Source organism: Pseudomonas sp. 37 R 15, from assembly GCF_900004865.1.
Lineage (GTDB): Bacteria > Pseudomonadota > Gammaproteobacteria > Pseudomonadales > Pseudomonadaceae > Aquipseudomonas > Aquipseudomonas fluorescens_AM.
On record NZ_CVTV01000049.1, the window covers coordinates 1 to 56,858 of the forward strand.

Below are 56,858 nucleotides of genomic sequence, written 5' to 3' on the forward strand. Positions count from 1 at the left end.
CCGCGCGCTTGGCATTCCCGCGCTGGTCGGGGCCGGCGCGGCGGTATTGCTGTTGAGCGCCGGTACACCCTTGTTGCTCGATGGCCAGCGCGGCCGCCTGCACGTCGACCCCGATGCCGCCACCCTGCAACGCGCGACCGTTGAGCGCGACACTCGCGAGCAACGCCTGCAAGCCGCCTCTGCGCAACGCCATGAACCGGCGCTGACCCGCGACGGCCACGCGGTGGAAGTGTTCGCCAATATCGGCGAAAGCGCCGGAGTGGCCGCGGCGGTGGAGCAGGGCGCCGAGGGTATCGGCCTGTTACGCACCGAGCTGATTTTCATGGCCCACCCCCAAGCCCCGGACGAAGCCACCCAGGAAGCCGAATACCGGCGCGTACTCGACGGCCTCGACGGGCGCCCGCTGGTGGTGCGCACCCTCGACGTGGGCGGCGATAAACCGCTGCCGTACTGGCCGATTGCCGAGGAAGAAAACCCGTTCCTCGGTGTGCGCGGCATTCGCCTGACCCTGCAACGCCCGCAGATCATGGAAGCGCAACTGCGCGCGCTGTTGCGTTCGGCAGACAGCCGGCCGTTGCGCATCATGTTCCCCATGGTCGGCAGCGTGGATGAATGGCGCGCCGCCCGCGACATGACCGAGCGTCTGCGCCTGGAAATCCCGGTGGCCGACCTGCAACTGGGGATCATGATCGAAGTGCCTTCGGCCGCGCTGCTGGCGCCGGTACTCGCCCGGGAAGTCGACTTTTTCAGCGTCGGCACCAACGACCTGACCCAATACACCCTGGCCATCGACCGTGGGCACCCGACGCTGTCGGCCCAGGCCGATGGTCTGCACCCGGCCGTGCTGCAACTGATCGACATCACCGTGCGTGCCGCCCATGCCCATGGCAAATGGGTCGGCGTGTGCGGTGAGCTGGCGGCGGACCCGCTGGCGGTGCCGGTGCTGATTGGCTTGGGTGTGGACGAGTTGAGCGTGTCGGCGCGCAGCATCCCCGAAGTGAAGGCGCGGGTGCGTGAATTCAGCCTGAGCCAGGCCCAGGGCCTGGCGCAACAGGCACTCGCGGTGGGTTCGCCCGCCGAAGTACGTGCTCTAGTGGAGGCCGTGTAAATGGCAAGGATTTTGACCCTGACGCTGAATCCGGCGTTGGACCTCACGGTACGCCTGGCGCGCCTGGAACCCGGTGCAGTCAACCGCAGCGAAACGCTCATCACCCATGCCGCCGGCAAGGGCGTGAACGTGGCGCAGGTGCTGGCGGACCTCGGCCACGAGGTCAGTGTGGGCGGCTTTCTCGGCGCGGATAATCCCCAGGCGTTCGAGGCGCTGATCGCCAGCCGTGGGTTTGGCGATTCGTTCATCCGCGTGCCGGGCGAAACCCGCAGCAATATCAAGATTGCCGAGCAGGATGGCCGGGTCACCGACATCAATGCTCCGGGGCCGTTGGTGAGCGCGCAGGCGCAGGAAGAACTGCTCAAGATGATCACGCTCGTCGGCCCCGAATTCGATGCGGTGGTGGTCGCCGGCAGCTTGCCGCGTGGCGTGAGCCCGCAATGGTTTCAGGCCCTGATCGAGCAATTGAAAAACCTCGGTTTGAAAGTGGCCCTGGACACCAGCGGCGAAGCCTTGCGCGCCGGCTTGAAGGCAGGCCCCTGGATGGTCAAGCCCAATACTGAAGAGCTTGCCCAGGCTTTGGATAACGCCACGGATGCCATCCGCCAGTTGCATCAACAGGGTGTGGAACACGTGGTGGTCTCGGACGGTGCCGCCGGCGTGAGCTGGTACAGCTCGGGTGCGACCGTGCAGGCCACGCCGCCCAAGGTGACGGTTGCCAGCACCGTAGGCGCCGGCGACTCGCTGCTGGCGGGCATGCTCCACGGCCTGCTGCGCGACGAAGCGCCCGAGCAGACCCTGCGCCGCGCCACGGCAATTGCCGCGATGGCGGTGACGCAAATCGGTTTCGGCATCAGCGATGACGCGCAGTTGGCGCGCCTCGAAAGCGGCGTCGATGTGCGCACGCTGACAGAACAATAAGAGGGTTTGTGATGAAGTTAGCCATTGTTACCGCCTGCCCGAACGGCATGGTCACCAGTGTGCTGTGCGCGCGCTTGCTGGACGCCGCCGCACAGCGCCAGGGCTGGAGCACCAGTGTCGAAGTGGTGGACGTGCAACGCCCGGACAGCCAGTTGTCCCAGGCGACCCTCGATGACGCCGAATGGGTGTTGCTGGTCAGCAGCACGCCGGTGGATATGCACCGCTTTGTCGGCAAACGGGTGTTCCAGAGCACGCCGGCCCAGGCGCTGGCGGATGTCGACGCGGTGTTGCGTCGGGGCGCCGAGGAGGCGCAGGTGTATGTGGCGACCGAGGCGCCGGCTGGGAAGGCCCCGCGCATAGTCGCGATTACCGCTTGCCCGACCGGCGTTGCCCATACATTCATGGCCGCCGAGGCCTTGCAGCAGACCGCCAAGCGCCTGGGCTACGACTTGCAGGTCGAGACCCAGGGCTCGGTCGGTGCGCGCACGCCGCTGAGTCCGCAGGCCATCGCCGATGCCGACGTGGTGCTGCTGGCGGCGGATATCGAAGTCGCCACCGAGCGCTTTGCCGGCAAGAAAATCTACCGCTGCGGCACCGGCATTGCCCTCAAGCAATCGGAAGCCACCCTCAACAAGGCGCTGGCCGAAGGCGCGGTGGAAAGCGCCGGCAGCGGCGCAGTGGCCAAGTCGGAGAAAACCGGCGTGTACAAACACCTGCTCACCGGGGTGTCGTTCATGCTGCCGATGGTGGTGGCGGGCGGTTTGTTGATTGCGTTGTCCTTTGTGTTCGGCATCCATGCCTTCGAGGAAAAAGGCACCCTGGCGGCGGCGCTGAAAACCGTCGGCGACCAGGCGTTCATGCTGATGGTGCCGTTGCTCGCGGGCTACATCGCCTACTCGATTGCCGATCGTCCCGGCCTCGCGCCGGGCATGATCGGCGGCCTGCTGGCGGGCACGCTGGGTGCCGGGTTCATTGGCGGGATCTTCGCCGGTTTCCTGGCCGGCTACAGCGTCAAGCTGATCTCGCGGGCGGTGCGCTTGCCGCAAAGCCTGGAGGCGCTCAAGCCGATCCTGATCATCCCGTTGCTGGCCAGTTTGTTCACCGGCCTTGCCATGATCTATCTGGTCGGCCCACCGGTGGCCCGCTTGCTGACCGGGCTGACGGATTTCCTCAGCACCATGGGCACCACCAACGCGGTGCTGTTGGGCATCCTGTTGGGCGGCATGATGTGCGTCGACCTGGGCGGCCCGATCAACAAGGCGGCGTATGCGTTTTCCGTCGGCCTGCTGGCGGCGTCAAGCGGGGCGCCGATGGCTGCGACCATGGCCGCCGGCATGGTGCCGCCGATTGGCATGGGCATCGCGACGTTCCTGGCCCGGCGCAAGTTCGCCCAGACTGAACGCGAAGCCGGCAAGGCCGCGATGATTCTCGGCCTGTGCTTTATCTCCGAAGGCGCCATTCCGTTTGCGGCCAAGGACCCGCTGCGGGTCATCCCGGCCAGCATTGCCGGTGGTGCGCTGACGGGGGCACTGTCGATGTACTTCGGCTGCAAACTGGCCGCGCCTCACGGCGGGTTGTTTGTGCTGGTGATTCCGAATGCGATGAATCATGCGCTGCTGTATCTGCTGGCGATTGTAGCCGGCAGTGTGCTGACCGGTGTGGTGTATGCGCTGATCAAGCGGCCGGAAGCGGCGGAGTTGGCCGTCACTGCCTGATGCGGTAAAAAAATGTGGGAGGGGGCTTGCCCCCGATAGCGGTGTGTCAGCCAGTACATCTGGTGCCTGACACACTGCCATCGGGGGCAAGCCCCCTCCCACATTTGATCCTCAGTGTCTGTGAGGGCGGTGTCATATCTGCTTCATCCGGCCATGCTTAAGTGGCCCTTTTGATACTCAAGAGGGCACTCGCATGAGCCACTTCGATCTCGGCCGTCGCCGCGTGATGCAAGCTGTCGGTGCCGGCCTGCTGCTGCCGGGCCTGGCGCCGGCGGTGATTGCGTCGGTCAAGGACCGCCCGCTGCTCACCGACGGTGTGCAATCAGGCGATGTGCTCGGTGACCGCGCAATGATCTGGAGCCGCAGCGACCGCCCGGCGCGGATGGTGGTGGAGTGGGACACCCGCAGTGTGTTCAGCAACCCACGCCGACTCGTCTCGCCGCTGGCCGATAACCGCAGCGATTTTACCGCCCGCGTCGAACTCACCGGGTTGCCCGCCGACCAGGCGATTTTCTACCGCGTGCATTTCGAAGACGCCCAGACCGGCATCGCCAGCGAGCCGTGGTTCGGCCACCTGCGCAGCGTGCCGCAACAGCGGCGCGACATCCGTTTTGTGTGGAGTGGCGACACCGTCGGGCAAGGCTTCGGCATCAACCCGGACATCGGCGGCATGCGCATCTATGAAGCCATGCGCTTGCGCCTGCCGGACTTTTTTATCCACAGTGGCGACACCATCTACGCCGACGGCCCGGTACCGGCGCAACTGGCCACCGAAGGTGGCCGCATCTGGCGCAACATCACCACCGAAGCCAAGAGCAAAGTCGCCGAAACCCTGGATGAATACCGCGGCAATTACCGCTACAACCTGTTGGATGAAAACGTGCGCCGCTTCAATGCCGAGGTGCCGCAGATCTGGCAGTGGGACGACCACGAAGTGATCAACAACTGGTCGTCGAGTAAACAGTTGGATGAGCGCTACCAGACTCGCGACATCAACACCCTGGTCGGCCGTGCGCGCCAGGCCTGGCTGGAATATTCACCGATGCGCCGGCAAAGCGCCGACGCGGGCGGGCGGATTTATCGCAAGCTCGGTTATGGTCCGCTGCTGGACGTGTTCGTGCTGGACATGCGCAGTTATCGCGGCCCGAACGACGACAACCTGGGCGGCGAAAAGCCTTTCCTCGGCCGCGAGCAACTGGACTGGCTCAAGCGCGAACTCAAGGCGTCCCGGGCGCAGTGGAAAGTGGTCGCAGCCGACATGCCTATCGGCCTGGGCGTGCCCGACGGTGAAGTCAGCCCCGGCGTGCCACGCTGGGAAGCGATTGCCAACGGCGATCCCGGCCCGGCCCAGGGGCGTGAGCTGGAAATTGCCGAACTGCTGGGGTTCCTGCGCGCACACAAGGTGCGCAACCACGTATGGCTGACCGCTGACGTGCACTACTGCGCGGCGCATCACTATCACCCGGACCGGGCGGCGTTCCAGGATTTCGAACCGTTCTGGGAGTTCGTCGCGGGGCCGTTGAATGCGGGGAGCTTCGGGCCCAATCCGTTGGACAAGACCTTCGGACCCGAGGTGGTGTTCGAGAAGGCACCGCCGGCGCAGAACACCTCGCCGTTTGCCGGGTTTCAGTTTTTCGGCGAGGTGCAGATTGATGGGCAGACGGCGGAGTTGACCGTTATTTTGCGCGATCTGGATGGCATCTCGGTGTTCGAGCAAAAACTGCAGCCCGCTTGACCTGGAACGCGGTTAAAACTGTGGGAGGGGCTTGCCCCCGATGGCGGTGGGTCAGTCATTGATCAATGACTGTCAGACCGCTATCGGGGGCAAGCCCCCTCCCACATTTGGTCTTCAGTGTCGGTAAGGGATCAGTACACATCCCGGCGATAGCGGCCTTGTTCGATCAGGCGCTCCACTGCTTCACTGCCGAGGATGTCCACCAACGCCTGGTCCACACCCGTGGCCATGCCCTGCAAACTGCCGCATACATAAATTGCCGCGCCATCGGCCAGCCATTTGCGCAGCACATCGGCGGACTCACGCAGGCGATCCTGCACGTAGATTTTTTCCGCCTGATCCCGCGAGAACGCCAGGTCCAGCAGGGCCAGGTCACCACTGGCCAGCCAGCCTTGCAGTTCTTCCCGGCACAGGTAGTCGTGGGCGATATGGCGTTCGCCGAACAGCAGCCAGTTACGCTGCCGGCCGTCGGCAATGCGCGCCTTGAGCAGGCTGCGCAGGCCGGCGAGCCCGGTGCCGTTGCCCAGCAGGATCAGCGGCACTGGCGCATCGGGCAGATGGAAGCCGCTGTTGCGGCGCAGGCGCAGGCTGATGCCCGAGCCGATGACGGCGTGTTCAGTCAGCCAACCGGAGCCCAGGCCCAGGCTGCCGTCCGGATGACGCTCCTGGCGCACGATCAGCTCCAGCACGCCATCACTGGCGATCGAGGCGATCGAGTATTCGCGCATGCCCAGCGGCACCAGCGCATCCACCAGTGCCTGGGCATGCAGGCCGACCAGGTGGGTGCGGTTGTGCGGCAACTGGCGCGTGGCCAGGGCTTGATCGAGGGTATGCGCTACGCCGTCGATCACCACACCGTCACTGCCGATCAACCCCAAGCCGTCAAGGAAATGTGCGATGGCCCACGGGCAATTGCGCGGCAGGATTTCCACCAGGTCACCGGCCAGCCAACCGCTGGGCGAGGGCGGCGTGAGGCCCAACAGGTACACGGGGGCACCGACGCTGTCAGGGTTGAGCAGGGTGCGTTGACTCAAGGTCCAGTGTTCAAACTGGGCCGTCTGCCAGGCCGCCGCCGGCGCGTGTCCGGTGAGCTGGCCGAGCTGTTGTTGCCAGGTCAGCAAGGCCTCTGTGTCGCCGCTGTCGACTTCCACCGGCGCAAACAGCGGGTTACCGCCCTGATGGGTCAGCCAGAAATTCAGGCGTCGGGCAAAGCCGCAAAAGTGCGCGTACTGGCGGTCGCCCAGGGCCAGCACCGAGTAGTTCAAGCCTTTGAGGGACAGATCCTGGCCGAGCACGCTGCGCTCAAAGCCACGGGCGCTGTCGGGCGCTTCGCCGTCGCCGAACGTACTGACCACGAACAACGCCTGTTGCGCCCGGCTGAGGTCATCGCGGCTGACGCTGCCCAGGGGTTGCACCTTCACCCCAAGCCCTGCAGCCTGCAATTGCCCGGCGGTCTGCCAGGCCAACTGTTCGGCAAAGCCGCTCTGGCTGGCAAAGCCGATCAACCAGGCCGGTGCGTCGCTGTGGCTGTCCACCAGGCCTTTGCGCGCGTCACGCACCTGGCGTTTTTTGCGGCGACGGTCCAGGTACAGCAGCCAGCCGGTGATAAAGAACAAGGGCATGAGCAGCGCGCTCACCGTGAGCACAATTCGCCCGACCAGCCCGAAATAACTGCCGGTGTGCAGCGCATAGACACTGGTCAGCAACTGCGCCTTGAGGCTCTTGCTGGCGTAACGCTCATGGGACGTGACCTCGCCGGTGACCGGGTCGAGGTTGATCTGGTTCAGCGCACGGTCATGGGGCGAGCTGTCAAGCAGGTAATACACGGTGGCCGGTTGCCCGGCGACGGCTGGCAGGCGGATGTTGTAGGCGCTCAAGCCAGGGCCGGCGTTGCTGTAGATGCTGCTCCAGATGGCCTCGTAGTTGGTCTCGTAGTTGGCCACCGGCGCAGGGCCTGCGGGCGGCGGGCCGCGCTTGCGCAGGCGCTCGTTCTGCGGCGCATCGGACAGCAGTTGGGTCACGCCACGGCTGTACCAGTCGTAGGACCAAAACAGCCCGGTCAGCGCTGCCAGCAGATAAAACAGCAGGCACCAGGTGCCGAACACCGAGTGCAAATCCCAATTGAAGCTGCGGCCCTTTTTACGCCAGTCCAGGGTCAGCCACACACGCCAGTTCCTGACCTGGCGCGGCCAGCGCAGGTACAGGCCGGAAAGGCAGAAAAACAGCAGGATCAGGGTGCAGGCGCCGGTGATGTTACGGCCTGTTTCGCCGATGGCGAGGAAGCGGTGCAGCTGCAGGATGAAGCCGAATACGTCCTGGCCGACGACGTCACCCAGGTAGTCGCCGGTATACGGATCGAAGTAACGCAACGGGCCACGCTGCTCGCCAGGCGGCGGGGTAAAGGACACGCGGGCGGCTTTGCCGCTGTGGTCTTCCACCCACAGCATGGCCACGCGCTTGCCTTCGGCGGCTTCCAGCTTGCGCACCAGCTCGGCGGGCGGCAGCACGCCGGCTTCGCGTTTCTGCACGTTCAGTACCGTGGGGTTGAGCGCGCGCAGGATTTCATCCTGGAACGAGTACGCAGCCCCGGTGATCCCCATCAAGGCCAGCACCAGCCCGGCCGTGATGCCGAAGAACCAATGCAACTGGAACAGGGTTTTCTTCAACACGTCAAAGCGCCTCGCTTAGCTGGATAGAGGTATCACGGCGCGCATTATGCCGTGAGTTGCCGATGGGGGGCGTGTGATTGATCACCAGGCAGTGCAGGCCTGGGCCGATAGCCTGGGCATGGACTCGCCGCTACCGGTTCCGCGCTGATGGCGCTGAAGTGGACAAGTAAAGCCTTATCCGACTTGGCTCGATTGTACGACTTCCTCTCTGTGGTGAACCGCCAAGCTGCCGCGCGCACCGTGCAGGCACTGTCCCGGGCGCTGAAACTGCGGAGCACGCACAAAAAAGCCCATGAAACGTCATGGGCTTTTTAGTTGCAGCCGTCTTACACGTAGAACGATTTCAACGGCGGAAACCCATTGAACTCAACCGCGCTGTAGCTGGTGGTGTAGGCACCGGTCGACAGCCAGTACAAGCGATCGCCAATCGCCAGGTTCAGCGGCAGGCCGTACTTGTAGTTCTCGTACATGATGTCGGCGCTGTCGCAGGTGGGGCCGGCGATGACCACTTCTTCCATCTCGCCTTTCTTCTCGGTCCAGATCGGGAACTTGATGGCTTCGTCCATGGTTTCGATCAGGCCGGAGAACTTGCCCACATCCGTGTATACCCAACGCTCGACGGCGGTACGCGACTTACGCGCTACCAGCACCACTTCGCTGACCAGGATACCGGCGTTGGCGATCAACGAACGGCCCGGCTCCAGGATGATTTCCGGCAGGTCGTCACCGAAGTCTTCCTTGAGGAAGCGGATGATTTCTTCAGCGTAGGTTTCCAGGCTGTTGGTGCGGGTGATGTAGTTGGCCGGGAAGCCACCGCCCATGTTGATCAGCTTCAACTCGATGCCGTCTTCTTCTTTCAGGCGCTCGAAGATCACTTTGACCTTGGCGATCGCCGCGTCCCACACGCTGATGTCGCGCTGCTGGGAGCCGACGTGGAACGAGATGCCGTACGGCACCAGGCCCAGGTCGCGGGCGAGGATCAGCAGGTCCATGGCCATGTCGGTCTGGCAGCCGAACTTGCGCGACAAAGGCCAATCGGCCGTGGTCGAGCCTTCGGTGAGGATGCGCACATAGACTTTCGAGCCCGGCGCGGCCTTGGCGATGTTGCGCAGGTCGGCTTCGGAGTCGGTGGAGAACAGACGCACGCCCTTCTCATAGAAGTAGCGGATGTCTTTGGATTTCTTGATGGTGTTGCCGTAGCTGATACGGTCGGCGCTGACGCCACGGTCCATGACCTTGTCCAGCTCGTAGATCGAGGCGATGTCGAAGCTCGACCCCTTGTCTTTCAACAGGTCGATGATCTCGACGGCCGGGTTGGCCTTGACCGCGTAATACACCTTGGCGAATTCGAAACCGGCGCGCAGGTCATCGTAGGCCTGGCTGATCATCGCGGTGTCGATCACCACGAACGGGGTTTCCTGTTTGTCGGCGAACGCCTTCATTTTGTCAAAGGTGGCGCGCGCGAAATAATCTTCGACGTTGATCGACATGCTGGGAACTCCTAAGGGCAAACTGTATTAATCAATGGGCGCAAATGAACGTCCTCCGTATCCCCACTTTGGTTCGCCTACTTCCCAAGGCATGTCGCCGAAAGCAAAAAGGCCATGGGATACGCGTCCCTTGGCCTTGCTGTCTCGTCGTCAGTACTTGAGCCGGATGGATCGTTTCCAGCATGGACGTTCGGCGCGAACTTTAGGGCTTGACGGGCGTGGGATCAACTAAAAATGTCGCGTTTTTGCACGCGTTCGTCGCGCGACCCCGTGCAGCTACTTATGTAACCGACCGGTGTGACGGATTGATGTTCCCCGGATGGGGCAAATCGACTGTATTTCCCTGACTCACCGTGGGGCAAATGTGGGAGGGGGCTTGCCCCCGATAGCGGTGGGTCAGTCAAATAGTTATCAACTGACCCTCCCTCATCGGGGGCAAGCCCCCTCCCACATTTTGACCTGTGTCGCGTCAGGTCAGGCCAGGGCGGTCTCGGCCGGGGAGACGATGCTGGTCTTGCCGCCACGGGACTTGCCGGAACTCAGGTACTCGGCAATCGACTCCTGGGTCACCTCACCCAGGAACACCCGCTCGGCATCCATCACCGGCAACCATGAACGGTTGAACTCGTACATGCGCGACAGCAGGATGCGCAAGTGCTCGTCATACGCGGCCGTGGCGTTGAACTCGCGCAGGTACTGGCCGCAGGTACCGGTCTGACGGTGCAGGTCGCGACGGCGTACATAGCCCAGCGCCTTGTTCTCGGCGCAGGTGACCACCACATAGCGGCGGTCGTGCTCATCCATCAGCTCCAGCGCATCGGCCACCGGCGTTTCCGGGCTCACCGACGGCGCGTTGTCCGCCGCGTCTTCGGCCTTCACCAGCAACAGGCGCTTGAGGGTACTGTCCTGGCCGACGAAGTTGCTGACAAACTCGTCCGCCGGGTGCGCCAGCAGCGTATCGGGATGGTCGATCTGCAGCAGCTTGCCGGCGCGGAAGATCGCAATCTTGTCGCCCAGCTTGATGGCCTCGTCGATGTCGTGGCTGACCATGATCACGGTCTTGTTCAGCGCACGCTGCATTTCGAAGAACTCGTTCTGGATCATCTCGCGGTTGATCGGGTCGACCGCGCCGAACGGTTCATCCATCAGCAGCAACGGTGCGTCGGCCGCCAGGGCGCGAATCACACCGATGCGCTGTTGCTGGCCACCCGACAACTCACGCGGGTAGCGGTGCAGGTACTGCTTGGGTTCGAGCTTGATCATGCTCATCAGTTCGCGGGCGCGGTCGTGGCATTTCTGCTTGTCCCAGCCGAGCAGCTTGGGCACCACCACGATGTTTTCTTCGATGGTCATGTTCGGGAACAGGCCGATCTGCTGGATCACGTAGCCGATGTTGCGACGCAGGGTCACTTCATCCAGGTCGGTGGTGTCTTCGCCGTTGATCAGGATCTTGCCCGAGGAGGGCTTGATCAGACGGTTGATCATCTTCAGCGTCGTACTCTTGCCGCAGCCCGAAGGACCGAGGAATACGCAAATTTCGCCTTCGTTGACGGTCAGGCTTACATCGTTGACGGCGGTGACAGTCTTGCCGTTGCTTTGAAAAGTCTTGGACAGGTTTTGAAGTTCGATCATTTGAGCAATCCTTTTGGAGTCAGCGAGCGTTGCAGCCATTGCAGAAGCAGGTCGGCGAAGATGGCCAGGAGACTGACCAGCACGGCGCCGACAATCAGCATCGACATGTCGCTGCGGCTGATGGAAGCCAGAATAAGTACACCCAGGCCACCGGCGCCGATGGTGGCGGCGATGGTCATCACACCGATGTTCATCACCACGGCGGTGCGCACGCCGGCGAGGATCACCGGTACGGCAATCGGCAGTTCGACCATGCGCAGGCGCTGGCCGAAGGTCATGCCGATACCTTTGGCGGCCTCGCGAATGCCCGGCTCGACACCGGTGAGCGCCAGGTAGGTATTACGCATGATCGGCAGCAGGGAGTAGAGGAACACGGCGGTAATCGCCGGCATCGGCCCCAAGCCCTGGCCGAACTTGGAGTAGAACGGCAGCAGCAGGCCGAACAGGGCGATGGAGGGCACTGTGAGCAATACCGTGGCGCTGGCTTGCAAGGGGCCGGCGAGTGTCGGGTAGCGGGTCATCAGCACGCCCAGGGGCACACCGACGACAATCGCGAGGATCACAGCGATACCGACCAGGGTGATGTGCTGCCAGGTCAGGTGCAGGACCTGGGCCCAATCAAGATGGGAAAAGGCGTTCAAAAATTCCATGTCTTCTCCTCGTTAGTTGATTGGATGTTGGCGCAGGAAATCGGCGGCAACGGCGGACGGGCTTTCATGGTCGACGTCGACCCGTGCATTGAGCTGGCGCATGGTTTCGTCGTCGAACAGCGTGGCCAAAGGCTTGAGCTCGGCGGCCAGTTGCGGGTGCTGGTCGAGGTATTCCTGGCGGATCACCGGGGCAGCGGTGTAGTCCGGGAAGTAGTGTTTGTCGTCTTCGAGCAGCTTCAACTTGAACGCGTTGAGGCGACCGTCGGTGGTGTAGACCAGGCCGGCAAACACCTGGCCATTACGCAACGCGGTGTAGACCAGGCCCGCGTCCATCTGCCGGGTGTTCTTGCGCGTCAGGTTCATCTCGTAGAGCTTGACCATGCCCGCCAGACCGTCGGAGCGGTTGGCGAACTCGGTGTCCAGGGCGACCAGGCGGTGTGCCTTGGTGTCTGCGGCCATGGCTTGGGTGAGATCGCTGATGCTGTTGATCTCGGGATGTTCCTGAGCAACCTTCTCCGGCAACGCCAGAGCGTAGGTGTTGCTGAAGCGCGATGGCGACAACCAGACCAGGCCCTTTTTCGCGTCGAGTTCCTTGACCCGTGCGTAGGACTGTTCGCTGTCGAGCTTCTCGTCGATGTGGTTGTAAGCCACCAGCGACACGCCGGTGTATTCCCAGATCAGATCCAGTTGCCCGCTTTCCTGGGCGCTGCGCGCCAGGTTGCTGCCCAGGCCGCCGGTCACGCGGGCGTCGTAGCCCTTGGTGCGCAGGTATTGGGAGGTGATTTCGGCCAGCAGGGTCTGTTCGGTGAATACCCGGGCGCCGATGCGAATCACCGGTTTTTCAGCGGCGTGCGCAGTACCTGCAAACAGCAGGACGCAGCCTAATATCAAGCTTAGTGTTTTCATGTGAGTTCCTGTTTCAGGCCTAAAACGTGGCCAAGCCTCAAGACGGACGTAACCCGCGTTCCAGCCAGAGGCGGCTGGCCATGGTCACCAGACCATCAAGCAGCAATGCGAGCAGCGCGGTGCAGGCGGCGCCGAGCAGCAGTTGCGGCTGGTTGTTCAGGGCAATGCCGGGGAAGATCAGGCTGCCCAGGCTGTTGGCACCGATCAGGAACGCCAGCGGCGCGGTACCGACGTTGATCGCCAGGGCCACCCGTACACCACCGATGATGATCGGCACGGCATTGGGCAATTCCACGCGAAACAGCACCTGGCGCGGGGTCATGCCGATGCCGGTGGCGGCTTCCTTGAGTGAGCCCTGCACATTTTTCAGGCCTTCGTAGGTGTTACGCACGATGGGCAGGAGAGAGGCGAGAAACAACGCGAAGATGGCCGGGCCGCTGCCGATGCCGAGGACGCCGAGGGCGATGGCCAGTACGGCCAGGGGAGGGACGGTGTTGCCGATGTTGAAAATCTGCATGAAGCGTTCTGCGCGCCCGACCATGTTCGGTCGACTGAGCAGGATACCGGCGGGGATCCCCACAATCAGGGCGGCCAGCATGGAGACCAGGACGAGAATCAAATGAGCTTGCAGGTAAAACAATAAATCGTCGCGGTACAATTCGATCGTGTTGATGCCGATCCAATGGACCAGCAGGGCCAGGAGCGCGACGACAACCGCTGCTCCTATAAGCCCTTTGCCATAGCGAATAGCCACAGGCGGACTCCTTTTTTCTTCTGTCGACGAACACATTCACGCGTGGCACGCCATTGCTGGCTGTCAGCGAAATGTGATCGCGAAATGCAGCTCGCCAATGCCGTCAAAAGCGGCATGAGTTCGAGCCATAAGCGCAGCCTCGTCAGGCTAACTTGCTGATTTTCCAGCCCCTGTTCCGAGTGCGTAAGCAGGGGAGTGGACGTCTCTACCTTTTAAAAGGTTCCACACTTGGGAGCATTTAGCCACCCCCAATGGGCTCAACGGTGGTCCGTGCCCTCGCGTTTGCGCTATACTCGCCGCCCTTTTTTGACTCACCTGCCAGGCGATTTCCCATGACCCACCAGGCCGCCGAAGTCGCGAAACGCCGCACTTTCGCCATTATTTCCCACCCCGATGCCGGTAAAACCACCATCACCGAAAAGCTGTTGCTGATGGGCAAGGCAATTGCGGTGGCCGGCACGGTGAAATCGCGTAAATCCGACCGCCATGCGACATCCGACTGGATGGAAATGGAAAAGCAACGGGGTATTTCCATTACCACCTCGGTCATGCAGTTTCCGTATCGCGACCACATGGTCAACCTGCTTGATACCCCGGGCCACGAAGATTTCTCCGAAGACACCTACCGCACCCTGACGGCAGTGGACTCGGCGCTGATGGTGCTCGACGGCGGTAAAGGCGTCGAGCCACGCACCATCGCGTTGATGGACGTGTGCCGGTTGCGCGACACACCGATTGTCAGCTTCATCAACAAACTCGACCGCGATATCCGCGATCCCATCGAGCTGCTGGATGAAATCGAAGCCGTTCTGAAGATCAAGGCCGCGCCGATCACCTGGCCGATTGGTTGCTACCGCGACTTCAAGGGCGTGTATCACCTGGCCGATGACTACATCATCGTCTACACCGCCGGCCACGGGCATGAGCGCACCGATGTGAAAATCATCGAAAAGCTCGACTCCGACGAAGCCCGCGCCCACCTGGGCGACGAGTACGACCGCTTCGTCGACCAGCTGGAACTGGTGCAGGGCGCCTGCCATGAATTCAACCAGCAGGAATTCCTCGACGGTCAGTTGACTCCGGTGTTCTTCGGCACCGCCCTGGGCAACTTCGGCGTCGACCACGTGCTCGACGCCGTGGTGAATTGGGCACCGAAGCCCTTGGCCCGTGTCGCCAACGAGCGCACCGTGGAACCGGTCGAAGAGAAATTCACCGGCTTCGTGTTCAAGATCCAGGCGAACATGGACCCCAAGCACCGCGACCGTATCGCCTTCATGCGTATCTGCTCCGGCCGCTACGAAAAGGGCATGAAGATGCGCCACGTGCGCACCGGCAAGGACGTACGCATCGGCGACGCCCTGACGTTCTTCTCCTCCGAGCGTGAACAGCTCGAAGAAGCCTACGCTGGCGACATCATCGGTTTGCACAACCACGGCACCATCCAGATCGGCGACACCTTCACCGAAGGCGAAGCGCTGGGCTTCACCGGTATCCCGCACTTCGCTCCGGAACTGTTCCGCCGTGTACGCCTGCGCGACCCGCTCAAATCCAAGCAACTGCGCCAGGGCTTGCAGCAGTTGGCGGAAGAGGGCGCCACCCAGGTGTTCTTCCCCGAGCGCAGCAACGACATCATCCTCGGCGCCGTCGGTGTGCTGCAGTTCGATGTGGTCGCCAGCCGCTTGAAAGAGGAATACAAGGTTGAATGCTCCTACGAGCCGATCACCGTGTATTCGGCGCGCTGGATCGAGTGCAGCGATAAGAAAAAACTGGAAGAGTTTTCCAACAAGGCCGTGGAAAACCTGGCGGTGGATGGCGGTGGTCACCTGACCTACCTGGCCCCGACCCGGGTCAACCTGGCGCTGATGGAAGAGCGCTGGCCGGATGTGAAATTCCGCGCGACCCGCGAGCACCATTGATTCAGGGCTCTCATCTTGAGCAACTAGTTAAAAACCCTAAAGATTTTACCTTTAGGGTTTTTTTTTGACTTCGTAAGCGCCTATAAGTCAACTGTGAAGTTTGACAGTAGATTCTTATCGTGTTCAGCCGTTAGATAGACCAGGAGAAGAATGTAAGAACGGTTCTGCTTCTTGAACAGGCAAGGTCGTGTGGCCTACCGTCAGTGCTTATAAGTAGACGTTCAACAGCATGTTTTTGGTTTGGGATTTGAACGCACAGATCTTTCTATCAGTTACCTGGCATGGAGATTGGATCATGGTCAGTCATGAGGAAGAACAGATACACAATGCCACTGGATACTTTGAATATCGTTTTGAAAACGGGGAGCTGGTAATCCCGCCGTATAAGTACGTATATCTTGCAGAGGGGCCGCAACCGATTCTACCGATATTCAAAGGTCGGGATACTGAGAACGGTATTCGTGAAACGGGCTTTACCTTTACATTCGACTCGTATGACTTTTGGGGTGTCGATATTCCTGTCGGTCAGGGATTCCGTGTGGATCATTATGTAGTAGGGGGGCGTACTGAAGTTACGTCGGGTTCTGTGACTGGAATGATAAATTCCTCAGAGAAATCCGGATTTTTTAAGTTTGATCTCCATGTGGATGTTCAGGGCTCGCCAAGACGCGTCGAAGGGTTCTTTATATTGAAGCAGAACGTTACTGTATTATAGTCTCGAAAGGTTCTCTCGCCTGGTTCCAGCATTGGGCAATCAGGTGATGATGGAAGGTGAGCACCATTAAGATCTTGGCGGTTGAGAGAAGGGCGAAGCTGTAATGGCTTCGCCCTTTTTTCGGCATTTGAAATGCAATCAACTGTGGGAGGGGGCTTGCCCCCGATGGCGGTGTATCAGTGACATGTAACGGCCTGGCCCACTGCTATCGGGGGCAAGCCCCCTCCCACATTCTGATCTCTGTAAGGCTGGGAATTGGCGAGAACCCTGCATCGGGTCTAGCGTTCACACACTGACTGCGAAGGAGTCCACCGTGCGAAAGGTTCGATACGTTATTTGTCTGATGCTATTGGCAGGCCCACTGCTGACAACCGTCCCGGCACTGGCCGGCGATGGCACCCCCCAGTGGAAGGACACCGGCCCCGTCACCAAGAAAAAGGCCAACGAGGTCAATTCCGGCAGTTGGAAACCGCAGCCCCAGCCCACAGACGTTAAAGATCCGGAAAACCCGATCAACGAAGGGGAAGACAGTGTGACCTTCGACGACGGCGAAACCTGAGACGCCGCGCTAACCCGAAAAAAAGAAGCCCCTCCCGCCAGGCTGATGCGCAACCTGACGGAAAGGGCTGTAGAACTCACTGACGCCGCATCACCCCTGTAGGAGCGAGCTTGCTCGCGAAGAACGCAAGGGCACTGTGATTAACCAGATGCCCGCGTAATTGTTGACGTTTTTCGCGAGCAAGCTCGCTCCTACATGATTCAGGCCACGAACTGCTCCGCATAGTGGCAAGCCACCTGCCGATTATCCAACGGCCGCAACAGCGGCTCCTCGGTGCTGCAGCGCGCCGTCGCATACGGGCAGCGCTTGTGGAACGCGCAGCCAGGTGGCGGATTCAGCGGGTTGGGCAATTCGCCGACGATCTTGATCTTCGGCTTGTTCGGGTCCGGGTGAATGGTCGGGGTGGCCGACAGCAGCGCCTGGGTGTACGGGTGCAGGGGACGGGCGTAGATGTCTTCCTTGGGGCCCACTTCCACCGGGCGGCCGAGGTACATCACCATCACGTCGTCGGCGACGTGCTGCACCACCGCCAGGTTGTGGGAAATGAACACGTAGGCGGTGTTGAATTCCTGCTGCAAATCCATGAACAGGTTGAGCACCTGGGCCTGGATCGACACGTCCAGCGCCGAGGTCGGTTCGTCCGCCACCAGCACCTTGGGTTGCAGCATCATCGCCCGGGCCAGGGCGATACGCTGGCGCTGGCCACCGGAGAACATGTGCGGGTAGCGCTGATAATGCTCGGGGCGCAGGCCCACTTGCTTCATCATCGCCTGCACTTTTTCGCGGCGTTCGGCGGCGGACAGGTTGGTGTTGATCAGCAGCGGCTCGCCGAGCTGATCACCGACCTTCTGGCGTGGGTTCAACGAGGCGTAGGGGCTCTGGAACACCATCTGCACGTCTTTGCGCAATTGCTTGCGCTGGGCCTTGTCGGCACCGGCGACTTCCTGGCCAGCGATTTTAAGCGAGCCCGAAGACGGTTCTTCGATCAGCGTGAGGGCGCGGGCCAGGGTGGACTTGCCGCAACCCGATTCGCCCACTACGGCGAGGGTCTTGCCGGCTTCGAGTTCGAAGGACACACCATTAAGGGCACGCACCGTGGCGTGGCCCTTGAACAGGCCACGGGACACTTCGTAGTGACGGGTCAGGTCGCGGGCGGTAAGAACGACGGCCATTACGCCACCTCCTGGTTCAAGGGGTAGAAGCAGCGCGCAAGGCTGTTGGTTTTCGGATCAAGGCTTGGGCGCTGAGTGCGGCAGTTTTCCTGCACGTACGGGCAACGCGGCGACAGCAGGCAACCCTGCGGACGGTCATAGCGGCCCGGCACGATGCCCGGCAGGGTGGCCAGCCGCGTGGCGCCCAGGCTGTGTTCCGGAATCGCCTTGAGCAGCGCTTCGCTGTACGGGTGCGCCGGGATATCGAACAGTTGCGGCACCTGGCCAACTTCCACGGCCTGGCCCGCATACATTACGCATACGCGCTGGGCGGTTTCAGCCACTACCGCGAGGTCATGGGTGATCAGCACCAGGCCCATGTTCTGTTCTTTCTGCAGGGCCAGCAGCAGGTCCATGATCTGCGCCTGGATGGTCACGTCCAGGGCGGTGGTCGGTTCGTCGGCGATCAGCAGTTTCGGCTCGCCGGCAATCGCCATGGCGATGGCTACGCGCTGGCTCATACCGCCGGAGAGTTGATGCGGGTAGGCATCCATACGGCTGGCGGCGCCCGGGATTTCAACTTTTTCCAGCAGTTCGATGGCCCGTTTGCGCGCTTGCCGGCCAGACATTTTCAGGTGCAGGCGCAGCACTTCTTCAATCTGGAAACCCACGGTGTAGCTGGGGTTCAGCGCGGTCATCGGGTCCTGGAACACCATCGCCAGGTCTTTGCCGACGATCTGGCGGCGCTGGCGGTTGCTCAGCTTGAGCATGTCCTTGCCGTCGAAATTCAGCGCATCGGCCGTCACGATGCCGGGATGCTCGATCAGGCCCATCAGCGCCATCATGGTCACGGATTTACCCGAGCCCGACTCGCCAACGATTGCCAGGACTTCGCCTTTGTCGACCGAAATGTCGAGGCCATCGACCACCGGCACGGCGGTCTTGTCGCCGAAGCGCACATTGAGATTCTTGATTTCTAACAGTGACATGGGAATCTCCTCAGGCGGCGTTCTTGAGTTTCGGGTCCAGCGCGTCGCGCAGGCCGTCACCCATCAAGTTGATTGCCAGCACGCTGAGCAAAATGGTCAGACCCGGCAGGCTCACGACCCACCAGGCGCGTTCAATGTAGTCACGGGCCGAGGCCAGCATGGTGCCCCACTCAGGCGTTGGCGGTTGGACGCCAAGGCCAAGGAAGCCCAGGGCCGCGGCATCGAGAATCGCCGAGGAAAAGCTCAGGGTCGCCTGTACGATCAGCGGCGCCATGCAGTTGGGCAGCACGGTGATGAACATCAGGCGTGGCAGGCCGGCACCGGCCAGGCGCGCGGCAGTCACGTAGTCGCGGTTCAACTCGCCCATTACCGCAGCGCGGGTCAGGCGCACGTAGGAAGGCAGCGACACGATGGCGATAGCAATTACGGTGTTGATCAGGCCAGGGCCGAGGATCGCGACAATCGCCACAGCCAGCAGCAGCGAGGGCAGGGCCAGCATGATGTCCATCAAACGCATGATGGTCGGGCCGAGCAGCCGCGGGAAGAACCCGGCGAACAGGCCAAGGAGAATGCCCGGAATCAGCGACATCACCACCGACGACAAGCCGATCAGCAGCGACAGGCGCGAACCCTGGATCAGGCGCGAGAGCAGGTCGCGGCCCAGTTCGTCGGTGCCGAGCAGGAACTGCATCTGCCCGCCTTCCAGCCACGCGGGCGGGGTGAGCAGGAAATCGCGGTATTGCTCGCTCGGGTTATGCGGTGCAACCCACGGTGCGAAGATTGCGCAGAACACGATCAGCAGCATGAACAGCAGGCCGGCAACCGCGCCTTTGTTCTTGGAGAAGGCTTGCCAGAATTCTTTGTACGGGGACGGGTACAGCAGGCTCTGATCGACTGCTGACACTGGAGTAGAGGTAGTCATGGTCATGATCTCAGCGCTGGTGACGGATGCGTGGGTTGGCGAAGCCGTAGAGGATGTCCACCACGAAGTTCACCAGGATCACCAGGCAGGCGATCAACAGAATGCCGTTCTGCACCACCGGGTAGTCCCGCGCGCCAATGGCTTCGATCAGCCATTTGCCGATGCCGGGCCACGAGAAGATGGTTTCGGTCAGTACGGCGCCGGCCAGCAGCGTGCCGACTTGCAGGCCGACCACGGTCAGCACCGGGATCAGCGCGTTGCGCAGGCCGTGCACGAACACCACGCGCGCCGGCGACAGGCCCTTGGCCTTGGCGGTGCGTATGTAGTCCTCACGCAGTACTTCGAGCATCGACGAACGGGTCATCCGCGCGATCACTGCCAGCGGGATGGTGCCCAGCACGATGGCCGGCAGAATCAAGTGGTGCAAGGCGTCCCAGAACGCGTCCGGCTCATCGGCCAGCAACGTGTCGATCAGCATGAAACCGGTGCGTGGCTCGATGTCGTAGAGCAGGTCGATACGCCCGGAAACCGGGGTCCAGCCCAGGCTCACCGAGAAGAACATGATCAGGATCAGGCCCCACCAGAAGATCGGCATCGAATAGCCCGCCAGGGAGATGCCCATCACCCCGTGGTCGAACAGGGACCCTCGCTTGAGTGCCGCGATCACCCCGGCCAGCAGGCCCAGAATACCGGCGAACAACAGGGCGGCCATGGACAGTTCCAGGGTCGCCGGAAAGAGTGCGGTGAACTCGGTCCACACGCTGGTGCGGGTGCGCAGGGATTCGCCGAGGTCGCCCTGGGCAAGTTTGCCCACATAGTCCAGGTATTGCGCATACAACGGCTTGTTCAAGCCAAGGCGTTCCATTGCCTGGGCATGCATTTCGGGGTCAACCCGCCGCTCGCCCATCATGACTTCTACGGGGTCGCCTGGAATCATGCGAATCAACGCAAAGGTCAGCAACGTGATGCCGAAGAACGTGGGGATCAATAACCCCAGTCGGCGGGCAATAAAACTAAACATCTTGGTGTATACCTCAATCAGCCGGTTAGGCAGGTTCGGCGCCGTCAATAGCGACGGCGCCGAGCGTTTTTCTTATTTACTTCACCTGGGTGGTGGCGAAGTTATTGTTCGTCAGAGGGCTTTGGGTATAACCCTCGACGTTCTTGCGCATGGCGGTAAACATTTTCGGGTAAGCCATTGGAATCCATGGCTGATCCTTTTCAAACACATCCAGGGCTTGTTCATAGAGTGCGGCGCGCTCAGCGGGTTCAGCGATGGCGCGGGCCTTGTCGATCAAGCCTTGAAATTCTTTGTTACACCAGCGGGCGTAGTTTTCGCCGTTTTTCGCCGCATCGCAACTCAGGTTTGGGGTGAGGAAGTTGTCCGGGTCCCCGTTATCCCCGGCCCAGCCGGCGGAAACCATGTCGTGTTCGCCGGCTTTGGCGCGCTTGAGCATCTCGCCCCATTCCATGACCTTGATATTGACCTTCAGGCCAATCTGCGCCAGATCCGCCTGCATGCGCTGCGCGCCGAGCATCGGGTTGGGATTGGTCGGGCCACCGCCGTTACGGGTGAACAGCGTGAACTCGGTGCCTTCCGGTACGCCGGCTTCCTTGAGCAGGGCGCGGGCTTTGTCGAGGTCGCGGGGCGGGTTCTTGAGCTTGTCATTGAAGCCCAGCAAGGTCGGTGGATACGGGCCGGTGCCGACGACTGCGTTGCCTTTGCCGTACAAGGCGTCGGTGTAGCCGGCCTTGTCGAACGCAATGTTGATCGCGTGACGTACCCGTGGGTCGCTCATGTACTTGTGGGTAGTGTTCAGGGCGGTGTAGCTGGTGGTCATGGCCGCCAGCTCATCCACTTTCAGGTTCGGATCTTTCTTGATACTCGGCAGATCATCCGGCTTGGGATAAAGCGCGATTTGGCATTCGTTGGCCTTGAGCTTTTGCAGGCGCACATTGTTGTCGACCGCAATGGCCAGGATCAACGGGTCGGCCGGCGGCTTGCCACGGAAGTATTCCGGGTTGGCCTTGAAGCGCACCTGAGCGTCTTTCTGATAGCGGATGAAGATGAACGGGCCGGTGCCGATCGGCTTGCTGTTGAGTTCGTCGGTCTTGCCGGCGGCGAGCAGCTTGTCGGCGTATTCGGCGGAGTGGATAGCGGTGAACGGCATTGCGACATCGGCCAGGAACGGTGCTTCAGGGCGCGTCAGGGTGAAGACCACGGTGTGGTCGTCAACCTTCTCGACACTCTTGAGCAGTTCCTTGAAACCCATGCTTTCAAAATAAGGGAAACCGGTGGTGGACTTGTTATGCCACGGGTGTTTCGGGTCCAACTGGCGCTGGAAGCTCCACAGCACATCGTCGGCATTCAAGTTGCGCGTGGGCTTGAAGTAATCGGTAGTGTGGAACTTGACGTCGTCGCGCAGGTGGAACGTATAGGTCAGGCCGTCATCACTGATGTCCCAGGACTTGGCGAGCGCTGGAACCACTTCGGTGGTGCCGGGCTTGAAGTCCACCAGGCGGTTGAACATGGTTTCGGCAGCGGCGTCAGCGGTCACGGCGGTGGTGTACAGGACCGGGTCGAAACCTTCCGGGCTGGCTTCGGTGCAGACCACCAGCGGTTTGGCCGAAACGCCGATCGCCACGCTCAGCAGCGCAGCGGCCATGGCAGCTTGTAACGGGAGCATTTTCATTCAGAGCCCTCTGCAATCGATGGAGCCAGAAACGCGAAGACGGCGGGCTCGTCCTGAGCCCGCCGCTTACCTGGCGCTAATTAAAGAATGTTGAACGGGATGGTGGTGACCAGACGGAACTCTTTGATGCTGCCGTCGGACTGGAACTCGCTGCCACGGTGCTCAACATACGTTGCGCGCACGGTAGTGGCTTTGAGTGGGCCGCTTTGCAGGGCGTAAGAGGCGCCTACACCGTATTCCTGGTGTTTCTCGCCGTCCTGGGACTGAATGCCGTCGTAGGCGAACTTGGCGCGACCGTTGTTGCCGGTGTAGTGAGTACCGTCGATGCCCCAGCCGCGGGCCGAGTAGGCGTTGAACTTCAGGCCTGGCACGCCGTATTCGGCCATGTTGATGGCATAGGCGATCTGCAGCGATTTCTCGTTCGGGCCGTTGAAGTCAGACGTCAGGGAGTTGGCCAGGTAGATGCCGTTGGTTTCGTGCAGGTAGTCGAAGTACTCGTTACCGTTCACTTGCTGGTAGCCGAAGGTCAGGCTGTGGGCCTGGTGAGTCAGGCCCAGGGACAGGGAGAAGGTATCGTTGTCGATTTCCCCCATCTCTTTTTTGCCTTCATCGACCGTCTTGTAGTAGTTGAAGCCGGTGGTCAGGCCCAGTTGTTGAGCGTCGCCCAATTCGTGGGTGGCGCCGAAGTAGTACTGGTTCCAGAAGTCCTTCACGTTGGCGGCGAAGAAGCTGGTCTTCAGGCTTTTCAGCGGCTGGTAGTTCACACCCAGGGTGGAGACTTTGTCGGTTTCTGCGCCGTTGCCGTATTCGCTGCGGAATTTCGACAGGCTCTGTTCGCTACGCGGGGAAACGCGGTCAAACACGCCGCCCTGGAACGACAGGTTGCTGAACTCTTCGCTGTTGAAGCTCACACCCTGGAAGCTTGAAGGCAGCGCACGGTTGCCGATGGTGTCGACGATGCCGCTGCTGAAATTCTGGCGACCGGCGGTCAGTGTGGTGTTGGACACGCGGAACTGCACGTTGGCCAGGCCCAGTTTGCTCCACTGGTCGACGGCGTCACCGTTGGAATCGGCCAGGGTGCGGTTGGAGCCGCCCTTGATATCACGCTTGCTGCGGTCCAGGACCAGCGCGTTGTACACCGCCACTTCGGTCTTGACGCCGACAGTGCCCTGGGTGAAACCCGAGCTGGCGTTGAGGATGGTGCCCTGCACCCAGTTGGTACGGTTGCGGTCGGTCAGGGTTTGGCCATGCTTCTGGTAAGCGAAGGTGCCCCCACGGTATTTGCTTTCATGGGAGTACCAGTTACGCGTGGTGCCGCCCAGGCTGAAATCTTCGATGAAGCCCTTGGCCTCGCTTTGGGCGCTGGTGCCGGCCAGAGTGGTAGGAACGAAGTCCTGGCTCTGCGTTTCAGCGTAGGCGGTGGCCGTGATGCTGCTGATGGCCAGGGCCAGAAGCGCTTTGCTGCTCAGTTTCATGGGTGAAGCTCCTTTGGTTCTCTTTTTTATGCCGGTCTTTTTAGGTGAACCGGCTATTGGGTGTGTAACTCGTTCAAGCTATTGCAAACGTTTGCCGTAGGAAAAATCCCAACAAAAGGCTGCACGTTTGCCGCAGGGCCTACGTCGCCCTGCGCAATCCGGTTATTTTTTTTATGGGGTGATACTGACGCCCGAGAACACGTTGCGGCCGAAGGGGCTCACTTTGAAACCTTCGACTTTGGCGCTCAACGGCTGGTTGACCGTCGAATGGGCGACTGGCGTGATCGGCACCTGCTGCTTGAGCAGTTGCTGCGCCTGTTTGTACAGAACAGTCCTTTGTTCGCGGTCGGTGACGACCTTGGCTTGCTTGATCAGCTTGTCGTACGCCGGGTCACACCACATGGAGTAGTTGTTCCCGCCGATGGCGTCGCAGCTGTAGAGGGTGCCCAGCCAGTTGTCCGGGTCACCGTTGTCGCCGGTCCAGCCGATCAGGCTGACATCGTGCTCACCGTTCTTGGTGCGCTTGATGTATTCGCCCCATTCGTAGCTGACGATCTTCACTTTCAGGCCGATCTTGGCCCAATCGTTCTGCAGCATTTCAGCCATCAGCTTGGCGTTGGGGTTGTACGGACGTTGTACCGGCATCGCCCAGAGGGTGATCTCGGTGCCTTCCTTCACGCCGGCGGCCTTGAGCAGTTCCTTGGCTTTTTCCGGATTGTAGGCGGCGTCCTTGATGCTGTCGTCGTAGGACCACTGGGTCGGCGGCATGGCGTTCACTGCCAGTTGCCCCGCACCCTGGTACACGGCGTTGAGGATGCTCTGCTTGTTCACCGCCATGTCCAGCGCCTGGCGCACTTCAAGCTGGTCGAATGGCTTGTGGCGCACGTTGTAGGCGATGTAGCCGAGGTTGAAGCCCGGCTTGGTCAGCAGTTGCAGGTTCGGGTCGGCCTTGAGCGCGTCGACATCGGCAGGGCGCGGGTGCAGGGTGACCTGGCACTCGCCGGCCTTGAGCTTCTGCACACGCACCGAAGCGTCGGTGTTGATGGCGAAGATCAGTTGGTCGAGCTTGACCCTGCTCGGGTCCCAGTACTGTTTGTTCGCCACGTAGCGAATCTGCGAGTCTTTCTGGTAACGCTGGAACACAAACGGGCCGGTGCCGATCGGCTTCTGGTTGATATCGCTGGGTTTGCCTTCCTTGAGCAACTGCTCGGCATACTCGGCGGAGAGGATCGCGGCGAAGCTCATGGCGATGTTTTGCACGAACGCGGCGTCGACCGTGTTCAAGGTGATCACCACGGTGTGCGGATCGGTTTTTTCGACCTTGGCGATGTTCTTGTTCAGGCTCATCCCGTTGAAGTAGGGGAACTCGGTAGGGTAGGCCTTGCGAAACGGATGGTCGGGGTCAAGCATGCGGTTGAAGGTGAACAGCACGTCGTCGGCGTTGAAGTCGCGCGTCGGCTTGAATTCCTTGTTGCTGTGGAACTTCACCCCTTCACGCAGGTGAAACGTGTAGGTCAGCCCGTCTTCGGAAATATCCCATTTGGTTGCCAGCCCAGGCACTACGTCAGTTGCGCCTTTTTCGAACTCGACCAGGCGGTTGTACAACGGCTCTGCGGCATCGTTGTCGGTGGCGGTGGTGTATTGCGCGGTGTCAAAGCCTGCCGGGCTGCCCTCGGAGCAGAACACCAGGCTCTTCTTGTCGGCGGCTTGAGCCATGGTGGCCACGGCCAGAAGGCTGGTGGCAAACAGTGCGGATAGAACGGTGGTATGGCGCATGACGATCCCGATCCTTGTTTGTAGTTATCAACAGCGAGCGATCCCACTGGCCACAGCCAGGGAGACATCACTGATCCCACACACAGCGAGTTCCTTTCTCAAATTTGGGCCTCTGCTGTCCTACGACGTTATGGGTCGCGGACTTCACAGTAAATACGCCAAATCGGATTGACCTTGTAGGTAACGGAGACATGAAGCGCAGTTCATTACTGTAGGACAGCAGCGCTTAAAATGTGGTCTGTTTCCTACGGTCCAGGCGGATGAAATAACGGCGACGTTGTGACACGTCGCCGTTATTGATCCTTACTTGCCGCTTACGCTGACGCCGTAGAAGGAGTTCAAGCCAAACGGGCTGATCTTGAAGTCCTGCACGGTGTTGCGCATGGGTTGATACACCGTCGAGTGCGCGATAGGTGTCATCGGAACTGCGTCTTTCAGAACATGTTGCGCCTGCTTGTACAGCTCGGTGCGTTTGGCGACATCCGAGGTTTTCTTGGCTTCTTTCACGATGCCGTCGAATTTCTTGTCGCACCACTTGGAGAAGTTGTTGCCCGACAGCGAGTCGCAGCCGAACAGCACGTTCAGCCAGTTGTCCGGGTCACCATTGTCGCCGCTCCAGCCAATGATCATGGCCTGGTTCTCGCCGCCCTTGGAGCGCTTGATGTATTCGCCCCATTCGTAGCTGGTGATCTTGACCTTCAAGCCGATCTTGGACCAGTCGTTCTGCAGCATCTCGGCCATCAGTTTGGCGTTCGGGTTGTACGGACGCTGAACCGGCATGGCCCACAGCACGATCTCGGTGCCTTCCTTGATGCCGGCTTCCTTGAGCAGCGCCTTGGCTTTCTCAGGATTGTAGGCGGCGTCCTTGATGGTGGTGTCGTAGGACCATTGGGTCGGCGGCATGGCGTTGACGGCCAATTGACCGGCACCCTGGTACACCGAGTCGATGATCTGCTGCTTGTTCACCGACATGTCCAGCGCCTGACGTACGCGCAGGTCCGCCAGCGGGTTTGGCTGATCGCTGCCCTTGACCTTGTCCATCACGTTGTAGGCCACGTAGCCCAGGTTGAAACCGGCCTGGTGCGGCAGTTTCAGGTCTTTGTCTTCACCCAGCGCCTTGAGGTCGGCCGGACGTGGGAACAGGGTGACCTGGCATTCGTTTTTCTTGAGCTTCTGGATACGCACCGACGGATCAGTGGTGATGGCGAAGATCAGGTTATCGATCTTCACGTCATCAGGTTTCCAGTAGTCCTTGTTGCCGGTATAGCGAATGTTCGAGTCTTTCTGGTAGCTCTTGAACACGAACGGACCCGTACCGACCGGCTTCTGGTTGATGTCGGCGGGTTTGCCTTCCTTCAACAATTGCGCGGCGTATTCGGCGGATTGGATCGAGGCGAAGCTCATTGCCATGTTCTGAATGAACGCGGCGTCCACGGTGCCAAGGGTGAACTTGACGGTGTGGTCATCGATTTTCTCGATGTTCTTGATGTTGGTGTCCATCCCCATGTCCGTGAAATACGGGAACTCGGTAGGGTAGGCCTTACGGAATGGATCGTCTTTATTGATCATCCGGTTAAACGTGAACAGTACGTCGTCGGCCGAAAATTCACGAGTCGGCTTGAAGTACGGTGTGGTGTGGAACTTGACGCCTTCGCGCAGGTGGAAGGTATACGTCAGGCCGTCAGGGGACACGTCCCAGCTGGTGGCAAGGCCAGGCACCACGGCGGTGCCGCCGCGTTCGAACTGGCTCAGGCGGTTGAACATGGTTTCGGCCGAGGCATCGAAGTCTGTTCCGGTGGTGTACTGGCCTGGGTCAAAACCGGCCGGGCTCCCTTCGGAGCAGAACACCAGGTTAGTTGCCGCTTGGGCAAATGGGGCTGCGGCCATAAGGCCAGCGCTCACTAATAACGGAAGGACTGCGTGTTTAAGCATGTTGGCCTCATGATTTGTTGTCATTTTTGGTGGTGAGGGCGACCTCGTGAGTCGGCCTGCGGATACTTATGCAGGCGCCATACCCATTGCAAGATGTTGAACGGTTGCAAGCGCCAAACAGTGGGACGAGCGTACAAGAATGTCGCATTTATGAAAGTTTCGACATAATTTGTCTGTTTGACGGGTTTTTTCGGTGCGTCGGGCGCACCGGAAAAGCCCAAACGAGGCGTCTAGCGCACTCGATTGGGGCGTTGTTGTTACTTATCTAGACTCACACCATAGAACGGTGTCAGCCCGAACGGGCTGATCTTGAAGTCGCGCACTTGCTTGCGCATTGGCTGGAAAACCGTAGAGTTCGCAATAGGCGTTATAGGTACTTGTTCCTTAAGGATTTTTTGCGCCTGTTGATACCACTTGATGCGCTGTTCGCGATCGTTGCTGACCTTGGCCTGCTGCACCAGCTTGTCATACGCCGGGTTACACCACTTGGCGTAGTTGCTGCCCTTGACCGCGGCACAACTGTAGAGCACGCCGAGCCAGTTATCGGGGTCGCCGTTGTCGCCGGTCCAGCCATAAATCATCGCGTCATGTTCACCATTTTTGGCGCGCTTGATGTATTCGCCCCACTCATAGCTGACGATATTGGCCTTGATGCCGACCTTGGCCCAATCCTGTTGGATCATTTGTGCCGACATGCGCGCATTCGGGTTGGAGGCGCGTTGCACGGTCATCGCCCAGAGATTGATGGTGGTACCTGGTGCAACCCCTGCTTCTTTTAGTAGCGCCCGGGCCTTGGTCGGATCGTAAGGCGCATCCTTGATGGCCGGGTCATAAGACCACTGCGCCGGTGGCAGTGCGTTCTGCGCCAATTGTCCGGCACCCTGGTAAACCGCCTTGATGATCGCAGGCTTGTCGATGGCCATATCCAGGGCCTGGCGCACTTTGAGCTGATCCAGCGGCGCATGGGTGACGTTGTACGCCAGGAAACCCAGGTTCAAGCCAGCCTGCTGGAGCACTCGCAAGTCAGGGTCCTGCTTCATCACCTCGATGTCGGCGGGGCGCGGGTAGCCGCTGACCTGGCATTCGCCGGCCTTGAGTTTCTGCAGGCGCGCGGCGGCGTCCGGGGTAATGGCGAATACCAGGTTGTCGAGTTTCACATCCTCGGGTTTCCAATACTGTTTATTGGCGGCGTAGCGGATCTGCGAGTCTTTCTGGTAGCGCTTGAACACGAACGGTCCGGTGCCCACCGGTTTCTGATTGATGTCCTCGGCCTTGCCTTGCTTGAGGAGCTGGGCGGCGTACTCGGCCGATTGCACCGAGGCGAAACTCATGGCCAGGTTCTGCACGAACGAGGCATCGACGTTGTTCAGGTTGAAGCGCACGGTGTGGTCGTCGAGTTTGTCGACGCTTTTGATCGTGGTGTTCAGGCCCATGTCGGTGAAGTAGGGCGATTCGGAGGGGTAGGCCTTGCGAAACGGGCTCTCGGCATCCAGCAGGCGGGTGAAGGTAAACACCACATCATCGGCGTTGAAGTCGCGGGTCGGGGTGAAGAAGTCGGTGGTGTGAAACTTGACGCCATCGCGCAAGTGGAAGGTGTAGGTGAGGCCGTCTTCGGACACATCCCAGCGGGTGGCGAGGCCGGGCTCGACTTCGGTGCCGCCACGCTTGAACTGGGTGAGGCGGTTGAACACGGTTTCGGCGGAGGCGTCAAAGTCGGTGCCGCTGGTGTATTGGCTGGGGTCGAAGCCGGCGGGGCTGGCTTCGGAGCAGTACACCAGGGTGGTGGAGGCGTTGGCCAGCGGCATAAAGGCCAGCAGGCCTGCGGCAAGGAGGAGCGGTTTGAAGGCAATTCTGTCCATGGAGACCCCTGAAATCGCAACCCTGTAAAAGCTGCGCAAATGAAAACGGCGGTCACCGAGGTTACCGCCGTTCAGGGTTGTCAGGTAGGGGTCACTGCATCTGCACTTCAATCACGCCGTCTGCACTCATGTTGACCTGGCTGGTGCCGGCCTCCACTTCAGGCGTGGGCGCTGAATCGGCCATCGCCGCTTTCATCATCATGGCGCCGCGTGCGTAGGGCATCGGATAGCCGTTGGTGTTGAAATTCAGGTTGACGATTTTGTAACCCTTGCCGCCGAGTGCATCGGTTGCCAGTTGCGCACGGGCCTTGAACGCTGCGACCGCGTCTTTGAGCATCGCATCTTCGCTGGCCTTGCGCGTGCTGTCAGCGATGGCGAAGTCCATGCTGTCCATTTTCAGAGTGTTCAACAGCTCGCCGGTGAGTTTGGACAGCGCCGGGAAGTCCGCGCTTTCCAGGCGCAGTTCGGCGCGTTCACGCCAGCCGGTGATTTTCTGGTTCTTGCTGTCGTAGATCGGGTAGCTGTTGCGGCTGCCTTGGCGCAGGGTCACGGCCTTGACTTCGCGGGCCTGGCCCAGGGCAGTGTTGATGCTGGTGGTGATTTCGGCGGCGAGCTTGGCCGGGTCGGCGTTCTGCGATTCGGTGTAGAGGGTCACGATCATCTTGTCGCGCGCCACTTCCTGGCTGACTTCGGCCCGCAGGGAGATCTGGTTGTAATGCAGTTCATCGGCGGCCATGGCCGGCAGGCTGGCCAGGGCGCTGGCGCCGAGGGTGAGGACAGCGGCACTGCGAATGAAACGGGACATGAAAGCTCCTTGAGATTGTCGTGTTCGGTATGACTGTAGACGGTGGGATCGGGTTCTTCGGGTTTAGGGATTTGTAAAAAGTTTCAAGCTGCAAGCTGCAAGCTACAAGCTACAAGTGAAAGCGAAGTTGACTTGCAGCTTGCAGCTTCTGTCTTATAGCTGCAGCGCCCACTGCGTCAAAGAGCCACACACCCAATGCCGGGGCGCTGCTTCGTTTATACTCGTGCCGATCCGCCTGCAGCGCTCATCGGGAGAGCTCATGCTCGCCGCCGTAAAACTGACTTCCGCCACCCGCCAGAACCTCTGGCGCCTGACGTTCATTCGCACCCTGGTATTGGCCGCACAAGCCGGTTCCGTCGGGCTTGCCTATTGGTTCGACCTGCTACCGCTGCCCTGGCTGCAACTGGCCGTGACCCTCGGCTTCTCCAGCGTGCTGTGTGCGTTTACCGCCATCCGCTTGCGTACCACCTGGCCGGTCACCGAGTTGGAATACGCGCTGCAATTGGCCTGCGACCTGTTTATCCACAGTGTGTTGCTGTACTTCTCTGGCGGTTCCACCAACCCGTTTGTGTCTTATTACCTGGTGCCACTGACCATTGCCGCCGTGACCTTGCCTTGGCGCTATTCGGTGGTGCTGTCGGGCATTGCGCTGACGCTGTACACGCTGCTGCTGGCGCAATTCTATCCCTTGCAAACCTTTCCGATCGCTCGGGAAAATCTGCAGATCTACGGGATGTGGCTCAGCTTTGCCTTGTCTGCCGCCGTCATCACGTTTTTTGCCGCGCGCATGGCCGAAGAGTTGCGCCGTCAGGAAGAGCTGCGCGCGATTCGCCGCGAAGAAGGCCTGCGCGACCAGCAATTGCTGGCGGTCGCCACGCAGGCGGCAGGTGCCGCCCATGAGCTGGGCACGCCGCTGGCGACCATGAGCGTGCTACTCAAGGAAATGACCCAGGACCATCACGACCCGGCGTTGCAGGATGACCTGAGCGTGCTGCAGGAACAGGTCAAGCAGTGCAAGTTGACCCTGCAGCAACTGGTACGCGCCGCCGAAGCCAATCGGCGTCTGGCGGTAGAGATGCAGGATGTCACCCAGTGGCTTGACGAAGCCCTGAACCGCTGGCACTTGATGCGCCCCGAAGCCAGTTACCGTTTCAGCCTGTTGGGCCAGGGCAGTGTGCCGCGCATGGCGCCGCCGCCGGATCTCACCCAGGCCTTGCTCAACCTGTTGAACAATGCCGCCGACGCCTGCCCTGAAGGCCTCGGCGTGCAGCTGGACTGGGACGCGGAAAACGTCACCATCAGCATTCGTGACCACGGCGCGGGCGTGCCGCTGGCCATCGCCGAGCAGATCGGCAAACCCTTCTTTACCACCAAGGGCAAAGGTTTCGGCCTCGGCCTGTTTTTGAGCAAGGCCAGCGTGACCCGCGCGGGCGGCTCAGTGAAGCTCTATAGTCATGAGGAAGGCGGCACGCTCACCGAGCTGCGCCTGCCCCGTGTCGCACGAGGAGATATCGATGAGTGACGAGATCCAAGTCGAAGGCGAAGAACTGCCGCACCTGTTGCTGGTAGATGATGACGCCACCTTTACCCGCGTGATGGCGCGCGCCATGAGCCGTCGCGGCTTTCGCGTCAGCACCGCAGGCTCAGCCGAAGAGGGCTTTACCATCGCCCAGGCCGACCTGCCGGACTACGCCGCGCTCGACCTGAAAATGGACGGCGACTCGGGCCTGGTGCTGTTGCCCAAGCTGCTCGAACTTGACCCGGAAATGCGCGTGGTGATCCTCACCGGCTATTCCAGCATCGCCACTGCCGTCGAAGCCATCAAGCGTGGCGCCTGCAACTACCTGTGCAAGCCGGCGGATGCCGATGACGTGCTCGCCGCGCTGCTGTCCGAGCACGCCGACCTCGATACCCTGGTGCCGGAAAACCCCATGTCGGTGGACCGCCTGCAATGGGAACACATCCAGCGCGTGCTGACCGAGCACGAAGGCAACATCTCCGCCACTGCTCGCGCGTTGGGCATGCACCGCCGTACCTTGCAACGTAAATTGCAGAAGCGCCCGGTACGGCGCTGAACGAACACTGAACAAGCTGCTTCAGGCCGCACGGAGCCCTGAACCGATCGCCTCTGATCGGTTCAAACGCCTGTCATATTTCCCTACCGAGCCTGAACGATGAATCAGAACGCTGAGTACTCCGCGGTCAATGATGCGGTGCGCGGGCAATTCTTCCGCCGAACCTGGGCGATGATCACGCCGTATTGGCGCAGTGAAGAGAAGGGCAGGGCCTGGTTGCTGCTGGCCGCCGTGATTGGTTTGTCGCTGTTCAGCGTGGCGATCTCGGTGTGGATCAACCACTGGTACAAGGATTTCTACAACGCGCTGGAGAAGAAGGACACGGCGGCTTTCTGGCAATTGATCGGTTACTTCGGCGGCATTGCGGCCGTGGCGATCCTGGGCGCGGTGTACCGCTTGTACCTGACCCAGATGCTCACCATCCGCTGGCGTGCCTGGCTGACCGAACAGCACTTCGCACGCTGGCTCGCCCACAAGAACTACTACCAGCTGGAGCAGGGCGGCTACACCGATAACCCGGACCAGCGGATTTCCGAAGACCTCAATACGTTCACCTCCAGCACCTTGAGCCTGGGCCTGGGGCTGTTGCGCAACGTGGTCAGCGTGGTGTCGTTCTCGATCATCCTGTGGGGCGTGTCGGGCAGCATCGAGGTGTTCGGCCTCACCATTCCCGGCTACATGTTCTGGTGCGCGCTGCTGTATGCCGCCGTGGGCAGTTGGCTGACGCATTTGATCGGCCGCCGCTTGATCGGCCTGAGCAACCAGCAACAGCGCTTCGAAGCGGACTTGCGCTTTTCCATGGTGCGGGTACGTGAGAATGCCGAGAGTATCGCCCTGTACAACGGTGAACCGAACGAGAGGCAACGCCTGAGCACGCGTTTCTGCCAGGTCTGGCACAACTTCTGGGACATCATGAAAGTGTCCAAGCGCCTGACCTTTTTCACCTCCGGCTACAGCCAGATTGCGATCATCTTCCCGTTTATCGTCGCCGCGCCGCGCTACTTCACCGGCAAGATCGAGCTGGGCGAGCTGATGCAAATCAATTCGGCGTTCGGCAACGTGCAGGAGAACTTCAGCTGGTTTATCAACGCCTATTCGGAACTGGCAACCTGGCGCGCCACCAGCGATCGTCTGTTGAGCTTCCAGCAGGCGATGAGCGACAACGAGCAACGGGCCCCGGCCATTGATGTGCGCCCTGAAGGCGAGCGTCTGGTGATCAGGGATCTGGGCATGGACCTGGCTGACGGCCGTCACTTGCTCACCGATGCCGACATGACTGTGGAACCCGGCCAGCGCGTGATGCTCAGCGGGCGTTCCGGCAGCGGTAAAAGTACGCTGCTGCGCGCAATGGGCGACTTGTGGCCGGCAGGCCATGGCAGCATTCGTCTACCGGCGACGCGCTATCTGTTTCTGCCGCAGAAGCCGTATTTACCGATTGGCACGTTGAAAGCGGTGTTGAGTTATCCACAGGACGACAACGCTTACCCGGCGCAACGTTATGCACAGGTGCTGGAAACCTGCCGCTTGCCGCATCTGGTTGGTCGCCTTGATGAAGCCAATCACTGGCAGCGCATGCTCTCGCCGGGCGAACAGCAGCGCCTGGCCTTTGCCCGCGCCTTGTTGTTCGCGCCGCAATGGCTGTACATGGACGAAGCCACCTCGGCCATGGATGAAGAGGATGAGGCAAGGTTGTATCAGGCGCTGATCGATGAGCTGCCGGGGCTGAGCATCGTCAGCGTGGGTCATCGCAGCAGCCTCAAGCGCTTCCACGGGCGGCATGTGCGGATCGAGGGTGGGCGGTTGCAGGAGCAGCAACCGGCCTGAGGACAAACTCGGTCAGTGTGGGAGGGGGCTTGCCCCCGATGGCGGTCTGTCAGTCACCTGATTCGGGTCTGACACACTGCAATCGGGAGCAAGCCCCTCCCACATTGAATCTCCAGTGTCAGGAAAACCGAGCCCCAACAAAAAGCCCGGCTGATCGGCGATCAGCCGGGCTTTTCAATGGTTTGAAGATGTATTACTTCTTCAAGCCGTAATGCTCATCCAGCATACCTGGAGCGTCCGGCGTTTTTGGCGCGTAGTCCCGCGGCGGTTCCTGGTTTTCCCGGGGCGGGGTCAGGCGTTCCCGCGGGGTTTGCGGTGCATCGGAATGCAGCGCGGCCAGCAGGCGCTGGCGGGTGATGTCGTCGAGGGCCAGGCGGTTTGCGCCATCGGCGAGGTGATCCTGTACTTCCTGGTAGCTCTGGGTGAGCTTCTTGACCAGGGTCGCGGTGCTGTTGAAGTGGGTAACAACCTCGTTCTGATAACTGTCAAAACGTTCCTGAATGTCATCCAGCTGACGTTGCGTGCGGTTAGGCGCGGCATTCGGCAGCAGGCGAGCAACCAGGAATCCAATGGCGACACCGGCAACCAGGGCAAGAGTCGGCAACAACCAAACTAAGAGCGAGTGTTCCACGAGTCCTTCCTCTATAAACGGCTTTGCTTTACGTTAACGGCTCAAACCTGCGCTGTATACCGCGATTAAGCTCGCAATGATGCCATGCACAGACTTTTAGCTAGACGAGTCGACCCCTTGAGAGGTCACGGAGTTCATCCTTGCTCATGCGTGAAACCCCCGTTTTGATCGATGGCCCGGTGGGTCAACTGGAAGCCCTGTATCTGGATCACCCCGAACCACGTGGCCTGGCGCTGATCTGCCACCCCAACCCGGTGCAGGGCGGGACCATGCTCAATAAAGTGGTGTCGACCCTGCAGCGCACCGCGCGCGATGCCGGTTTGATTACGTTGCGTTTCAATTATCGTGGCGTCGGCGCCAGCGCCGGTTCCCACGATATGGCCAGCGGTGAAGTCGACGATGCCGAAGCGGCCGCCACCTGGTTGCGGGAAAAACACCCGCAGTTGCCGCTGACCCTGCTGGGGTTTTCCTTCGGTGGCTATGTGGCCGCAAGCCTGGGTGGCCGCCTGGAAGCCAAGGGTGAAAAGCTTGCGCACCTGTTCATGGTCGCCGCTGCCGTGATGCGTCTGCGCGAGACCGATGTGCTGCCACAGGGTTGCCCGTTGACCCTGATCCAGCCGGAAACCGATGAAGTGGTCGACCCGCAAATCGTCTACGACTGGTCCGCCGCCTTGAATCGCCCCCATGAGCTGCTGAAAGTGGCAGAATGCGGACACTTTTTTCATGGCAAGCTGACCGATCTCAAGGATCTGGTGCTGCCACGCCTTTCGAATTGACGACAAGCGATCACCCATGACGACCCGTACCCGCATCCTCACCGGCATTACCACCACCGGCACGCCGCACCTGGGCAACTACGCCGGTGCGATCCGCCCGGCGATCCTTGCCAGCCAGGACGCCAATGCCGACTCCTTCTACTTCCTGGCCGACTACCACGCCCTGATCAAATGCGATGACCCGCAGCGCATCCAGCGCTCGCGTATGGAAATCGCCGCGACCTGGCTGGCCGGTGGCCTGGATGTGAACCGAGTGACGTTCTATCGCCAGTCCGACATCCCCGAGATCCCCGAACTGACCTGGCTGCTGACCTGTGTGGCCGCCAAGGGCCTGCTCAACCGCGCCCACGCCTACAAAGCGTCGGTGGACAAAAACGTGGAGAGCGGCGAAGACCCGGACGCGGGCATCAGCATGGGCCTGTACAGCTACCCGGTGCTGATGGCGGCGGACATCCTGATGTTCAACGCGCACAAGGTGCCGGTCGGTCGCGACCAGATCCAGCACGTGGAAATGGCCCGCGACATCGGCCAGCGTTTCAACCACCTGTTCGGCAACGGTAAAGAATTCTTCACCATGCCTGAAGCGTTGATCGAAGAAAGCGTCGCCACCTTGCCGGGCCTGGATGGCCGCAAGATGTCCAAGAGCTATGACAACACCATCCCGTTGTTCACCAGCGCCAAGGACATGAAGGACGCGATCTCGCGGATCGTCACCGATTCGCGCGCGCCCGGCGAGGCCAAGGACCCGGACAATTCCCACTTGTTCACCCTGTACCAGGCGTTTGCGAGCAAGGCCCAGGAGGAAGAATTCCGTGGCGACCTGCTGCAAGGCCTGGGCTGGGGTGAAGCGAAGAATCGTCTGTTCCAGCTGCTGGACGGTCAACTGAGTGAAGCGCGCGAGCGCTACCACCAACTGATGTCGCGCCCCTCGGACATGGAAGACCTGCTGCTGATCGGCGCGAAAAAAGCCCGAGCCGTGGCGGCGCCGTTCCTGGCTGAGCTGCGCGAAGCGGTGGGCCTGCGCTCGTTCGTCAACCAGGCGGCGGCGCCGGTCGCAACCAAGAAGAAAACAGCGAAGGCTGCGCGCTTCGTGAGCTTTCGTGAAGACGACGGCAGCTTCCGCTTCCGCCTGTTGGCGGCCGATGGCGAGCAGTTGCTGCTGTCGCGCAACTTCGCCGACGGCAAAGCGGCTGGCGCGGTGACCAAGCAACTGCAAAGCGGCGATGCGCTGGACGTACGCACCGAGGCCCAGCGCTTCAGCGTATGGCTGGACGACGCCGCTGTGGCCGACAGCGCCGAGTTCGCCGACAGCGCCTCCCGCGATGCCGCCATCGCCGCGTTGCGCGTCGCGTTGGCCCCTTCCGAGGATTAACCCGACCAAGGGTTGATTGCCATTATCCAGGGCCGTCGTTACAGTGACGGCCCGTTTTTGTTGCCTTGCTAACGAAATTATGACGCCCCTAGAACGATATCAAGCTGATCTGAAACGCCCTGACTTCTTCCATGACGCGGCCCAGGAAAATGCGGTGCGTCATTTGCAGCGCCTGTATGACGACCTGGTCGCGGCCTCGCAAACCAAGCCGGGGATGTTCAGCAAGCTGTTTGGCAAAAAAGACCACGCGCCGGTCAAGGGCCTGTACTTCTGGGGTGGCGTCGGCCGGGGCAAGACTTACCTGGTGGACACCTTCTTCGAAGCGCTGCCGTTCAAGGAAAAGGTGCGGACTCACTTCCACCGCTTCATGAAGCGTGTGCACGAAGAGATGAAGACCCTGCCGGGGGAAAAGAACCCGCTGACGATCATTGCCAAGCGTTTCTCCGACGAAGCGCGGGTGATCTGCTTCGATGAGTTCTTCGTTTCCGATATCACTGATGCCATGATCCTCGGCACCTTGATGGAAGAGTTGTTCAAGAACGGCGTGACCCTGGTCGCCACCTCGAACATCGTGCCCGATGGCCTCTACAAGGACGGCCTGCAGCGCGCACGCTTCCTGCCGGCCATTGCCTTGATCAAGCAGAACACCGATATCGTCAATGTCGACAGCGGCGTCGACTATCGTTTGCGTCACCTCGAGCAAGCGGAGCTGTTCCACTTCCCGCTGAACGAAGCGGCCCACGAAAGCCTGAGAAAGAGCTTCCGCGCCCTTACGCCGGAATGCACCCAGGCGGTGGAAAACGACAAGCTGATGATCGAGAACCGCGAAATCATCGCCTTGCGTACCTGCGATGACGTGGCCTGGTTCGAATTCCGCCAACTCTGCGACGGCCCGCGTAGCCAGAATGACTACATCGAGTTGGGCAAGATTTTCCATGCGGTGATCTTGAGCGGTGTAGAGCAGATGGGCGTGACCACCGACGACATCGCGCGGCGCTTTATCAACATGGTCGATGAGTTCTACGACCGTAACGTGAAGCTGATCATCTCGGCGGAAGTCGAACTCAAGGACCTGTATACCGGCGGGCGTTTGAACTTTGAATTCCAGCGCACGCTGAGTCGTTTGCTTGAGATGCAGTCCCACGAGTTTCTGTCGCGCGGTCACAAACCTTAGGCTGGTGAGTAAGTGAAAAAGCCTGCGGATTTGCAGGCTTTTTCGTGGGGTAGTCCTGATCAGAAACTAATCATATTGTTTTTTGGGTGGGGGAGCTATCTGTTGCCATTTACCCTTAATGAGCTGATAGGTTGCACCATCGCCGCCAACCCTAATCTCACCTTTGTCCTTTTTTTCCTCATGCTTGTTTTCTTCCTTCATTTTGTCTTCTTTACCCATGGCCGTTTGGTCCATTTCTATGGGCATGTAGGGTTTATTGCCTGTGACGGGAAGCATAGTGAGGCTCCAGTGTAAATATGAGCTGAATGGCCTGTAAGAGCCTTTGCGATTATGGAAGAGCAGCCCTTGGCTAAGGGCGCTTCAACGGATAGCGTGCACGCTCACAGCCTGGAGTGGATTCGTTTTTTTCCTGTTCTGCCGTAAGAGCTGCGAACTATCTTGTGTCTGAATTAGGGAATGCGATCGTAGCGATTTTTGCAGGACCCCACGCCATTGCGGGTTCGCAGGGTCTTTCGCGCACTCCTGTGGGGCGTGGCTACGCCGCTTGCTGGAACTGTTGTCGATATTGATTCGGCGACAACTCGGTGTGCTGCCTGAACAACCGCGCAAAAAAGCTCGCATCGTCATAACCCACCTCGTAGCTGATGGTCTTGATGCTTTTGCGACTGGCCGACAGCAGGCCCTTGGCGGTCTCGATGCGCAACCGTTGCAGATAATGCAGTGGCTTGTCGCCGGTGGCGGCCTGGAAGCGCCGCATGAAGTTGCGGATGCTCATGCCGTGCTCCCTGGCGACGTCTTCGAAGCGGAACTTGTCGGCAAAGTGTTCTTCGAGCCAATGCTGGATCTGCAGGATGATCACATCCTGGTGCAGCTTCTGCCCGCCAAAACCGATGCGCCCTGGCGAATAGCTGCGTTGCACTTCATACAGTATGTCGCGGGCCACGGCCTGGGCGATGTTGGCGCCGCAGAAGCGTTCGATCAGATAAATGTAGAGGTCGCAGGCTGAGGTGGTGCCGCCGGCGCAGTACAGGTTGTCGGCGTCGGTCAGGTGCTTGTCCTGGTTGAGCTGCACCTGGGGGAAGCGTTCGCTGAATACAGTGAAGAAGCGCCAGTAAGTGGTCGCTTCCTTGCCATCGAGCAGGCCGGCCTCGGCCAGCCAGAACACCCCGGTGGCTTCGCCGCACAACACAGCGCCGCGTGCGTGCTGCTCGCGCAGCCACGGCAGCACCTGGGGGTAGCGGGTGCACATGGCGTCGAAGTCGTCCCAGAAGGCCGGCAGCACGATGATGTCGGCGTCTTCCAGGCCACCGTCCACCGGCATGATCACATCGCTGAAGCTTCGCACTGATTGCCCGTCGGGGCTGACCAGGCGCGTTTCAAACGCAGGGGTCAGGCCCAGGCCTTGTTGCTTGCCGTAACGCAGGCTGGCGAGGTGGAAAAAATCCTTGGCTTGCATAAGGGTTGAAGCAAATACCCGATCAATGGCCAGAATGCTGACGCGCCGCAACGGCGTGGAGATTTGGTTAGACATAATTTCATTTATTCTTATAGGGGAAAGTGGTCACCAGACGGCTGGATCGTCTTATTTTTTGTCGCATGTGTCCAGTGTCCCGTGATGCCTTCGCGGCATAGGCTCTGTGGCAGCGTTTTTGTCCGACAATCCACGCAGGTGACCCATGATTGCCAGAACCTTGTTCAGCCCGGAGCACGAACTCTTTCGCGAGAGCGTGCGCACCTTTCTTGAAAAGGACGCGGCGCCATTCCATGGGCAATGGGAGAAACAGGGCTATATCGACCGCAACTTATGGAGCAAGGCGGGGGAGGCGGGGATGCTGTGTTCTCATCTGCCGGAGGAATACGGCGGGCTGGGCGCGGACTTTTTGTACAGCGCGGTGGTGATCGAGGAGATCAGCCGGCTGGGTCTCACCGGTATCGGTTTTTCCCTGCACTCGGACATTGTGGCGCCGTACATCCTGCATTACGGCAGTGAGGCGCTGAAGCACAAATACCTGCCGAAATTGATCTCCGGCGAGATGGTCACGGCCATTGCCATGACCGAACCGGGGGCGGGTTCCGACCTGCAAGGGGTGAAGACCACGGCGGTGCTGGACGGTGATGACTATGTGATCAACGGCTCCAAGACGTTTATCACCAATGGCTACCTGGCCGACTTGGTCATCGTGGTGGCCAAGACCGACCCCAAGGCCGGTGCCAAGGGCACCAGCCTGTTCCTGGTGGAAGCCGATACACCGGGCTTCGACAAGGGCAAGCGCCTGAAGAAAGTCGGCATGAAGGCCCAGGACACCTCTGAGCTGTTCTTCCAGGATGTGCGAGTGCCCAGGGAAAACCTGCTGGGCCAGGCGGGCATGGGCTTTGCGTACCTGATGCAGGAGTTGCCTCAGGAGCGATTGACCGTGGCGATTGGTGCCTTGTCATCTGCTGAGGCCGCTTTGCAGTGGACGCTGGAATACACCCGCGAACGCAAGGCGTTCGGCAAGGCGATTGCCGACTTTCAGAACACCCGGTTCAAGCTGGCGGAGATGGCCACCGAGATTCAGATCGGCCGCGTGTTCGTGGATAAATGCCTGGCACTGCACCTGGAAGGCAAGCTGGATGTGCCCACGGCGGCAATGGCCAAATATTGGGCGACGGACCTGCAATGCAAGGTGCTCGATGAGTGCGTGCAACTGCACGGCGGCTACGGCTTCATGTGGGAATACCCGATTGCCCGGGCATGGGCGGATGCGCGGGTGCAGCGCATTTATGCGGGGACCAATGAGATCATGAAGGAGATCATTGCGCGGGCGCTTTGATCTTGTGGTGTGGCTGATGGCCTCATCGGGGGCAACCCCCTCCCACATTTTGATCTGCACACATTTTGATCTGTGAGCACGGTCAAGTGTGGGAGGGGGCTTGCCCCCGATGGCGGCCTGAAGGTCAATCAGGGCGCCGGATTCGGATGATCCTTCTGAATCGCCTCAATCCCTTCCAGCACTTCTTTCGACAGTTTCAGCTCGGCACTGGCAATGTTGCTGTCCAGTTGCTCCAGGCTGGTTGCGCCGATGATATTGCTGGTCACAAACGGCTGTTGCGTCACAAACGCCAATGCCATCTGCGCCGGGTCCAGGCCATGTTCCCGCGCCAGTGCCACATAACGGCTGCACGCCGCTTCCGACTGCGGATTGAAGTAGCGACTGAAGCGGCTGTACTCCGTCAGGCGCGCCTTGGCCGGGCGCGCGCCGCCCTCGTACTTGCCGCTGAGCATGCCGAACGCCAGCGGCGAGTAGGCCAGCAAGCCGCATTGTTCGCGAATCGCGATCTCCGCCAGGCCCACTTCAAAGCTGCGGTTGAGCAGGTTGTAGGGGTTCTGGATCGACACCGCGCGGGTCCAGCCACGGGCTTGGGCCAGGGCCAGGAATTTCATGGTGCCCCACGGCGTTTCGTTGGACAGGCCGATGTGGCGGATCTTGCCGGCCTTGACCTGCTCATCCAGCGCTTCGAGGGTTTCTTCCAGTGGCGTGAGGTCGTCTTCGTCCTTGTGCGTGTAGCTCAGTTGGCCGAAGAAATTGGTGCTGCGCTCCGGCCAGTGCAGTTGGTAAAGGTCGATCCAGTCGGTTTGCAGGCGTTTGAGACTGGCATCCAGTGCCTCGATGATGTGCTTGCGGTTGTGACGCAGGTGGCCGTCGCGGATGTAATCGATGGTGTTGCCGGGGCCGGCGATCTTGCTGGCGAGGATCCAGTCGGCGCGGTCGCCACGGCTCTTGAAGTAATTGCCGATATACCGCTCGGTCGTGGCATAGGTGTCGGCTTTGGGCGGTACCGGGTACATTTCCGCCGTATCGAGGAAGTTGATGCCCGCGGCCTTGGCCCGTTCGATCTGGGCGAAGGCCTCTGCCTCGCTGTTCTGCTCACCCCAGGTCATGGTGCCCAGGGCGATCGCGCTTACGTTCAGATCGGTCCGGCCCAGCTGTCGATAATCCATCGGGTACTCCTTCAGGGAAAACAATCATAAAAGCAGGTTGAATTTTTTTTCGCAATCTGCATAATTGCCCACCTCTTTCTGCAGTGGAAGTGATGCGCCGCCTGCCGAAGAATCTTGCCGTTGAACGGACGCGCTGACCCGAGCCCCCGATAGCGTCTGTATCCGGCTGCCTTTGACCTTGTCAAAGTACGCACTATTCAGTAAGATCCGCCGTCTAATTTACAGGGCGGCCCCTGAGGCTATTAAAGAATGACAACTTTTACTGCAAAACCGGAAACAGTTCAGCGCGACTGGTTTGTCGTCGACGCCGCTGGTCAGACCCTGGGTCGTCTGGCCACTGAAGTCGCCAGCCGTCTGCGTGGCAAGCACAAGCCTGAATACACCCCGCACGTTGATACCGGTGACTACATTGTCATCATCAACGCTGAGCAGGTACGTGTTACCGGCAACAAAGCGCAAGACAAAATGTACTACCGTCACTCCGGTTTCCCAGGCGGTATCAAGTCTTCCAACTTTGAAGGCCTGATCTCCAAGAAGCCTGAAGCCCCGATCGAAATCGCGGTCAAAGGCATGCTGCCTAAGGGCCCACTGGGTCGCGATATGTTTCGCAAGCTGAAAGTCTATGCGGGCGCTGTACACCCTCATGCTGCTCAGCAGCCCCAAGAACTGAAGTTTTAACGGAATAGTTCATTATGTCGGCGACTCAAAATTACGGCACTGGCCGTCGCAAAACCGCAACCGCACGCGTTTTCCTGCGTCCGGGCACTGGTAACATCTCGATCAACAACCGCTCCCTGGACAACTTCTTCGGCCGCGAAACTGCCCGCATGGTAGTTCGTCAGCCGCTGGAATTGACCGAGACCGTTGAAAAGTTCGACATCTACGTCACCGTTATCGGTGGCGGTGTAAGTGGTCAAGCTGGCGCAATCCGCCACGGTATCACTCGCGCTCTGATGCAGTACGACGAAACCCTGCGTGGCGCTCTGCGCAAAGCTGGCTTCGTGACTCGCGATGCCCGTGAAGTTGAACGTAAGAAAGTCGGTCTGCGTAAAGCGCGTAAGCGTCCGCAGTACTCGAAGCGTTAATTCGCTTTACGTTCCACAAAAACGCCCAGCCTCCTCACGGAGCTGGGCGTTTTTTATTGCCTGGGATTTATGCAGATTTTTCGCCGTGACAACTTGCCACATCCGTAGACCCCCTATACTACAAGGCCTGGGGGTAGTGGTCCGGGCAATTCCCTTGTCATACGTGGGGCTTTTCATTACCATCCGTCAAAATTTTTATAAGTAAAGATTCAATACTTAGTAGACGCCTGATTTAACAGGCCAAAAAGCTGATGGGAGAGGACTGAATGAGCAATGACGGCGTGAATGCAGGCCGGCGTCGCTTCTTGGTAGCAGCCACATCCGTGGTGGGTGCTGCAGGAGCGGTGGGGGCTGCGGTCCCGTTCGTGGGGTCATGGTTTCCCAGTGCCAAGGCGAAAGCCGCAGGTGCACCGGTGAAGGTGAATGTCAGCAAGATCGAGCCAGGGCAGCAGATGATTGCTGAATGGCGCGGCCAGCCGGTTTTCATTGTTCGTCGTACCGAGGAAATCCTGGGAAATCTCAAGAAGATTGAAGGCCAGTTGTCTGACCCCAAATCCGAGAAATCCGACCAACCCGCCTACGCCAAGAACGAAGCACGTTCGATCAAGCCGGAGATCCTGCTGCTGGTGGGTCTGTGTACCCACCTGGGTTGCTCGCCTACGTTTCGCCCGGAAGTCGCGCCCGTCGACTTGGGCAAGGACTGGGTGGGTGGTTACTTCTGCCCCTGCCATGGTTCCCATTACGACCTCGCCGGCCGTGTCTACAAGTCCCAGCCTGCACCCTTGAACCTGCCGGTTCCTCCGCACACCTACGAAACTGACGACCTTATTGTCATTGGCCTCGATAAGGAGAACGCGTGATGAGCAAGTTCATGAATTGGGTGGATGCGCGCTTCCCCGCCACCAAAATGTGGGAAGACCATCTCAGCAAATATTACGCGCCAAAAAACTTCAACTTCTTCTACTTCTTCGGCTCCCTGGCACTGCTGGTGCTGGTCAACCAGATCGTCACCGGTGTCTGGCTCACGATGAGCTATACGCCTTCGGCGGAAGAGGCGTTCGCCTCCGTTGAATACATCATGCGCGACGTCGAGTACGGCTCGATCCTGCGCCTGCTGCACTCCACCGGCGCATCGGCGTTCTTCATCGTCGTCTACCTGCACATGTTCCGTGGCCTGCTCTATGGCTCGTACCAGAAGCCCCGCGAGCTGGTGTGGGTGTTCGGCATGCTGATCTACCTGGCGCTGATGGCCGAAGCCTTCATGGGCTACCTGTTGCCATGGGGCCAGATGTCGTACTGGGGCGCCCAGGTGATCATCTCGCTGTTCGGTGCCATCCCGGTCATCGGCAACGACCTGACCCAATGGATCCGTGGTGACTACTTGATCTCGGGTATCACCCTGAACCGCTTCTTTGCCTTACACGTCGTGGCCTTGCCGATCGTGATCCTGGGCCTGGTGGTATTGCACATCCTGGCGCTGCATGAAGTCGGCTCCAACAACCCGGATGGCGTGGATATCAAGAAGCATAAGGACGAGAACGGCATCCCGCTGGACGGCATTCCATTCCACCCTTACTACACCGTGAAAGACATTGTCGGCGTCGTCGTGTTCCTGTTCGTGTTCTGCTCGATCGTGTTCTTTTTCCCGGAGATGGGCGGTTATTTCCTGGAGAAGCCCAACTTCGAACAGGCCAACGCTTTTAAAACGCCCGAGCATATTGCCCCGGTCTGGTACTTCACGCCGTTCTACGCCATTTTGCGTGCGATCCCCGACAAGCTCATGGGCGTCATCGCCATGGGCGCGGCGATTGCGGTGCTGTTCGTGCTGCCGTGGCTCGACCGAAGCCCGGTCAAGTCCATGCGCTACAAGGGCTGGCTGAGCAAGATCTGGCTGTGGGTGTTCTGCATTTCGTTCGTGATCCTGGGCGTGCTGGGCGTACTGGCGCCGACCCCTGAGCGCACGTTGCTGTCGCAGGTCTGCACCTTCCTGTACTTCGCCTACTTCATTCTGATGCCGTTCTACACCCGGCTCGAGAAGACCAAACCGGTTCCGGAAAGGGTGACTGGCTGATGAAAAAATTATTCGTTGCATTAGTGTTTGCGGCCCTGCCGCTCCTGTCTTTGGCCGCCGAGCATGGCGCGCAACTGGAAAAGGTCGACATCGACGTCTCCGATAAAGCCGCTTTGCAGGATGGTGCACGCACGTTCGCCAACTACTGCATGGGCTGCCACAGCGCCAAGTTCCAGCGCTACGAGCGGGTGGCCGACGACCTGGGCATCCCCCATGAGTTGATGCTGGAAAAACTGGTGTTCACCGGGGCCAAGATCGGCGACCACATGAACATCGGTATGAAGCCGGCGGACGCCAAGGCCTGGTTCGGTGCAGCTCCGCCCGACCTGACCCTGGTGGCGCGGGTGCGGGGCACCGACTGGCTCTACGGCTACCTCAAGTCCTTCTACGAAGACCCGGCCCGCCCCTGGGGCGTGAACAACAAAGTGTTCCCGAACGTCGGCATGCCTAACGTTCTGGTCGGCCTGCAGGGTCGCCAGGTGGTAGGATGCAAGCAGGTTCAGGTCGTTGAAGACGGCAAGAAGCAATATGATCCGTTGACCGGCACGCCGCTGACCCATGAGGCGTGCGATCAACTGACCATCGTGCCCAAGACCGGTACGCTGAACGACGAGCAGTTCGACGAGAAGGTCAAGAACCTGGTGACCTTCCTGGCCTATTCGGCCAACCCGGTCAAACTGCAGCACCAGCGCATCGGTACGTACGTCTTGCTGTACCTGGCTTTCTTCTTCGTATTCGCCTATCTGCTCAAACGCGAGTACTGGAAGGATGTGCATTGATCCAACCGTAAGCAATTGCTGTTAATCTTGCGCGCCCAGCGGCATCTCTGAACACGTAGCGCCGGTTTTACCGGACGTTACAGAGATGCTCTCTGGGCGCGCTCGTTTTTGAGCTTTCGATAATTTCAACAAGCGAGGAGGACCGCCATGGGCGTGACCAACCGGTTGGCCTGTTACTCCGACCCCGCCGACCACTATTCCCACCGAGTACGCATCGTGCTCGCAGAGAAGGGTGTCAGCGCCGAGATCATCAGTGTGGAGGCGGGCCGTCAGCCGCCGAAGCTGATCGAAGTGAACCCTTACGGCAGCTTGCCCACCCTGGTCGATCGTGACCTGGCGTTGTGGGAGTCAACCGTGGTGATGGAATACCTGGATGAGCGTTACCCGCATCCGCCTTTGCTGCCGGTGTACCCGGTGGCGCGTGCCAACAGCCGCCTGCTGATCCATCGGATCCAGCGTGACTGGTGCGGGCTGGTGGATGTGATTCTGGATACCCGCAGTAAAGAGGCCGCGCGCGTACAGGCGCGTAAGGAGTTGCGCGAGAGCCTGACCGGCGTTTCGCCGCTGTTCGCCGACAAACCTTTTTTCCTCAGTGAGGAACAAAGTTTGGTCGATTGCTGCCTATTACCCATACTCTGGCGCTTGCCGATTCTGGGCATTGAACTGCCACGGCCGGCCAAGCCGTTGCTTGATTACATGGAGCGCCAATTTGCGCGTGAGGCTTTCCAGGCGAGTCTGTCTGGTGTCGAACGCGATATGCGCTAAGGCTTAAGGAGCCGCTGATGAACTCCAGTCGACCTTATTTGGTCCGCGCGCTCTATGAGTGGATTGTGGACAACGATTGCACCCCGCACATGCTGGTCAACTCCGAATTTCCTGCGGTGCAGGTTCCGCAGGGTTTTGCCAGTGACGGACAGATTGTATTGAACGTATCGCCCAGTGCCGTGCGCCACCTGCACATGGACAATGAAGCGGTCAGTTTCGAAGGGCGCTTCGGCGGTGTGCCGCATACGCTGTTCGTGCCGATCGGCGCCATCCTCGGGATTTATGCCCGTGAGAACGGCCAAGGCATGGTGTTCGATCTGGAGTCGCCTTTCGAGGACGACGAAACGATCGAAGGACAAGGCGGCGATGATGTACCCCCACCGGATAACGAGCCGCCGCGCCCTACTGGCCGGCCGAGCTTGAAAGTGGTGAAGTAAGCGGCTGCCGCCTTCGGGCCAGCCTGAAAAATGCCTCGGCGGTTGCCGGGGCTTTTTTTTGCCTGCCGCACAGGCATGAAAGTCGCGACAGGAACGGTGATCGTACAACCGCCTTGGGCTATGATGCGTCTTCAGTTCACCGAGAAAGATGACTCATCATGGAAAACGCCAACGCCGTCCCCCGTCTTCCCCGCAAGCGTCGCAGCCTTGCCCAGGAATTGGTCACGGTGTTGTCCGAACAAATCCGCGACGGTCAGCTCAAGCGTGGCGACAAGCTGCCCACCGAATCGGCGATCATGGAGGCCCATGGCGTCAGCCGTACCGTGGTGCGCGAGGCGATTTCGCGCTTGCAGGCAGCGGGACAGGTGGAGACGCGGCACGGTATCGGTACGTTCGTATTGGACACGCCGAGCCCGAGTGGTTTTCGCATCGACCCGGCCACCGTGGTGACGCTGCGCGATGTGTTGGCGATTCTCGAATTGCGCATCAGCCTGGAAGTGGAGTCCGCAGGCCTGGCTGCCTTGCGCCGCAGTGACGAGCAACTGGCAGCCATGCGTGCCGCCCTCGATGCGCTGAATGAAAGCGCGGCCCATGCCGGTGATGCGGTGGCGTCAGACTTTGCATTCCACCTGGAAATTGCGCTGTCCACCGGTAACCGTTACTTCACCGACATCATGACCCACCTGGGCACCAGCATCATTCCGCGTACCCGCCTGAATTCGGCGCGCCTGGCCCATGACGACCAGCAGCATTACATGGGGCGCTTGAGTCGTGAGCATGAAGAGATTTATGAGGCGATCGCGCGTCAGGACTCGGACGCGGCGCGGGCGGCGATGCGCTTGCATTTGACCAACAGTCGGGAGAGGCTGCGCCATGCCCATGAAGAGGCTGAGGCGCAGCGGGGGTAATTCTGGTAACAGCGATTAACTCGTTCAGGCGAAGGTGAAGTCGATTTGCACAACGTCGCCCCCGATGATTACGAAGTTTTTGGCTACGACCTCCTGAGCCGGATCACCCTCAAGTTCAATGGTATCTCCGATGTTGGGCAGAAGGGCGACGTCAAAGTCATGAGTGGCAGCTTTGGATTTGTTGGAGCGGGATTTGAAGGTGCACTTTTTAGTAGCCATGATAAGCCTCATTAATTTCAGGATGAGTTGCGACCTCCGAGGTGACTGCATTGCTTGTTGCTGCTGAGAGAGCCCCGGCGGTCTAATGCAAACTAACGGCCGTTGGCTCACTGCGATACTGTCAGAATTAACAGTGTCGACGAACGGGCCCATGCATGCGATTGCATGCATGGGCTATGGTTATCTCAAGACTGCGGGTTATTCGGCTTGTAATCCTTGAGCAACAAATACGTACTCCATCCCCACCAATCATTCGTCCACCGCTTGTCGTTCAGGTCATTCACATCCTTACGGCGCAGTACCTTGTCGCCTTGCATCTTGAACAACGGCGAGAAGTTATTGGCCGGGTTCTGCACAGCGTTCAGATCCGGAACAGACAACGGCGCCTTGAAGCTGGCCGGGGAGGGCGCTACACCGCTGATGAACGTCTCGAAAATTTCATCCGCCGAAGCCTGCACCGCACGTTTGACCTGCGCCCGATTGTCCGCATCAATGGCGTCGAAATAGCGTTTATCCCCATACGCGTGCCACTGATCCCCCAAGGCATTGCGCACCTTGAGCCCGAATTTGCTGTCTTCGTCATGCATGAAGCGGCTAATCAGCGACCCCAGCTCTCCAGGCGTGACCACCGCCGCCAGTTGCTTGCGTGGGACGCGCAGGTGGCCGGCCGAAAACAGATCGGTGAGGAAGTGGTCGGCAAAGCCGTTCATGGCGTACGCCAATTCCAATGCCTGGTCGGTGCCGGTTTGATGAGCGACCACGGCCTGTTGCAGGGCCGCGGTATGACCGGCCAGGTAGGCGGACAATGCCCATTCGCCAAAATGGTCGGCATTGTCCGCCGCCAGTTTCAGGTAGCGCCCCAGTGGGATCAGCGCAGAAACGGCGCTGCCGCCACCGGTGATACGGTTCCACTCCTCTGACAACGTATCACCCAAGGCGTCATAGGCTTCATGGGGTTGCTTTCCTTCTTTGATCGCCTGATTCACCGCGTTGATCTCTTTTTGCATCACCGCCAGGATCTTGCCTGCTTCTTCCCGCGAAGCAGGCAGGACTGCCAGTGAATCAAAGGCTGCGATGAAGCGTTGCACGCGGTCGGGAGGGGAGGCGCCATCGCTGATCGGTTGGCCGGGAATTGCGTAGAAATCGCCACCCAGGGCAATCACTTGGCCATAGGTCAGCGCCAGCCCGTTGGGCAAATGCAGTTGTACCTCTCGGGCAGGGATGGATGCGGCATCCCTGGCAAAACGCAACAGCGTGTCGTCGCCTATGGCGGTATGTTCAGCGCCTTCGAAGCGCAGGGTCGGGGGCTTCTTTGTGGGTGCAGCGTATTCAAGTCCTGACATGTTAGCTCCTTGCTTATGTCGTAAGATTCTGGCTAAAAACTGTATATCCATACAGTTAAAAGGATCATAGGTCGGAAATTTCTTACGTCAAGAAACCTTTTGCAGAGGCGAGCTTGAGATGAGTGCTGAGAATTGCAGTTGACGAATCTTTTTATAGTTGTACGATGACGTACGACATCATTTAAACCAACAACAACGCTTTCCTCAGAAAGTCTTCACCCAGGGTGTTCGAATAATGAATCCACAAGAACTGAAGTCCATCCTCTCCCACGGTCTGCTGTCTTTCCCGGTGACCGATTTCACTGCCCAGGGTGATTTTCACCAGGCGGGCTATATCAAGCGCCTGGAATGGCTGGCCCCGTATGGCGCCACAGCGCTGTTCGCCGCAGGCGGCACCGGTGAGTTTTTCTCCCTGGCCGCCAGCGAATATTCCCAAGTGGTGAAGACCGCTGTTGATACCTGCGCCACCAGTGTGCCGATTCTGGCCGGTGTCGGGGGCGCGACCCGCCAGGCCATCGAGTACGCTCAAGAAGCCGAGCGCCTGGGCGCCAAAGGCCTGCTGCTGCTGCCGCACTACTTGACTGAAGCCAGCCAGGACGGCGTTGCCGCCCACGTTGAGGCGGTGTGCAAATCGGTCAAGATCGGCGTGGTGGTGTACAACCGCAATGTCTGCCGTCTGACCGCGCCGCTGCTGGAACGCCTGGCCGAGCGCTGCCCGAACCTGATCGGCTACAAGGATGGCCTGGGTGACATCGAGTTGATGGTGTCGATCCGCCGTCGTCTCGGCGATCGTTTCAGCTACCTCGGCGGCCTGCCGACTGCAGAGGTTTACGCCGCTGCCTACAAGGCCCTGGGCGTGCCGGTGTATTCCTCGGCGGTGTTCAACTTCATTCCGAAAACCGCGATGGATTTCTACCACGCGATTGCCAAGGATGATCAGGCCACCGTTTCCAGGATCATTGACGATTTCTTCCTGCCTTACCTGGACATCCGTAACCGCAAGGCCGGTTATGCCGTGAGCATCGTCAAGGCCGGTGCGAAAATCGCCGGCTACGACGCCGGCCCGGTGCGCACTCCGCTGACCGATCTGCTGCCGGAAGAATACGAAGCCCTGGCTGCGCTGATCGACAAGCAAGGCGCGCAATAACTTATCAACAAGGCCGCTGAGCAATCAGCGGCCTTTTGCGTCAGGAGAAGATTCGTGTCTCAAGCCAAGCGTTTTGACAACTACATCAACGGTGAATGGGTAACCGGCGCCGACTACTGCACCAATATCAACCCGTCGGATCTTTCCGATGTGATCGGCGAATACGCCAAGGCTGACGTCGCCCAAGTCAACGCCGCTATCGAAGCTGCCCGCGCGGCATTTCCGGCGTGGTCCACGTCCGGTATTCAGGCGCGCCACGACGCGCTGGATAAAGTCGGCAGCGAAATCCTTGCCCGTCGCGAAGAGCTTGGCACGCTGCTGGCCCGGGAAGAGGGCAAGACCCTGCCCGAAGCCATCGGCGAGGTCACGCGCGCCGGTAACATCTTCAAATTCTTCGCCGGTGAGTGCTTGCGCCTGTCTGGCGACTACGTGCCGTCGGTGCGCCCAGGCGTCAACGTTGAAGTCACCCGTGAAGCCCTCGGCGTGGTCGGCTTGATCACACCGTGGAACTTCCCGATCGCCATCCCGGCCTGGAAAATCGCCCCGGCCCTGGCCTATGGCAACTGCGTGGTGATCAAACCGGCCGAACTGGTACCCGGTTGTGCATGGGCCCTGGCCGACATCATTTCCCGCGCCGGTTTCCCGGCCGGCGTGTTCAACCTGGTGATGGGCAGCGGTCGCGTGGTGGGCGATGTGCTGGTCAACAGCCCTAAAGTCGATGGCATCAGCTTCACCGGTTCCGTCGGTGTGGGCCGTCAGATCGCCGTCAACTGCGTATCGCGCCAGGCCAAGGTGCAGTTGGAAATGGGCGGCAAGAACCCGCAGATCATTCTCGACGATGCCGACCTCAAGCAGGCCGTCGAGCTGTCGGTGCAGAGCGCGTTTTACTCGACCGGCCAGCGCTGCACCGCGTCCAGCCGCCTGATCGTCACTGCCGGCATCCATGACCAGTTCGTCGCGGCCATGGCCGAACGCATGAAGTCGATCAAGGTCGGCCATGCACTCAACAGCGGCACCGACATTGGCCCGGTGGTTTCCCAGGCTCAGTTGGACCAGGACATGAAGTACATCGACATCGGCCAGAACGAAGGCGCACGGCTGGTCAGCGGCGGCGCTCTGGTGACCTGCGACACCGAGGGCTACTACCTGGCGCCGACGCTGTTTGCCGACAGCGAAGCGGCCATGCGCATCAGCCGTGAAGAGATTTTCGGTCCGGTGGCCAACGTGGTGCGTGTAGCCGACTACGAGGCGGCGCTGGCCATGGCCAACGACACCGAGTTCGGTCTCTCGGCAGGTATCGCCACCACTTCCCTGAAGTATGCCAACCACTTCAAGCGCCATTCCCAGGCCGGGATGGTCATGGTCAACTTGCCGACCGCCGGGGTGGACTACCACGTTCCGTTCGGTGGCCGTAAGGGTTCGTCCTACGGTTCGCGTGAGCAGGGTCGCTATGCACAAGAGTTCTACACCGTAGTAAAGACTAGCTATATCGGGTCGTAGCACCCGTTCCACTGGAGGAGCGAGCTTGCTCGCGAAGAACGTCAACGATTACGCGGGCATTCAGGATGCCCGCGGTGCCTGTGAGTTTTTCGCGAGCGAGCTCGCTCCTACAGGGGTGGCACCCAGTAAGACATAACCATTACCCGCAAAAAAAATAATTAGTGGGAGTACTTCTACATGCAAGCGACCAAGCCGACTCACGTCCGCTATTTGATCCTGCTCATGCTGTTTCTGGTGACCACGATCAACTACGCCGACCGTGCAACTATCGCCATCGCCGGTTCCAGCCTGCAAAAAGACCTCGGCATCGACGCGGTCACCCTCGGCTACATCTTCTCTGCATTCGGTTGGGCCTACGTAGCCGGGCAAATCCCTGGTGGTTGGCTGCTCGACCGGTTCGGCTCGAAAAAAGTCTATGCCCTGAGCATCTTTACCTGGTCACTGTTCACCGTGCTGCAAGGCTACGTCGGTGAGTTCGGTGTCTCGACCGCCGTGGTTGCACTGTTCATGCTGCGCTTTATGGTGGGCCTGGCCGAAGCGCCATCCTTCCCCGGTAACGCACGGATTGTGGCGGCCTGGTTCCCTACGGCCGAGCGCGGTACGGCGTCGGCGATCTTCAACTCGGCGCAGTACTTCGCCACGGTGTTGTTCGCGCCGCTGATGGGCTGGATCGTTTATCGCTTCGGCTGGCAGCACGTGTTTGTCGTGATGGGCGTGATTGGCATCGTGTTCTCCCTGATCTGGCTGAAAGTTATCCACAGCCCGCGCCAGCACCCGATGATCAACGAAGCGGAGCTCAATCACATTGCCGCCAATGGCGCCATGGTGGATATGGACCAGGACAAGGGCAAGGGTAAGAAAACCGATGGACCGAAGTGGGATTACATCCGCCAGTTGCTGACCAACCGCATGATGCTTGGCGTGTACCTGGGTCAATACTGCATCAACGGCATCACGTACTTCTTCCTGACCTGGTTCCCTGTGTACCTGGTGCAGGACCGTGGCATGAACATCCTCAAGGCCGGTTTCATTGCCTCGCTGCCGGCGATCTGCGGCTTTATCGGCGGCGTGCTGGGCGGGGTTATTTCCGATTATCTGCTGCGCAAGGGCCATTCCCTGACCTTCGCCCGCAAGGCGCCGATCATTGCGGGCCTGCTGGTGTCCAGCAGTATCATTGCGTGTAACTACGTCGACGTTGAATGGATGGTGGTGGGCTTCATGGCGCTGGCCTTCTTCGGCAAGGGCGTTGGCGCACTGGGCTGGGCGGTGGTGTCCGACACCTCACCGAAACAAATCGCCGGCCTCAGTGGTGGCTTGTTCAATACCTTCGGTAACCTGGCCTCCATCACCACGCCAATTGTCATCGGCTACATCATCAGCACCACCGGCTCGTTCAAATGGGCCCTGGTGTTCGTCGGCGCCAACGCGCTGGTGGCGGTATTCAGCTACCTGGTGATCGTCGGCCCGATCAAGCGTGTGGTGCTCAAGGAACCGCCAAGCAAAGGCCCTGAGCTGACCCACCTTTCCCAAGCGCATTCCTGAGGTTCGTGTGATGCAGTTGATTGAACATGCCGACTCGCCGCGCTCGATTCGTTTGCACGAGCGCGACAATGTGGTGATCGTGGTGAACGACCAGGGCGTACCGGCCGGGACCGAATTCCCGGACGGCCTGGTCACTGTGGATTTCATCCCTCAAAGCCACAAAGTGACCCTGGAAGATATCCCCGAAGGCGGCCGGATCATTCGCTACGGCCAGACGATCGGCTATGCCCTGGCACCGATCCCGCGTGGCAGTTGGGTGCAGGAAGACCAGTTGCGCATGCCCACCGCGCCGCCGCTGGACAGCCTCCCGCTGTCCACCGACGTACCCGAAACCCAGGCGCCGCTGGAGGGGTTCACCTTCGAGGGCTATCGCAACGCTGACGGCACCGTGGGCACGCGCAATATCCTGGGTATCACCACTACGGTGCAGTGCGTGACCGGCGTGCTGGATCATGCGGTCAAGCGCATCAAGGATCAATTGCTGCCCAAGTACCCGCACGTCGATGATGTGGTGGCGCTGACGCATAGCTACGGCTGCGGCGTGGCGATCACGGCCACGGATGCCTACATCCCGATCCGTACCGTGCGCAACCTGGCGCGCAACCCGAACCTGGGCGGCGAAGCCCTGGTGATCAGCCTGGGCTGCGAGAAATTGCAGGCCGGGCAAGTGATGCACGACAACGACAGCTCCGTCGACCTGAGCGAGCCCTGGCTGTACCGGTTGCAGGATTCCAGCCACGGCTTTACCGAAATGATCGAGCAGATCATGGCGCTGGCCGAAGTCCGCTTGAAAAAACTCGACCAGCGCCGCCGTGAAACGGTACCCGCGTCCGAGCTGATCCTGGGCATGCAATGCGGCGGCAGTGACGCGTTTTCCGGTATCACCGCCAATCCGGCGCTGGGTTATGCATCCGACCTGTTGCTGCGCGCTGGCGCGACGGTGATGTTTTCCGAAGTGACGGAAGTGCGCGACGCCATTTACCTGCTGACTTCACGGGCGCAAAGCCAGGAAGTGGCCCAGGAACTGGTCAGGGAAATGGACTGGTACGACCGTTACCTGGCCAAAGGCGAGGCGGATCGCAGCGCCAATACCACGCCGGGTAACAAAAAGGGCGGGCTGTCGAATATCGTCGAGAAGTCCTTGGGCTCCATCGTCAAGTCCGGCAGCAGCGCGATCAACGGCGTGCTCGGCCCAGGCGAGCGCTTCAAAACCAAGGGCCTGATTTTTTGCGCAACCCCGGCCAGTGACTTCGTATGCGGCACCTTGCAACTGGCGGCGGGGATGAACCTGCATGTCTTCACCACCGGGCGCGGCACGCCTTATGGGTTGGCGATGGCGCCAGTGGTAAAGGTCTCGACGCGTACTGAGTTGGCGCAACGCTGGCCGGACCTGATCGATATCGACGCCGGGCGCATCGCCATCGGGCGCGCGAGTATCGAGGAACTGGGCTGGGAGCTGTTTCATTTCTACCTGGACGTGGCCAGCGGCAGGAAGCAGACGTGGGCGGAGCGGCACAAGCTGCATAACGACATTACGTTGTTCAACCCGGCGCCGATTACCTGAGACTGAGTTGCCTGCAATCGGGGGCAAGCCCCCTCCCACATTCGACCGCTTTCAACGTTAGAACTCGGTCAAGTGTGGGAGGGGGCTTGCCCCCGATAGCGGTAGACCAGACGACACGGCCTCCATGGCTTATCATTAGCCATCTAATGACGCCCCAAGGTTCTCCCCGGCATGCTGGCAATCTTCCTCACCACCCTGACCATCACCGCGCCGGTGTTCGCCATGCTGTTTCTGGGTGTGCTGCTCAAGCGCATCAACTGGATCAACGACAACTTTATCCACACCGCCTCATCCCTGGTGTTCAACGTCACCATGCCGGCGCTGCTGTTCCTGGGCATCCTGCATGCCGACCTGCATTCGGCGCTCAAGCCGGGTTTGCTGATTTACTTCGCCGTGGCCACGTTGGTGAGCTTTGCCATGGCGTGGGGCTGGGCGATTTTTCGCTGCAAGCGCGAAGACCGGGGCATCTACACCCAGGGCGCGTTTCGCGGCAATAACGGCGTGATCGGCCTGGCGCTGGCTGCCAGCATGTACGGCGACTATGGGATTTCCCTCGGTGCGATTCTCGCGGCGTTGGTGATCCTGTTCTACAACACCCTGTCGACCATTGTGCTGGCGGTATACAGCCCGGTGATCAAGTCCGACCCGTGGAGTATCTTCAAGAGTGTGGTGGCCAACCCGCTGATCATCAGCGTGATCGTTGCCGCGCCGTTTGCGTACTTCCAGATCGGCCTGCCCGGCTGGCTGGAAAAATCCCTGGGCTACCTCGCGGACACGACACTGCCCCTGGCGCTGATCTGCATAGGCGGCACCTTGTCCCTCGCGGCGCTGCGCAAGAGCGGCAACATGGCCTTGAGCGCGAGCCTGATGAAGATGGTGTGGTTGCCGGTGATCGCCACACTGGGCGCGTGGCTGCTGGGTTTCCGTGGGCCGGAGCTGGGGATTCTGTTTCTGTACTTCGGCGCGCCGACGGCGGCGGCGAGCTTCGTGATGGCCAGGGCGGCCGAGGGGAATCATGAACTGGCGGCGGCGATTATCGTGATCACCACCCTGATGGCGGCGGTGACCACGAACATCGGCATCTTTGTGTTGCAGGCGGGCGGCTGGATCTGACCGTTACCGCTGATCCGCCTGGTACGCCTCAATCACTTCCTGCGCCGCACGAAACGCATCGATTGCCGCCGGTACGCCGGCATACACCGCGCAATGCAGCAGTGCTTCGCGAATCTCTTCAACCGTACAGCCATTGTTCAACGCGCCGCGCACATGGCCCTTGAGTTCCTGCGGGCATT

50 protein-coding genes and 2 pseudogenes (1 of these 52 running past the window's edge) are annotated in these 56,858 nt (G+C 60.1%); 29 read left to right on the forward strand and 23 right to left on the reverse strand.

Features of this window, described 5'->3' with window-relative positions; translation table 11 throughout:
• From ptsP to BFQ04_RS15425, 4 genes are all read left to right on the forward strand, one after another.
• Nucleotides 1–1,108, forward strand: a 1,108-nt coding sequence (ptsP, locus tag BFQ04_RS15410) for a phosphoenolpyruvate--protein phosphotransferase (RefSeq protein WP_065951569.1), incomplete at its 5' end; no start/stop codon positions are given.
• Nucleotides 1,109–2,029 carry a 1-phosphofructokinase gene (pfkB, locus tag BFQ04_RS15415; RefSeq protein ID WP_065951570.1) on the forward strand — a complete coding sequence of 307 codons (921 nt, stop codon included), beginning with the start codon at nt 1,109–1,111 and terminating at the stop codon, nt 2,027–2,029.
• 11 nt (nt 2,030–2,040) lie between these two features.
• Nucleotides 2,041–3,744: a PTS fructose-like transporter subunit IIB gene (locus tag BFQ04_RS15420; RefSeq protein WP_065951571.1), complete on the forward strand. Its 1,704-nt coding sequence runs from the start codon at nt 2,041–2,043 to the stop codon at nt 3,742–3,744.
• 193 nt (nt 3,745–3,937) lie between these two features.
• Entirely contained in the window at nt 3,938–5,479 is a 1,542-nt protein-coding gene (locus BFQ04_RS15425) for an alkaline phosphatase D family protein (RefSeq protein ID WP_065951572.1), read from the forward strand.
• A gap of 131 nt (nt 5,480–5,610) precedes the next feature.
• On the opposite strand, the gene BFQ04_RS15430 is transcribed toward BFQ04_RS15425, so the two are convergent.
• Nucleotides 5,611–8,148, reverse strand: a complete 2,538-nt coding sequence (locus BFQ04_RS15430) for a PepSY domain-containing protein (protein WP_065951573.1) — start codon at nt 8,146–8,148, stop codon at nt 5,611–5,613.
• Nucleotides 8,149–8,209: 61 nt separating this feature from the next.
• On the opposite strand from BFQ04_RS15430, the pseudogene BFQ04_RS29845 reads away from it, so the two are divergent.
• Nucleotides 8,210–8,296: pseudogene (locus BFQ04_RS29845) on the forward strand (CopG family transcriptional regulator); the annotation flags it as partial.
• Nucleotides 8,296–8,409: pseudogene (locus BFQ04_RS28665) on the forward strand (type II toxin-antitoxin system RelE/ParE family toxin); the annotation flags it as partial. The pseudogenes BFQ04_RS29845 and BFQ04_RS28665, both read left to right, overlap by 1 nt.
• A gap of 65 nt (nt 8,410–8,474) precedes the next feature.
• Here BFQ04_RS28665 and BFQ04_RS15435 read toward each other — a convergent pair.
• From BFQ04_RS15435 to BFQ04_RS15455, 5 genes are all read right to left on the reverse strand, one after another.
• Nucleotides 8,475–9,638, reverse strand: a complete 1,164-nt coding sequence (locus BFQ04_RS15435) for a type III PLP-dependent enzyme (protein WP_003188470.1) — start codon at nt 9,636–9,638, stop codon at nt 8,475–8,477.
• A gap of 474 nt (nt 9,639–10,112) precedes the next feature.
• Entirely contained in the window at nt 10,113–11,270 is a 1,158-nt protein-coding gene (locus tag BFQ04_RS15440; RefSeq protein WP_005784718.1) for an osmoprotectant ABC transporter ATP-binding protein OsmV, read from the reverse strand.
• A complete protein-coding gene (locus BFQ04_RS15445) occupies nt 11,267–11,920 on the reverse strand; it encodes an ABC transporter permease (RefSeq protein WP_057726112.1) in 654 nt (217 codons plus the stop codon). The genes BFQ04_RS15440 and BFQ04_RS15445 overlap by 4 nt, the downstream gene beginning before the upstream one ends.
• A gap of 12 nt (nt 11,921–11,932) precedes the next feature.
• The gene (locus tag BFQ04_RS15450; protein WP_065951574.1) at nt 11,933–12,826 is read right to left on the reverse strand and encodes a glycine betaine ABC transporter substrate-binding protein; all 894 of its coding nucleotides are present in this window, start codon (nt 12,824–12,826) and stop codon (nt 11,933–11,935) included.
• 37 nt (nt 12,827–12,863) lie between these two features.
• Nucleotides 12,864–13,616, reverse strand: coding sequence for an ABC transporter permease (locus BFQ04_RS15455; RefSeq protein WP_371914509.1), 753 nt, complete (start codon nt 13,614–13,616; stop codon nt 12,864–12,866).
• A gap of 296 nt (nt 13,617–13,912) precedes the next feature.
• On the opposite strand from BFQ04_RS15455, the gene BFQ04_RS15460 reads away from it, so the two are divergent.
• From BFQ04_RS15460 to BFQ04_RS15470, 3 genes are all read left to right on the forward strand, one after another.
• Nucleotides 13,913–15,496: a peptide chain release factor 3 gene (locus BFQ04_RS15460; RefSeq protein WP_065883636.1), complete on the forward strand. Its 1,584-nt coding sequence runs from the start codon at nt 13,913–13,915 to the stop codon at nt 15,494–15,496.
• Between the two features lie 295 nt (nt 15,497–15,791).
• Nucleotides 15,792–16,211 carry a hypothetical protein gene (locus tag BFQ04_RS15465; protein WP_065951575.1) on the forward strand — a complete coding sequence of 140 codons (420 nt, stop codon included), beginning with the start codon at nt 15,792–15,794 and terminating at the stop codon, nt 16,209–16,211.
• A 313-nt stretch (nt 16,212–16,524) separates the two neighbouring features.
• Complete coding sequence (locus tag BFQ04_RS15470; RefSeq protein ID WP_083217995.1) at nt 16,525–16,770, forward strand: hypothetical protein; 246 nt, start codon at nt 16,525–16,527, stop codon at nt 16,768–16,770.
• Between the two features lie 200 nt (nt 16,771–16,970).
• Here BFQ04_RS15470 and BFQ04_RS15475 read toward each other — a convergent pair whose 3' ends face one another.
• From BFQ04_RS15475 to BFQ04_RS15520, 10 genes are all read right to left on the reverse strand, one after another.
• Nucleotides 16,971–17,942, reverse strand: a complete 972-nt coding sequence (locus tag BFQ04_RS15475) for a peptide ABC transporter ATP-binding protein (RefSeq protein WP_057724522.1) — start codon at nt 17,940–17,942, stop codon at nt 16,971–16,973.
• On the reverse strand, nt 17,942–18,910 hold the full coding sequence (locus BFQ04_RS15480) for an ABC transporter ATP-binding protein (RefSeq protein ID WP_065951577.1): 969 nt from the start codon (nt 18,908–18,910) through the stop codon (nt 17,942–17,944). The genes BFQ04_RS15475 and BFQ04_RS15480 overlap by 1 nt, the downstream gene beginning before the upstream one ends.
• Nucleotides 18,911–18,920: 10 nt before the next feature.
• Nucleotides 18,921–19,832 (reverse strand): ABC transporter permease subunit, encoded by a 912-nt coding sequence (locus BFQ04_RS15485; protein WP_005784738.1) that lies wholly within the window; start codon nt 19,830–19,832, stop codon nt 18,921–18,923.
• 10 nt (nt 19,833–19,842) lie between these two features.
• Complete coding sequence (locus BFQ04_RS15490; RefSeq protein ID WP_003171721.1) at nt 19,843–20,853, reverse strand: ABC transporter permease subunit; 1,011 nt, start codon at nt 20,851–20,853, stop codon at nt 19,843–19,845.
• A gap of 76 nt (nt 20,854–20,929) precedes the next feature.
• On the reverse strand, nt 20,930–22,525 hold the full coding sequence (locus BFQ04_RS15495; protein ID WP_065951578.1) for an ABC transporter substrate-binding protein: 1,596 nt from the start codon (nt 22,523–22,525) through the stop codon (nt 20,930–20,932).
• Between the two features lie 80 nt (nt 22,526–22,605).
• Complete coding sequence (locus tag BFQ04_RS15500) at nt 22,606–24,000, reverse strand: OprD family outer membrane porin (protein WP_065951579.1); 1,395 nt, start codon at nt 23,998–24,000, stop codon at nt 22,606–22,608.
• Between the two features lie 171 nt (nt 24,001–24,171).
• A complete protein-coding gene (locus BFQ04_RS15505) occupies nt 24,172–25,776 on the reverse strand; it encodes an ABC transporter substrate-binding protein (RefSeq protein ID WP_065951580.1) in 1,605 nt (534 codons plus the stop codon).
• Nucleotides 25,777–26,079: 303 nt separating this feature from the next.
• Complete coding sequence (locus BFQ04_RS15510) at nt 26,080–27,708, reverse strand: ABC transporter substrate-binding protein (protein WP_065951581.1); 1,629 nt, start codon at nt 27,706–27,708, stop codon at nt 26,080–26,082.
• A 257-nt stretch (nt 27,709–27,965) separates the two neighbouring features.
• Complete coding sequence (locus tag BFQ04_RS15515; protein WP_065951582.1) at nt 27,966–29,567, reverse strand: ABC transporter substrate-binding protein; 1,602 nt, start codon at nt 29,565–29,567, stop codon at nt 27,966–27,968.
• Nucleotides 29,568–29,658: 91 nt separating this feature from the next.
• Nucleotides 29,659–30,372, reverse strand: coding sequence for an SIMPL domain-containing protein (locus BFQ04_RS15520; protein ID WP_065951583.1), 714 nt, complete (start codon nt 30,370–30,372; stop codon nt 29,659–29,661).
• 259 nt (nt 30,373–30,631) lie between these two features.
• Here BFQ04_RS15520 and BFQ04_RS15525 point away from each other — a divergent pair, with 259 nt between their 5' ends.
• From BFQ04_RS15525 to BFQ04_RS15535, 3 genes are all read left to right on the forward strand, one after another.
• Nucleotides 30,632–31,894 (forward strand): ATP-binding protein, encoded by a 1,263-nt coding sequence (locus BFQ04_RS15525; protein ID WP_065893639.1) that lies wholly within the window; start codon nt 30,632–30,634, stop codon nt 31,892–31,894.
• Nucleotides 31,887–32,447, forward strand: coding sequence for a response regulator transcription factor (locus BFQ04_RS15530; protein WP_010213178.1), 561 nt, complete (start codon nt 31,887–31,889; stop codon nt 32,445–32,447). The genes BFQ04_RS15525 and BFQ04_RS15530 overlap by 8 nt, the downstream gene beginning before the upstream one ends.
• A 99-nt stretch (nt 32,448–32,546) precedes the next feature.
• Nucleotides 32,547–34,271: an ABC transporter ATP-binding protein/permease gene (locus BFQ04_RS15535; RefSeq protein WP_065951584.1), complete on the forward strand. Its 1,725-nt coding sequence runs from the start codon at nt 32,547–32,549 to the stop codon at nt 34,269–34,271.
• A gap of 193 nt (nt 34,272–34,464) precedes the next feature.
• Here BFQ04_RS15535 and BFQ04_RS15540 read toward each other — a convergent pair whose 3' ends face one another.
• Nucleotides 34,465–34,902, reverse strand: a complete 438-nt coding sequence (locus BFQ04_RS15540) for a YhcB family protein (RefSeq protein ID WP_057724532.1) — start codon at nt 34,900–34,902, stop codon at nt 34,465–34,467.
• Between the two features lie 146 nt (nt 34,903–35,048).
• On the opposite strand from BFQ04_RS15540, the gene BFQ04_RS15545 reads away from it, so the two are divergent.
• From BFQ04_RS15545 to zapE, 3 genes are all read left to right on the forward strand, one after another.
• Nucleotides 35,049–35,678 (forward strand): alpha/beta hydrolase, encoded by a 630-nt coding sequence (locus tag BFQ04_RS15545; RefSeq protein ID WP_065951585.1) that lies wholly within the window; start codon nt 35,049–35,051, stop codon nt 35,676–35,678.
• Between the two features lie 16 nt (nt 35,679–35,694).
• The gene (locus BFQ04_RS15550) at nt 35,695–37,050 is read left to right on the forward strand and encodes a tryptophan--tRNA ligase (RefSeq protein WP_065951586.1); all 1,356 of its coding nucleotides are present in this window, start codon (nt 35,695–35,697) and stop codon (nt 37,048–37,050) included.
• A gap of 79 nt (nt 37,051–37,129) precedes the next feature.
• Entirely contained in the window at nt 37,130–38,224 is a 1,095-nt protein-coding gene (gene zapE / locus BFQ04_RS15555; protein ID WP_065951587.1) for a cell division protein ZapE, read from the forward strand.
• Nucleotides 38,225–38,290: 66 nt separating this feature from the next.
• Here zapE and BFQ04_RS15560 read toward each other — a convergent pair whose 3' ends face one another.
• Nucleotides 38,291–38,500, reverse strand: a complete 210-nt coding sequence (locus tag BFQ04_RS15560) for a hypothetical protein (RefSeq protein ID WP_065951588.1) — start codon at nt 38,498–38,500, stop codon at nt 38,291–38,293.
• A gap of 259 nt (nt 38,501–38,759) precedes the next feature.
• Nucleotides 38,760–39,680, reverse strand: a complete 921-nt coding sequence (locus tag BFQ04_RS15565) for a GlxA family transcriptional regulator (protein WP_175413293.1) — start codon at nt 39,678–39,680, stop codon at nt 38,760–38,762.
• Between the two features lie 220 nt (nt 39,681–39,900).
• On the opposite strand from BFQ04_RS15565, the gene BFQ04_RS15570 reads away from it, so the two are divergent.
• Nucleotides 39,901–41,037, forward strand: coding sequence for an acyl-CoA dehydrogenase family protein (locus BFQ04_RS15570; protein ID WP_065951590.1), 1,137 nt, complete (start codon nt 39,901–39,903; stop codon nt 41,035–41,037).
• Between the two features lie 128 nt (nt 41,038–41,165).
• On the opposite strand, the gene BFQ04_RS15575 is transcribed toward BFQ04_RS15570, so the two are convergent.
• The gene (locus tag BFQ04_RS15575; protein WP_065951591.1) at nt 41,166–42,206 is read right to left on the reverse strand and encodes an NADP(H)-dependent aldo-keto reductase; all 1,041 of its coding nucleotides are present in this window, start codon (nt 42,204–42,206) and stop codon (nt 41,166–41,168) included.
• 249 nt (nt 42,207–42,455) lie between these two features.
• On the opposite strand from BFQ04_RS15575, the gene rplM reads away from it, so the two are divergent.
• The 8 genes from rplM to BFQ04_RS15615 all read left to right on the forward strand — a co-directional run bounded on the left by rplM (nt 42,456) and on the right by BFQ04_RS15615 (nt 48,251).
• Nucleotides 42,456–42,884 carry a 50S ribosomal protein L13 gene (gene rplM / locus BFQ04_RS15580; protein WP_003171742.1) on the forward strand — a complete coding sequence of 143 codons (429 nt, stop codon included), beginning with the start codon at nt 42,456–42,458 and terminating at the stop codon, nt 42,882–42,884.
• Nucleotides 42,885–42,898: 14 nt separating this feature from the next.
• The gene (gene rpsI, locus BFQ04_RS15585; protein ID WP_002555064.1) at nt 42,899–43,291 is read left to right on the forward strand and encodes a 30S ribosomal protein S9; all 393 of its coding nucleotides are present in this window, start codon (nt 42,899–42,901) and stop codon (nt 43,289–43,291) included.
• Nucleotides 43,292–43,557: 266 nt separating this feature from the next.
• Entirely contained in the window at nt 43,558–44,151 is a 594-nt protein-coding gene (petA, locus tag BFQ04_RS15590; protein ID WP_034095877.1) for a ubiquinol-cytochrome c reductase iron-sulfur subunit, read from the forward strand.
• On the forward strand, nt 44,151–45,362 hold the full coding sequence (locus BFQ04_RS15595; RefSeq protein WP_065951592.1) for a cytochrome b: 1,212 nt from the start codon (nt 44,151–44,153) through the stop codon (nt 45,360–45,362). Before petA ends, BFQ04_RS15595 begins: the two co-directional genes overlap by 1 nt.
• Nucleotides 45,362–46,141 carry a cytochrome c1 gene (locus BFQ04_RS15600; protein WP_065951593.1) on the forward strand — a complete coding sequence of 260 codons (780 nt, stop codon included), beginning with the start codon at nt 45,362–45,364 and terminating at the stop codon, nt 46,139–46,141. Before BFQ04_RS15595 ends, BFQ04_RS15600 begins: the two co-directional genes overlap by 1 nt.
• 147 nt (nt 46,142–46,288) lie before the next feature.
• On the forward strand, nt 46,289–46,906 hold the full coding sequence (locus BFQ04_RS15605) for a glutathione S-transferase N-terminal domain-containing protein (RefSeq protein WP_010213164.1): 618 nt from the start codon (nt 46,289–46,291) through the stop codon (nt 46,904–46,906).
• Nucleotides 46,907–46,923: 17 nt separating this feature from the next.
• Entirely contained in the window at nt 46,924–47,343 is a 420-nt protein-coding gene (locus tag BFQ04_RS15610; protein WP_065883679.1) for a ClpXP protease specificity-enhancing factor, read from the forward strand.
• 158 nt (nt 47,344–47,501) lie between these two features.
• A complete protein-coding gene (locus tag BFQ04_RS15615) occupies nt 47,502–48,251 on the forward strand; it encodes a FadR/GntR family transcriptional regulator (protein WP_065951594.1) in 750 nt (249 codons plus the stop codon).
• Nucleotides 48,252–48,275: 24 nt separating this feature from the next.
• Here the strand turns inward: BFQ04_RS15615 and BFQ04_RS29345 are convergent, their stop codons facing one another.
• Together BFQ04_RS29345 and BFQ04_RS15625 are read right to left on the reverse strand one after the other, a co-directional pair.
• Nucleotides 48,276–48,470, reverse strand: coding sequence for a hypothetical protein (locus tag BFQ04_RS29345; RefSeq protein ID WP_139111935.1), 195 nt, complete (start codon nt 48,468–48,470; stop codon nt 48,276–48,278).
• A gap of 185 nt (nt 48,471–48,655) precedes the next feature.
• Nucleotides 48,656–49,813 (reverse strand): phospholipase, encoded by a 1,158-nt coding sequence (locus BFQ04_RS15625; RefSeq protein ID WP_065951596.1) that lies wholly within the window; start codon nt 49,811–49,813, stop codon nt 48,656–48,658.
• Nucleotides 49,814–50,048: 235 nt separating this feature from the next.
• On the opposite strand from BFQ04_RS15625, the gene kdgD reads away from it, so the two are divergent.
• The 5 genes from kdgD to BFQ04_RS15650 all read left to right on the forward strand — a co-directional run bounded on the left by kdgD (nt 50,049) and on the right by BFQ04_RS15650 (nt 56,679).
• A complete protein-coding gene (gene kdgD, locus BFQ04_RS15630) occupies nt 50,049–50,960 on the forward strand; it encodes a 5-dehydro-4-deoxyglucarate dehydratase (RefSeq protein ID WP_065951597.1) in 912 nt (303 codons plus the stop codon).
• Between the two features lie 54 nt (nt 50,961–51,014).
• Nucleotides 51,015–52,460, forward strand: coding sequence for an aldehyde dehydrogenase family protein (locus BFQ04_RS15635; RefSeq protein WP_065951598.1), 1,446 nt, complete (start codon nt 51,015–51,017; stop codon nt 52,458–52,460).
• Nucleotides 52,461–52,637: 177 nt separating this feature from the next.
• Nucleotides 52,638–54,002: an MFS transporter gene (locus tag BFQ04_RS15640; protein ID WP_065951599.1), complete on the forward strand. Its 1,365-nt coding sequence runs from the start codon at nt 52,638–52,640 to the stop codon at nt 54,000–54,002.
• A gap of 10 nt (nt 54,003–54,012) precedes the next feature.
• A complete protein-coding gene (gene garD, locus BFQ04_RS15645) occupies nt 54,013–55,566 on the forward strand; it encodes a galactarate dehydratase (RefSeq protein WP_065951600.1) in 1,554 nt (517 codons plus the stop codon).
• A 171-nt stretch (nt 55,567–55,737) separates the two neighbouring features.
• Nucleotides 55,738–56,679, forward strand: a complete 942-nt coding sequence (locus BFQ04_RS15650) for an AEC family transporter (RefSeq protein WP_065951601.1) — start codon at nt 55,738–55,740, stop codon at nt 56,677–56,679.
• 3 nt (nt 56,680–56,682) lie between these two features.
• On the opposite strand, the gene BFQ04_RS15655 is transcribed toward BFQ04_RS15650, so the two are convergent.
• Nucleotides 56,683–56,858: the 3' portion of a carboxymuconolactone decarboxylase family protein gene (locus BFQ04_RS15655; RefSeq protein WP_065951602.1), read on the reverse strand. Its footprint extends 208 nt past the window's final position; 176 of the gene's 384 nt are visible here — the last part of the coding sequence; its start codon lies off the right edge, out of view; the stop codon is at nt 56,683–56,685.

Bases quoted from the DNA above. Each gene is read 5' to 3' on its own strand.
- BFQ04_RS15615 (WP_065951594.1), top strand. From the start codon at position 47,502: ATGGAAAACGCCAACGCCGTCCCCCGTCTTCCCCGCAAGCGTCGCAGC.
- garD (WP_065951600.1), top strand. From the start codon at position 54,013: ATGCAGTTGATTGAACATGCCGACTCGCCGCGCTCGATTCGTTTGCAC.
- BFQ04_RS15495 (WP_065951578.1), bottom strand. From the start codon at position 22,525: ATGAAAATGCTCCCGTTACAAGCTGCCATGGCCGCTGCGCTGCTGAGC.
- rplM (WP_003171742.1), top strand. From the start codon at position 42,456: ATGACAACTTTTACTGCAAAACCGGAAACAGTTCAGCGCGACTGGTTT.
- BFQ04_RS15535 (WP_065951584.1), top strand. From the start codon at position 32,547: ATGAATCAGAACGCTGAGTACTCCGCGGTCAATGATGCGGTGCGCGGG.
- BFQ04_RS15575 (WP_065951591.1), bottom strand. From the start codon at position 42,206: ATGGATTATCGACAGCTGGGCCGGACCGATCTGAACGTAAGCGCGATC.
- BFQ04_RS15525 (WP_065893639.1), top strand. From the start codon at position 30,632: ATGCTCGCCGCCGTAAAACTGACTTCCGCCACCCGCCAGAACCTCTGG.
- BFQ04_RS15640 (WP_065951599.1), top strand. From the start codon at position 52,638: ATGCAAGCGACCAAGCCGACTCACGTCCGCTATTTGATCCTGCTCATG.
- BFQ04_RS15600 (WP_065951593.1), top strand. From the start codon at position 45,362: ATGAAAAAATTATTCGTTGCATTAGTGTTTGCGGCCCTGCCGCTCCTG.
- BFQ04_RS15435 (WP_003188470.1), bottom strand. From the start codon at position 9,638: ATGTCGATCAACGTCGAAGATTATTTCGCGCGCGCCACCTTTGACAAA.
- BFQ04_RS15650 (WP_065951601.1), top strand. From the start codon at position 55,738: ATGCTGGCAATCTTCCTCACCACCCTGACCATCACCGCGCCGGTGTTC.
- BFQ04_RS15595 (WP_065951592.1), top strand. From the start codon at position 44,151: ATGAGCAAGTTCATGAATTGGGTGGATGCGCGCTTCCCCGCCACCAAA.
- BFQ04_RS15505 (WP_065951580.1), bottom strand. From the start codon at position 25,776: ATGCGCCATACCACCGTTCTATCCGCACTGTTTGCCACCAGCCTTCTG.
- BFQ04_RS15570 (WP_065951590.1), top strand. From the start codon at position 39,901: ATGATTGCCAGAACCTTGTTCAGCCCGGAGCACGAACTCTTTCGCGAG.
- BFQ04_RS15565 (WP_175413293.1), bottom strand. From the start codon at position 39,680: ATGCAAGCCAAGGATTTTTTCCACCTCGCCAGCCTGCGTTACGGCAAG.
- BFQ04_RS15515 (WP_065951582.1), bottom strand. From the start codon at position 29,567: ATGGACAGAATTGCCTTCAAACCGCTCCTCCTTGCCGCAGGCCTGCTG.
- BFQ04_RS15480 (WP_065951577.1), bottom strand. From the start codon at position 18,910: ATGTCACTGTTAGAAATCAAGAATCTCAATGTGCGCTTCGGCGACAAG.
- pfkB (WP_065951570.1), top strand. From the start codon at position 1,109: ATGGCAAGGATTTTGACCCTGACGCTGAATCCGGCGTTGGACCTCACG.
- kdgD (WP_065951597.1), top strand. From the start codon at position 50,049: ATGAATCCACAAGAACTGAAGTCCATCCTCTCCCACGGTCTGCTGTCT.
- BFQ04_RS15465 (WP_065951575.1), top strand. From the start codon at position 15,792: ATGGTCAGTCATGAGGAAGAACAGATACACAATGCCACTGGATACTTT.
- BFQ04_RS15460 (WP_065883636.1), top strand. From the start codon at position 13,913: ATGACCCACCAGGCCGCCGAAGTCGCGAAACGCCGCACTTTCGCCATT.
- BFQ04_RS29345 (WP_139111935.1), bottom strand. From the start codon at position 48,470: ATGGCTACTAAAAAGTGCACCTTCAAATCCCGCTCCAACAAATCCAAA.
- BFQ04_RS15500 (WP_065951579.1), bottom strand. From the start codon at position 24,000: ATGAAACTGAGCAGCAAAGCGCTTCTGGCCCTGGCCATCAGCAGCATC.
- BFQ04_RS15520 (WP_065951583.1), bottom strand. From the start codon at position 30,372: ATGTCCCGTTTCATTCGCAGTGCCGCTGTCCTCACCCTCGGCGCCAGC.
- BFQ04_RS15530 (WP_010213178.1), top strand. From the start codon at position 31,887: ATGAGTGACGAGATCCAAGTCGAAGGCGAAGAACTGCCGCACCTGTTG.
- BFQ04_RS15425 (WP_065951572.1), top strand. From the start codon at position 3,938: ATGAGCCACTTCGATCTCGGCCGTCGCCGCGTGATGCAAGCTGTCGGT.
- BFQ04_RS15610 (WP_065883679.1), top strand. From the start codon at position 46,924: ATGAACTCCAGTCGACCTTATTTGGTCCGCGCGCTCTATGAGTGGATT.
- BFQ04_RS15490 (WP_003171721.1), bottom strand. From the start codon at position 20,853: ATGTTTAGTTTTATTGCCCGCCGACTGGGGTTATTGATCCCCACGTTC.
- BFQ04_RS15440 (WP_005784718.1), bottom strand. From the start codon at position 11,270: ATGATCGAACTTCAAAACCTGTCCAAGACTTTTCAAAGCAACGGCAAG.
- BFQ04_RS15455 (WP_371914509.1), bottom strand. From the start codon at position 13,616: ATGTGTTCGTCGACAGAAGAAAAAAGGAGTCCGCCTGTGGCTATTCGC.
- rpsI (WP_002555064.1), top strand. From the start codon at position 42,899: ATGTCGGCGACTCAAAATTACGGCACTGGCCGTCGCAAAACCGCAACC.
- BFQ04_RS15450 (WP_065951574.1), bottom strand. From the start codon at position 12,826: ATGAAAACACTAAGCTTGATATTAGGCTGCGTCCTGCTGTTTGCAGGT.
- BFQ04_RS15560 (WP_065951588.1), bottom strand. From the start codon at position 38,500: ATGCTTCCCGTCACAGGCAATAAACCCTACATGCCCATAGAAATGGAC.
- BFQ04_RS15545 (WP_065951585.1), top strand. From the start codon at position 35,049: ATGCGTGAAACCCCCGTTTTGATCGATGGCCCGGTGGGTCAACTGGAA.
- zapE (WP_065951587.1), top strand. From the start codon at position 37,130: ATGACGCCCCTAGAACGATATCAAGCTGATCTGAAACGCCCTGACTTC.
- BFQ04_RS15605 (WP_010213164.1), top strand. From the start codon at position 46,289: ATGGGCGTGACCAACCGGTTGGCCTGTTACTCCGACCCCGCCGACCAC.
- BFQ04_RS15550 (WP_065951586.1), top strand. From the start codon at position 35,695: ATGACGACCCGTACCCGCATCCTCACCGGCATTACCACCACCGGCACG.
- BFQ04_RS15475 (WP_057724522.1), bottom strand. From the start codon at position 17,942: ATGGCCGTCGTTCTTACCGCCCGCGACCTGACCCGTCACTACGAAGTG.
- BFQ04_RS15445 (WP_057726112.1), bottom strand. From the start codon at position 11,920: ATGGAATTTTTGAACGCCTTTTCCCATCTTGATTGGGCCCAGGTCCTG.
- BFQ04_RS15420 (WP_065951571.1), top strand. From the start codon at position 2,041: ATGAAGTTAGCCATTGTTACCGCCTGCCCGAACGGCATGGTCACCAGT.
- petA (WP_034095877.1), top strand. From the start codon at position 43,558: ATGAGCAATGACGGCGTGAATGCAGGCCGGCGTCGCTTCTTGGTAGCA.
- BFQ04_RS15510 (WP_065951581.1), bottom strand. From the start codon at position 27,708: ATGCTTAAACACGCAGTCCTTCCGTTATTAGTGAGCGCTGGCCTTATG.
- BFQ04_RS15485 (WP_005784738.1), bottom strand. From the start codon at position 19,832: ATGACTACCTCTACTCCAGTGTCAGCAGTCGATCAGAGCCTGCTGTAC.
- BFQ04_RS15625 (WP_065951596.1), bottom strand. From the start codon at position 49,813: ATGTCAGGACTTGAATACGCTGCACCCACAAAGAAGCCCCCGACCCTG.